General features: G+C 69.1%; 51 protein-coding genes and 1 pseudogene. 34 read left to right on the forward strand and 18 right to left on the reverse strand.

Annotation, left to right across the window (positions count from 1 at the left end; genetic code table 11):
• Nucleotides 1–179 precede the first annotated feature (179 nt).
• Complete coding sequence (locus IEZ15_RS02090; RefSeq protein ID WP_229845684.1) at nt 180–1,277, forward strand: threonine synthase; 1,098 nt, start codon at nt 180–182, stop codon at nt 1,275–1,277.
• 76 nt (nt 1,278–1,353) lie between these two features.
• Nucleotides 1,354–3,981, forward strand: a complete 2,628-nt coding sequence (locus IEZ15_RS02095; protein WP_189273650.1) for a discoidin domain-containing protein — start codon at nt 1,354–1,356, stop codon at nt 3,979–3,981.
• A gap of 230 nt (nt 3,982–4,211) precedes the next feature.
• Here IEZ15_RS02095 and IEZ15_RS02100 read toward each other — a convergent pair whose 3' ends face one another.
• From IEZ15_RS02100 to IEZ15_RS02110, 3 genes are all read right to left on the reverse strand, one after another.
• Entirely contained in the window at nt 4,212–4,712 is a 501-nt protein-coding gene (locus IEZ15_RS02100) for a levansucrase (protein ID WP_189273652.1), read from the reverse strand.
• A gap of 141 nt (nt 4,713–4,853) precedes the next feature.
• The gene (locus IEZ15_RS02105) at nt 4,854–6,161 is read right to left on the reverse strand and encodes an IPT/TIG domain-containing protein (RefSeq protein WP_229845685.1); all 1,308 of its coding nucleotides are present in this window, start codon (nt 6,159–6,161) and stop codon (nt 4,854–4,856) included.
• A gap of 261 nt (nt 6,162–6,422) precedes the next feature.
• Nucleotides 6,423–7,169, reverse strand: coding sequence for an IPT/TIG domain-containing protein (locus IEZ15_RS02110; protein ID WP_189273654.1), 747 nt, complete (start codon nt 7,167–7,169; stop codon nt 6,423–6,425).
• Between the two features lie 1,070 nt (nt 7,170–8,239).
• Between IEZ15_RS02110 and IEZ15_RS02115 the strand changes: the two genes are divergently transcribed.
• The 6 genes from IEZ15_RS02115 (at nt 8,240) to IEZ15_RS02140 (ending at nt 12,386) form a co-directional block, all read left to right on the forward strand.
• On the forward strand, nt 8,240–8,809 hold the full coding sequence (locus IEZ15_RS02115) for a carbonic anhydrase (RefSeq protein ID WP_229845686.1): 570 nt from the start codon (nt 8,240–8,242) through the stop codon (nt 8,807–8,809).
• A 290-nt stretch (nt 8,810–9,099) separates the two neighbouring features.
• On the forward strand, nt 9,100–9,369 hold the full coding sequence (locus IEZ15_RS02120) for a type II toxin-antitoxin system Phd/YefM family antitoxin (RefSeq protein WP_189273658.1): 270 nt from the start codon (nt 9,100–9,102) through the stop codon (nt 9,367–9,369).
• Nucleotides 9,362–9,625, forward strand: coding sequence for a type II toxin-antitoxin system RelE family toxin (locus IEZ15_RS02125; protein ID WP_189273660.1), 264 nt, complete (start codon nt 9,362–9,364; stop codon nt 9,623–9,625). Before IEZ15_RS02120 ends, IEZ15_RS02125 begins: the two co-directional genes overlap by 8 nt.
• A gap of 104 nt (nt 9,626–9,729) precedes the next feature.
• Nucleotides 9,730–10,917, forward strand: a complete 1,188-nt coding sequence (locus tag IEZ15_RS02130) for a hypothetical protein (protein ID WP_189273662.1) — start codon at nt 9,730–9,732, stop codon at nt 10,915–10,917.
• A 282-nt stretch (nt 10,918–11,199) separates the two neighbouring features.
• Nucleotides 11,200–11,661 (forward strand): CPCC family cysteine-rich protein, encoded by a 462-nt coding sequence (locus tag IEZ15_RS02135; RefSeq protein WP_189273664.1) that lies wholly within the window; start codon nt 11,200–11,202, stop codon nt 11,659–11,661.
• A complete protein-coding gene (locus IEZ15_RS02140) occupies nt 11,580–12,386 on the forward strand; it encodes a HEAT repeat domain-containing protein (protein WP_229845687.1) in 807 nt (268 codons plus the stop codon). The genes IEZ15_RS02135 and IEZ15_RS02140 overlap by 82 nt, the downstream gene beginning before the upstream one ends.
• Here the strand turns inward: IEZ15_RS02140 and IEZ15_RS02145 are convergent.
• The 3 genes from IEZ15_RS02145 to IEZ15_RS02155 all read right to left on the reverse strand — a co-directional run bounded on the left by IEZ15_RS02145 (nt 12,291) and on the right by IEZ15_RS02155 (nt 16,022).
• On the reverse strand, nt 12,291–13,877 hold the full coding sequence (locus tag IEZ15_RS02145; protein ID WP_189273667.1) for a GmrSD restriction endonuclease domain-containing protein: 1,587 nt from the start codon (nt 13,875–13,877) through the stop codon (nt 12,291–12,293). The two genes, IEZ15_RS02140 and IEZ15_RS02145, sit on opposite strands and share 96 nt — an antisense overlap.
• A 257-nt stretch (nt 13,878–14,134) precedes the next feature.
• Complete coding sequence (locus IEZ15_RS02150; protein WP_189273669.1) at nt 14,135–14,665, reverse strand: NUDIX domain-containing protein; 531 nt, start codon at nt 14,663–14,665, stop codon at nt 14,135–14,137.
• Between the two features lies 1 nt (nt 14,666).
• On the reverse strand, nt 14,667–16,022 hold the full coding sequence (locus tag IEZ15_RS02155) for an NsdA family TPR-like regulatory protein (protein WP_189273671.1): 1,356 nt from the start codon (nt 16,020–16,022) through the stop codon (nt 14,667–14,669).
• A 194-nt stretch (nt 16,023–16,216) separates the two neighbouring features.
• Between IEZ15_RS02155 and IEZ15_RS02160 the strand changes: the two genes are divergently transcribed.
• From IEZ15_RS02160 to IEZ15_RS02180, 5 genes are all read left to right on the forward strand, one after another.
• Nucleotides 16,217–16,966 carry a hypothetical protein gene (locus IEZ15_RS02160; protein WP_189273673.1) on the forward strand — a complete coding sequence of 250 codons (750 nt, stop codon included), beginning with the start codon at nt 16,217–16,219 and terminating at the stop codon, nt 16,964–16,966.
• A gap of 79 nt (nt 16,967–17,045) precedes the next feature.
• Nucleotides 17,046–17,957, forward strand: a complete 912-nt coding sequence (locus IEZ15_RS02165; RefSeq protein ID WP_189273675.1) for a phosphotransferase family protein — start codon at nt 17,046–17,048, stop codon at nt 17,955–17,957.
• Entirely contained in the window at nt 17,958–18,650 is a 693-nt protein-coding gene (locus tag IEZ15_RS02170; RefSeq protein ID WP_189273677.1) for a class I SAM-dependent methyltransferase, read from the forward strand.
• 15 nt (nt 18,651–18,665) lie between these two features.
• Nucleotides 18,666–19,223 carry an HAD domain-containing protein gene (locus IEZ15_RS02175; protein WP_189273679.1) on the forward strand — a complete coding sequence of 186 codons (558 nt, stop codon included), beginning with the start codon at nt 18,666–18,668 and terminating at the stop codon, nt 19,221–19,223.
• Nucleotides 19,224–19,344: 121 nt separating this feature from the next.
• Nucleotides 19,345–19,527: a hypothetical protein gene (locus IEZ15_RS02180; protein ID WP_229845688.1), complete on the forward strand. Its 183-nt coding sequence runs from the start codon at nt 19,345–19,347 to the stop codon at nt 19,525–19,527.
• A gap of 108 nt (nt 19,528–19,635) precedes the next feature.
• On the opposite strand, the gene ychF is transcribed toward IEZ15_RS02180, so the two are convergent.
• Nucleotides 19,636–20,724 (reverse strand): redox-regulated ATPase YchF, encoded by a 1,089-nt coding sequence (gene ychF / locus IEZ15_RS02185; RefSeq protein ID WP_093896813.1) that lies wholly within the window; start codon nt 20,722–20,724, stop codon nt 19,636–19,638.
• 241 nt (nt 20,725–20,965) lie between these two features.
• Between ychF and IEZ15_RS02190 the strand changes: the two genes are divergently transcribed.
• Entirely contained in the window at nt 20,966–21,571 is a 606-nt protein-coding gene (locus IEZ15_RS02190; protein ID WP_189273680.1) for a DUF6542 domain-containing protein, read from the forward strand.
• A gap of 84 nt (nt 21,572–21,655) precedes the next feature.
• On the opposite strand, the gene ppgK is transcribed toward IEZ15_RS02190, so the two are convergent.
• Together ppgK and IEZ15_RS02200 are read right to left on the reverse strand one after the other, a co-directional pair.
• On the reverse strand, nt 21,656–22,396 hold the full coding sequence (gene ppgK / locus IEZ15_RS02195; RefSeq protein ID WP_189273682.1) for a polyphosphate--glucose phosphotransferase: 741 nt from the start codon (nt 22,394–22,396) through the stop codon (nt 21,656–21,658).
• 67 nt (nt 22,397–22,463) lie between these two features.
• Complete coding sequence (locus IEZ15_RS02200; RefSeq protein ID WP_189273684.1) at nt 22,464–23,453, reverse strand: 4-hydroxy-3-methylbut-2-enyl diphosphate reductase; 990 nt, start codon at nt 23,451–23,453, stop codon at nt 22,464–22,466.
• A gap of 74 nt (nt 23,454–23,527) precedes the next feature.
• On the opposite strand from IEZ15_RS02200, the gene IEZ15_RS02205 reads away from it, so the two are divergent.
• The 4 genes from IEZ15_RS02205 to IEZ15_RS02220 all read left to right on the forward strand — a co-directional run bounded on the left by IEZ15_RS02205 (nt 23,528) and on the right by IEZ15_RS02220 (nt 27,451).
• Entirely contained in the window at nt 23,528–24,916 is a 1,389-nt protein-coding gene (locus IEZ15_RS02205; protein WP_229845689.1) for an APC family permease, read from the forward strand.
• A 40-nt stretch (nt 24,917–24,956) separates the two neighbouring features.
• Nucleotides 24,957–26,168 (forward strand): exodeoxyribonuclease VII large subunit, encoded by a 1,212-nt coding sequence (xseA, locus tag IEZ15_RS02210; RefSeq protein WP_093896809.1) that lies wholly within the window; start codon nt 24,957–24,959, stop codon nt 26,166–26,168.
• A gap of 113 nt (nt 26,169–26,281) precedes the next feature.
• Nucleotides 26,282–26,548: an exodeoxyribonuclease VII small subunit gene (locus IEZ15_RS02215; RefSeq protein WP_114246423.1), complete on the forward strand. Its 267-nt coding sequence runs from the start codon at nt 26,282–26,284 to the stop codon at nt 26,546–26,548.
• Nucleotides 26,549–26,860: 312 nt separating this feature from the next.
• Entirely contained in the window at nt 26,861–27,451 is a 591-nt protein-coding gene (locus tag IEZ15_RS02220) for a malonic semialdehyde reductase (RefSeq protein WP_093896807.1), read from the forward strand.
• Between the two features lie 94 nt (nt 27,452–27,545).
• Here IEZ15_RS02220 and IEZ15_RS02225 read toward each other — a convergent pair whose 3' ends face one another.
• Complete coding sequence (locus tag IEZ15_RS02225; protein ID WP_189273686.1) at nt 27,546–28,064, reverse strand: DUF4245 domain-containing protein; 519 nt, start codon at nt 28,062–28,064, stop codon at nt 27,546–27,548.
• Between the two features lie 142 nt (nt 28,065–28,206).
• Here IEZ15_RS02225 and glpX point away from each other — a divergent pair, with 142 nt between their 5' ends.
• Nucleotides 28,207–29,238: a class II fructose-bisphosphatase gene (glpX, locus tag IEZ15_RS02230; protein ID WP_114246420.1), complete on the forward strand. Its 1,032-nt coding sequence runs from the start codon at nt 28,207–28,209 to the stop codon at nt 29,236–29,238.
• 124 nt (nt 29,239–29,362) lie between these two features.
• On the opposite strand, the gene IEZ15_RS02235 is transcribed toward glpX, so the two are convergent.
• Together IEZ15_RS02235 and IEZ15_RS02240 are read right to left on the reverse strand one after the other, a co-directional pair.
• Nucleotides 29,363–29,746 carry a WhiB family transcriptional regulator gene (locus IEZ15_RS02235; protein WP_189273688.1) on the reverse strand — a complete coding sequence of 128 codons (384 nt, stop codon included), beginning with the start codon at nt 29,744–29,746 and terminating at the stop codon, nt 29,363–29,365.
• A 220-nt stretch (nt 29,747–29,966) separates the two neighbouring features.
• On the reverse strand, nt 29,967–30,629 hold the full coding sequence (locus IEZ15_RS02240) for a DUF1707 SHOCT-like domain-containing protein (protein ID WP_189273690.1): 663 nt from the start codon (nt 30,627–30,629) through the stop codon (nt 29,967–29,969).
• A gap of 195 nt (nt 30,630–30,824) precedes the next feature.
• Here IEZ15_RS02240 and IEZ15_RS02245 point away from each other — a divergent pair, with 195 nt between their 5' ends.
• The 4 genes and pseudogenes from IEZ15_RS02245 to IEZ15_RS02260 all read left to right on the forward strand — a co-directional run bounded on the left by IEZ15_RS02245 (nt 30,825) and on the right by IEZ15_RS02260 (nt 36,039).
• The gene (locus tag IEZ15_RS02245) at nt 30,825–32,495 is read left to right on the forward strand and encodes a fumarate hydratase (RefSeq protein WP_189273692.1); all 1,671 of its coding nucleotides are present in this window, start codon (nt 30,825–30,827) and stop codon (nt 32,493–32,495) included.
• Nucleotides 32,496–32,635: 140 nt separating this feature from the next.
• A pseudogene (locus IEZ15_RS02250) lies at nt 32,636–32,929 on the forward strand (zinc ribbon domain-containing protein); the annotation flags it as partial.
• 74 nt (nt 32,930–33,003) lie between these two features.
• On the forward strand, nt 33,004–34,314 hold the full coding sequence (locus tag IEZ15_RS02255) for an MFS transporter (protein WP_229845710.1): 1,311 nt from the start codon (nt 33,004–33,006) through the stop codon (nt 34,312–34,314).
• 423 nt (nt 34,315–34,737) lie between these two features.
• Complete coding sequence (locus IEZ15_RS02260) at nt 34,738–36,039, forward strand: M18 family aminopeptidase (protein WP_189273694.1); 1,302 nt, start codon at nt 34,738–34,740, stop codon at nt 36,037–36,039.
• Between the two features lie 57 nt (nt 36,040–36,096).
• Here the strand turns inward: IEZ15_RS02260 and IEZ15_RS02265 are convergent, their stop codons facing one another.
• Nucleotides 36,097–37,626, reverse strand: a complete 1,530-nt coding sequence (locus IEZ15_RS02265; protein ID WP_189273696.1) for a ricin-type beta-trefoil lectin domain protein — start codon at nt 37,624–37,626, stop codon at nt 36,097–36,099.
• A gap of 106 nt (nt 37,627–37,732) precedes the next feature.
• On the opposite strand from IEZ15_RS02265, the gene IEZ15_RS02270 reads away from it, so the two are divergent.
• The 4 genes from IEZ15_RS02270 (at nt 37,733) to IEZ15_RS02285 (ending at nt 43,788) form a co-directional block, all read left to right on the forward strand.
• Nucleotides 37,733–39,145, forward strand: a complete 1,413-nt coding sequence (locus IEZ15_RS02270; protein ID WP_189273697.1) for a class II fumarate hydratase — start codon at nt 37,733–37,735, stop codon at nt 39,143–39,145.
• A gap of 38 nt (nt 39,146–39,183) precedes the next feature.
• The gene (fomD, locus tag IEZ15_RS02275; RefSeq protein WP_189273699.1) at nt 39,184–39,882 is read left to right on the forward strand and encodes a cytidylyl-2-hydroxypropylphosphonate hydrolase; all 699 of its coding nucleotides are present in this window, start codon (nt 39,184–39,186) and stop codon (nt 39,880–39,882) included.
• Nucleotides 39,883–40,253: 371 nt separating this feature from the next.
• A complete protein-coding gene (locus IEZ15_RS02280) occupies nt 40,254–42,185 on the forward strand; it encodes a SpoIIE family protein phosphatase (protein WP_189273701.1) in 1,932 nt (643 codons plus the stop codon).
• A gap of 133 nt (nt 42,186–42,318) precedes the next feature.
• Nucleotides 42,319–43,788 carry a catalase gene (locus IEZ15_RS02285; RefSeq protein WP_189273703.1) on the forward strand — a complete coding sequence of 490 codons (1,470 nt, stop codon included), beginning with the start codon at nt 42,319–42,321 and terminating at the stop codon, nt 43,786–43,788.
• Between the two features lie 74 nt (nt 43,789–43,862).
• Here IEZ15_RS02285 and IEZ15_RS02290 read toward each other — a convergent pair whose 3' ends face one another.
• Nucleotides 43,863–46,100, reverse strand: a complete 2,238-nt coding sequence (locus IEZ15_RS02290) for a transglycosylase domain-containing protein (RefSeq protein WP_189273705.1) — start codon at nt 46,098–46,100, stop codon at nt 43,863–43,865.
• A 221-nt stretch (nt 46,101–46,321) separates the two neighbouring features.
• On the opposite strand from IEZ15_RS02290, the gene IEZ15_RS02295 reads away from it, so the two are divergent.
• The 5 genes from IEZ15_RS02295 (at nt 46,322) to IEZ15_RS02315 (ending at nt 51,220) form a co-directional block, all read left to right on the forward strand.
• Nucleotides 46,322–47,293, forward strand: a complete 972-nt coding sequence (locus IEZ15_RS02295; RefSeq protein WP_114246409.1) for an SPFH domain-containing protein — start codon at nt 46,322–46,324, stop codon at nt 47,291–47,293.
• A complete protein-coding gene (locus IEZ15_RS02300) occupies nt 47,290–47,535 on the forward strand; it encodes a type II toxin-antitoxin system antitoxin (protein WP_114246408.1) in 246 nt (81 codons plus the stop codon). Before IEZ15_RS02295 ends, IEZ15_RS02300 begins: the two co-directional genes overlap by 4 nt.
• 81 nt (nt 47,536–47,616) lie before the next feature.
• Nucleotides 47,617–48,141, forward strand: coding sequence for a PadR family transcriptional regulator (locus IEZ15_RS02305; protein WP_189273707.1), 525 nt, complete (start codon nt 47,617–47,619; stop codon nt 48,139–48,141).
• A complete protein-coding gene (locus tag IEZ15_RS02310; protein ID WP_114246406.1) occupies nt 48,138–48,824 on the forward strand; it encodes an ABC transporter ATP-binding protein in 687 nt (228 codons plus the stop codon). The genes IEZ15_RS02305 and IEZ15_RS02310 overlap by 4 nt, the downstream gene beginning before the upstream one ends.
• Nucleotides 48,821–51,220, forward strand: coding sequence for an ABC transporter permease (locus IEZ15_RS02315; protein ID WP_189273709.1), 2,400 nt, complete (start codon nt 48,821–48,823; stop codon nt 51,218–51,220). The genes IEZ15_RS02310 and IEZ15_RS02315 overlap by 4 nt, the downstream gene beginning before the upstream one ends.
• Nucleotides 51,221–51,267: 47 nt before the next feature.
• Here IEZ15_RS02315 and IEZ15_RS02320 read toward each other — a convergent pair whose 3' ends face one another.
• Complete coding sequence (locus IEZ15_RS02320) at nt 51,268–52,236, reverse strand: hydrogen peroxide-inducible genes activator (protein ID WP_114246404.1); 969 nt, start codon at nt 52,234–52,236, stop codon at nt 51,268–51,270.
• A gap of 131 nt (nt 52,237–52,367) precedes the next feature.
• Between IEZ15_RS02320 and IEZ15_RS02325 the strand changes: the two genes are divergently transcribed.
• On the forward strand, nt 52,368–52,922 hold the full coding sequence (locus IEZ15_RS02325; protein ID WP_031083404.1) for a peroxiredoxin: 555 nt from the start codon (nt 52,368–52,370) through the stop codon (nt 52,920–52,922).
• Between the two features lie 12 nt (nt 52,923–52,934).
• Nucleotides 52,935–53,468, forward strand: a complete 534-nt coding sequence (locus IEZ15_RS02330) for an alkyl hydroperoxide reductase (RefSeq protein WP_072483998.1) — start codon at nt 52,935–52,937, stop codon at nt 53,466–53,468.
• 69 nt (nt 53,469–53,537) lie between these two features.
• On the opposite strand, the gene IEZ15_RS02335 is transcribed toward IEZ15_RS02330, so the two are convergent.
• From IEZ15_RS02335 to phoH2, 3 genes are all read right to left on the reverse strand, one after another.
• On the reverse strand, nt 53,538–54,956 hold the full coding sequence (locus tag IEZ15_RS02335; protein ID WP_189273711.1) for an AI-2E family transporter: 1,419 nt from the start codon (nt 54,954–54,956) through the stop codon (nt 53,538–53,540).
• 136 nt (nt 54,957–55,092) lie between these two features.
• Nucleotides 55,093–55,806: an aggregation-promoting factor C-terminal-like domain-containing protein gene (locus IEZ15_RS02340; RefSeq protein WP_114246402.1), complete on the reverse strand. Its 714-nt coding sequence runs from the start codon at nt 55,804–55,806 to the stop codon at nt 55,093–55,095.
• Nucleotides 55,807–56,196: 390 nt separating this feature from the next.
• The gene (phoH2, locus tag IEZ15_RS02345) at nt 56,197–57,519 is read right to left on the reverse strand and encodes an RNA 5'-3' helicase PhoH2 (protein WP_093896785.1); all 1,323 of its coding nucleotides are present in this window, start codon (nt 57,517–57,519) and stop codon (nt 56,197–56,199) included.
• Nucleotides 57,520–57,671 lie beyond the last annotated feature (152 nt).

Raw genomic sequence — 57,671 nt, forward strand, 5'->3', positions numbered from 1 at the left:
GGGCCGAACCGTAGCCCTCGAATAGCATGGGCATGACAATCACGCGCTTCGGATTCCGCGCTGCCCACGGCCCGGCCGACAGCGAAAGATTGACCGATCCATGGGAATCACACAAGGGTGCGTTGACGTGCGCCATACCTTCGCCACTCAGCCGCCACACGCCTGACATGCTGACGGGCATGACCATGTATCTCTGTCCGCGGGACGGCACCCGTGCCGAAACCACCGTCCTCACCTGGTGCTGCCCGGTCTGCCGCGGCCCCTGGGACCTCGACTTCGAGGTCGCCGGGCCACTCTCGCTCAACTCGCTGAGCGGACGGGTCAATTCACTGTGGCGTTACGAAGAGGCGCTGCCCCTCGCCGCACCCACGACCACCCTCGGCGAGGGCCGCACCCCGCTCGTCCCGCTCACCGGCACGGTCACGGCCAAGCTCGACTTCCTGATGCCGACGCTCTCCTTCAAGGACCGCGGCGCCGTGATGCTCGCCGAACTGGCCCGCCGCCTCTCGCCCGAGCGCGTCATCGCGGACAGCAGCGGCAACGCGGGCACGGCCGTCGCCGCGTACTGCGCCCGCGCCTCGCTCCCCTGCACGGTGTACGTCCCCGAGGGCACGTCCCCGAAGAAGACCGAGCAGATCCGGGCCCATGGCGCCCGCCTGGAGATCGTCCCCGGCGGCCGTGAGGCCACTGCGCTGGCCGCCCGTACCGCGGCCGACACCCCGGGCACGTTCTACGCCTCGCATGTCTTCAACCCGTACTTCCTGCACGGCACGAAGACCTACGTGTACGAGATGTGGGAGGACCTCGGCGGCCGCCTCCCGGACGCCATCGCCGTACCGGTCGGCAACGGCACGCTCCTCCTCGGCGCGGCCCTGGCCACCGCCGAACTCCACGCCCAGGGGCTGATCGACGAGCGCCCGGCGCTGATCGCCGTACAGGCCGAGGCCGTGTCACCGCTGGCCGCCGCCTTCCGCGCGGAAGCGGACGAGCTGCTCGACGCCCCGGCCGGAGCGGCCGCCCCCACCCTCGCCGAGGGCATCGCCATCCCCCGCCCGCCGCGCGCCCGGGCCATCCTGGCCGCGGTACGGGAATCGGGCGGCACCTTCCTCACGGTGACCGAGGATCAGATCCGTACAGCACAGCTGGATCTGGCCGCCCGCGGGTTCTACGTGGAGACGACGGGCGTCGCCTGCTGGGCCGCGGTCGGCGGCTGGACGGACCGGAGCGTCGTCGTGCCCCTGTGCGGCGCAGGCCTCAAAACGGGCCTCGCCGACTGACAGGGCCGGCGGCCGTTCACCCGCGCGCCGCGCGCCGTGCACCGCCGCTCGGCGCGCGCGTCCATACCTTCATACGGTGAGCCTCTCGCGCCTCTGCCTCCTCACGTCCCTGACGTCTCTGGTCGCGGGCGCCCTGGTCGCACCGCTGCCGCCCCTCTCGTACGCCGCCGCTCCCCTCCCGCCCTCGTCCACGGCCTGCGGCCGGGACACCGACCCCACCTGGGCGCCGACCTCCACCCGGTTCGGTGAGGCCGCCGGTTACGCCCCCTATGTCGGCAACGGATACCTGGCCCATCGAGTGCCCGCCACGGGCGCCGGCTATGCCTCCCCGGGCGGGAAGACCGGCTGGCCGCTGTTCACTCCGCGCTACGACGGCGCCTTCGTCTCCGGCCTGTTCGGGCGCGACAGGAACCTCGCGGACGGCCGCGAGGTGATCGCCGCACTGCCGAGCTGGACGACGCTGGACGTGGGCGTCGGCGACGAGACCTACGGTTCCGCCACGCCTCCGGGCCGGATCTCGCACTACCGCCAGACGGTGTTTCTGCGCTGCGGCCTGGTGCGTACGTCGCTGCGCTGGACCACGGCCGACAGGCGCACGACGGACCTGACGTACGAGGTGCTCACCGACCGGTCCGATGTGCACACCGGCGCCGTACGGCTGCGCATGACACCGCACTGGAACGGTACGACGACCGTCACCGGCCGCCTCGACCCGCGGGGCGCACGCCGGATCACGCTCAACGGCGACGGAACGTTCCGCACGCAGGGCACCGGGACAGCGGGCGCGATCGTCCAGACGATGCGCACCGGCGGATCGACGTCGACGCAGGCACGCGACACCGACCTGGTGAGCAACACGGTCCGGGTGCGCAACGGGCGCACGTACACCTTCGAGAAGTACGTCGGAGTGGACACCGCGCTCACCTCGCCCGCCCCGCGCACAGCCGCCGGCGAGACGTCCCGGCGCGCGGCCCGGCGCGGCTGGTCCGGTGTCCTCACCGCGAACGCCGCCGCCTGGCGACGGGCCTGGGCGGCCGACATCTCCGTACCGGACAGTCCCGAGCTGCAGAAGTGGCTGCGGTCGGCGCAGTACGGTCTGCTCGCCTCCACCCGGACCGGGTCCCGCGACAGCATCGCTCCGGTCGGTCTGACCAGCGACAACTACGCGGGCCTGGTGTTCTGGGACGCCGAGACCTGGATGTACCCGGCGCTGCTCGCCACCCGCCCCGAACTGGCCCGCTCCGTCGTCGAGTACCGCTACCGCACGCGCGGGGCTGCCCGTGCCAACGCCCAGAAGCTGGGATTCCGGGGGCTGTTCTACCCGTGGACGAGCGCGAGCAACGGCAACCTCTGGACCGAGTGCCAGAGCTGGGACCCCCCGCACTGCCTCACCCAGAACCACCTCCAGGGCGATATCTCGCTCGCGGTCTGGCAGTACTACCTGGCGACCGGGGACCGTGACTGGCTGGCCGGGCACGGCTGGCCGCTGCTTCAGGGGATCGCCGACTTCTGGGCCTCGCGGGCCACCGCGAACGGCGACGGCAGCTACTCGGTGAAAGACGTCGCGGGCCCCGACGAGTACAGCAACGGCGTCACCGACGGGGTCTTCACCAACGCGGTCGCGGCCACGGCCCTGCGCAACGCCACCCGCGCGGCGCAACTGCTCGGGCACCCGGCACCGGCCGAGTGGACGCGGGTCGCGGACGGTCTGCGCATCCCGTACGACCCGAAGCGAAAACTCCTCCTCCAGTACGCGGGCTACAACGGCTCGACGATCAAACAGGCCGACACGGTGCTGCTGATCTACCCGCTCGAGTGGCCGATGGAGCCGGGCGCCCGGGCGTCCACACTCGACTACTACGCCGCGCGCACCGATCCGGACGGCCCGGCGATGACGGACTCGGTCCATGCGATCGACGCCGCCACGATCGGGGAGGCCGGCTGCGCAACGTACACCTATCTCCAGCGCGCCGTGCGCCCGTTCATGCGCGGCCCGTACGCCCTGTTCAGCGAGGCCCGGGGCGCGAAGACGGGCGCACAGGACCCGCTGTCGGGCTCCCCCGCCCAGGATTTCCTCACCGGGAAGGGTGGATTCCTCCAGGTCTTCACACACGGCCTGACGGGTCTCCGGCTGCGGGAGGACGGGGTGCGCCTCGATCCGTTGCTGCCGCCGCAGCTGGGAAGGGGCGTCACTCTGACGGGGCTGCGCTACCGGGGCCGTACGTACGACATCGCGATCGGTCCCCTGACGACGACGGTCCGGTTGATCTCCGGCGCCCCCTTCACCATCCACACCCCCACCGGCCCCCGCCTCCTCACCGGCGCGCTCGCCCTCGCCACCCGCCGCCCCGACCTCGCCCGGACGACGGACGCGGCCCGCTGCCGCCCGGCGACGGCGACCTCCGAGACCCCCGGCCTGTACGCGGTCGCCGCGGTGGACGGCAGCCCGGCCACGTCCTGGTCCCCGGACGGCGCGACGGGCGCGCTGACGGTGGACTTGGGGCGCGCGGCCCCGGTGACCTCGATCGAGCCGGAGTGGACGGACGCACGCTTCTCCTCCTACCGCCTGGAGACATCGGTGAACGGCACGGACTGGCACCCGTACCGGTCGGGGGAGACGGCCCGTCAGGTGCGGCTGACGGTCACTTCGGATGACGCGGAGAAGCCGGTGGGCGTACGGGAGTTGAGGGTCGTGCAGCCCTAGGGGCGCCGCCCGGCCGGATGCCTCGCCGGCCGCCGCAGCGCGTCGCACCTCCTGGATGCCCTGCCACCGGAGGAAGCAGGCGCAACCGGAGGTGCTCCTGACCGGATGGCTGGGCCGCGTGGAGCCGCCGCACGGCGCATGAGACCGCACATGATCCCCGCCACACGTCGCACCGGCTCGCGAACACCCCACGGCACAGCGCCGGCTGAAACGCGCCTGAACTCGGCGGTTCAGCCCTGCGGTTGGAAGTAGCGGGCACCCTTCTCGATCAGATGCGAGGCGTAGGCCCGCCCCAGGGCCGGCTTCCCCCGGTACATGCCCACGTAACCCTGCGTGCTGTCGACGACGACCGGCCGCGCGAAGCAGGCGAACCGATTGCGCTGCTTCTCCTCCGCCCACGCCATGGCGGCCGGATCGATCCGGTCGCTGACCAGGACGGGGAAGGACGCGACGCCGGTCTGCATCCCGACGGGCAGGCCGCCCTTGTTCTTCTTGGCATACGCGAGCACCTGCGTGGTGAACGTGTCGATGACCGGCACGGTGACCTCGGGCACGGCGGCGGCCACGGCGAACAGATGCAGATTGGTGGCCGCCCAGCGCATCCGGAAGTCGGCCCGCCGCCCGACGAGCACAGGGACCCCGGCCCAGTCCTCCCAGCGCGGGGCACAGCCGTCGGCCGCCAGTCGGCTCTCGACCGCGGCCAGGTAGTTCCGTATCGACTCTTCACTCATGGCCGCGATTGTCCACGGGCCGAGCTCCCCCGGAAACCCGCCGAACCGTTCGCCGGGCCGCCGCCGACCGGCCTGCCCGTCGAGCCGCTTCCCCGCCCACACACCGGCTGCCGTCTCTCCTCAAGTCGTGTGCCGGAACACTCAGATGCCGGGTGGGCCGAGTCGGGTGTAAGGAACGCCGACACTGGTGCCACCGGGGGTGACGACCCTGATGGTGACTGCGCCCGCCACGCCGGGCGGTGCCGTGGTTGTCAGCTGGGTGTCGGAGACCACGGTGAAGCCGACGGGCACGGCACCGAACAGTACTGCGGTGGCATACGTCAGTCCGACGCCGGTGAGAGTCAACGTGCTTCCGCCTGCCAACGGCCCCTGATTGGGCGCCAGGCCGGAGACGACCGGGGCACCCAGATATAGGTAGGCCACACCGTTGCTCGTGCCACCGGGCGTGGTGACGGTGACCGGGACGGAGCCGGCGACACCGGGCGGCGACACCGTTCTGATCTCCGTGGCCGAGAAAATGGTGTAAGGGGTCGCCGCCGTGGCACCGAAGCGAACCGCCGTGGCCTGGAGGAATTTCGCACCGGTCAGTGTCACGGGCATGCCACCGCCCACCGGCCCGGACCCGGCGGTGACGCCGCTGATCACCGGTGCGGCGAGGTAGTAGTAGGGGACGGCCTGGGTGCTGGTACCACCGGGCGTGGTGACCGTGACGGCAACCGGACCCGGGCCGCCGACGGGGACAACGGCAGTCAGTTGGGTCGCCGAGACGAAGGTGAACGAACTCGCCGCGTTCGCCCCGAAGTGAACGGAGGTCGTTCCGGTGAAGCCGGTCCCGGACAAGGTGATGCTGTTCCCACCCACGAGTGGCCCCTGGGCCGGAGTCACACTGCTCAGAACCGGAACGGCGACATACGTATAGGGGACCCCGGCGCTGGTGCCGCCCGGAGTGGTGATCGTGACGCCGACGGTGCCGAGGGACCCGGCGGGGGCGACCGCGGTGGCCTGCGTCGCGGAGACGGCAAGGAACGCGGCGGCCACGGTACCGAAACGAACCGAGGTGGCGCCGGCGAAGCCGGTTCCGGTCAATGTGACCGTGTTCCCGCCTTCGACCGACCCCTGGTTGGGGACGACGGAACTGATCGCGGGCGTCGCGATCGTGTAAGTGAAGCCAACGCCGTTGCTGGTTCCGTCGGGCGTGGTCACCGTGATCTGTACGGTGCCCGCACCGGCCGGGGCGACCGTGGTGATCCCGGTCGCGGACACCACGGTGAACGAAGCGGAGGGAGTACCGCCGAAGGTGACCGCGGTCGCGCCGGTGAATCCGGTGCCGGTCAGCGTGACGACCGTTCCGGCGACCCCCGAGAAGGGGCTGTTCGTGGTGATTACGGGGGCCGCCGCGGCCGTCGACGGTTGCGTAGCGCGGGGCATCGCGCTGTCGGAGCTCTCCAAAGCCGTTCTCCTGTCGGGTGATGTGATCCGCGGGATGTGATCGGGGCGTTGTGGACGGGACCCGGAGATCGGAATGTGGTGATCGGGCGGGGCGCCGCCCGGACCTCCTGGCCGGGCGGCGATGAGCGAGTGGTGCCGAGTGGGTTGCCCGCCCGGCCGGGCGGGCAACATCCCGGACCGGGGCGGACGTCCTGCATCCGGAGGCGGTACCGGTGCCGGGTGCCCTTCCGCGTCGGCAGTCGGTGCCGCAGCCGTGACGGATCAGATGCCGGGGCCTGTCACGTACGTGAAGGCGCCGACGTCCGTGGCTGTGCCCGCAGGGTTGGAGAGAGTGACGTCGACCGCACCGACGGTCCCGGGCGGGGTGACTGCGGACACCGTCGTCGCGTTGATGACCGAGAACGGTGCCGGCACCGAGTCGAACGTGACCTGGGTCGTCGAGGTCAGGTTGGTGCCCGTGATGGTCACCGCGGTTCCGCCGGACGCCGGTCCGGAAGCCGGAGTGATCCCGGTGATGGTCGGGGCGTCGATGTACGTGTACGACAGACCGTTGTTGGTGCCTCCGGCGGTCGTCACACTGACGCCCACCGGCCCGGCTGCCGCACCCGCGGGCACGACGACACTGATCTGGCTGTCCGACAGCACCGTCGGCGTGACGGTGTTGGCGCCGAATGTCACCCCCGTGGCGGTGGACAGGCCGGTGCCGCTGATGACGACGTTGTTGCCGCCCGCGGTGGCACCCGAGCTCACGCTCAGACCGGACTTGAACGGGGCGCCGACATAGAAGAACGGGACCGGGTTGCTGGTTCCGCCCGGGGTGGTCACCGTCACGCCGACCGTGCCGGAGCCGGACGGCGAGACAGCGGTGACCTGGGTGGGCGAAACGTTGGTGACGCCGGTCGCCGGCTTGGTACCGAAGAGCACAGCGGTGGTGCCCGTGAGGTTGGTTCCCGTGACGGTGACGGTGGTACCGCCACCGGTGGAGCCCTGGTTCGGACTGATTGGCATGGTCGTCCTCCGTGTGTGTGAACTGAACTCCGAAATAAGGGAGTTGACTCCGAGCCAGGTCCGGATCAAGACCCATGGCCATGGCTTGGAACACCGGGCCGCTGTCGGGCCCGGCCGTCCTCGCGCAGGGTGCTCGGAGCCGTGATGAGCCGTGTCGCGGGCCGCCGGCCCCGGACGCCGCGGCCGGCGGCCACGCTCGTGGCCCAGATGACGAGGTACTCGGTGTGCGCGGATGACTCGCGCACCGCTCCCTTGCAGAGGCCGGGGGCCGTCGCACCAACCCCTGCCGCTACCTGGCAGGGGCGACTGGTCGGATCCAAGTCCTCTACGGGGGCGCCCATCGCGGCCATCCGGAGCAAACGATGCCGAGGTCCGTCACACATCGACGGTCGGCGAACAGAACGGTTCCGCGCTCCCCCGGAGAGGGATGGGCGGCCCACCGGTTCGATGACCCAAGTGACCCATACGAATGAAATATGACACAAGCATCTTGACGAATAGCCACCTGAACGGACGAGCGCACAGGGGCGGATCGATCGGCACGCCGGGGAGAGTCGAATCCGCCGCCTCTCCCACCACGCGCCCCCCAGAAACCACCACGCAACTGACCCGTTCCCGGCAACGGACGCACCCGGCGCGGAACCAGGGAAGGGGCCGTCTCCTGGCGGAGCGCTCGGGATCCTGCCGTTCCCACCCTTGCCGGATTTGCCGGGGCCGGTGTGGACCCACGCTTTGCAAGCCCGCCTCGCCGGCGCTCATGCCGCCGCCCGAGCCGGTTATGTGGGCCGTCGGTGGCAAAGCAGCCCGCGCCCGCTTGCGCCTGCCGTCGGGCTCCCACACCGCGCTGAACAATCACCCTGGTCAGGACGTACGGACGCGTCTCAGCAGACTGAGGGGAACGACCGATGGACAGAGCGGGACATCCGGATCGCAGAACTCTGCTCGCCGGCGGACTCGTGGTCGCCTCGGTCGCGCTTGCGGGATGCTCATCGACGAGCGCCACCCCATTGACGACCAGCACTTCGCCAAAAGCGCGGCCGACCACGCCCGCCGCGGCATTCACGAGACTGATGGACGGCAACAAGCGCTGGGTGAGCGGAGACCTCCAACACCCCGACCGGGATCCGAACCGGCGCCAGTTCGTTGCCCAGCAGCAGGAACCCTTCGGGGCGATCCTTTCGTGCATCGACTCCCGGGTGCCGCCTGAACTCCTCTTCGACACCGGGCTGGGTGACCTGTACGTGATGCGCACGGGCGGGGAGGCGGTCGGCCCGGTGGTCACGGGTTCCGTTGAGTACGGGCCCATGACGAGTGGCACTCCGCTCGTCGTGGTCCTCGGGCACCAGCGTTGCGGTGCCGTCGAAGCGGCGTACAACTCCATCCGTGACGGCAAACCGCTGCCCGGCAACCTGGAGGCGATCTCCAAGGCTCTGCGGCCGGCGTACGAGCAGGCCGTCCGGGAGGGCGGTGCCGACCCGGTCGAGACCATGGCCCGCGCCCAGGTCGAGCTGACCGCGGCCGACCTGCGCTCCAACCAGGACCTGGCCCCACTCGTGGGGCAGGGCGCCCTTGCCGTGGTCGGCGCCTACTATTCGCTCGACACCGGCAAGGTGGAAGTCCTGGCCGGCGCGCCTTCCTGACCGGCCGGACGAGGCGGACGTGCGTGGTCAGGCCGGTGAGGACGCGCACGGCCGCACACCCCAGGGCCGGTACACGCCCATGTGTCCGCGGGGGCAGGCACTCGGCATGCTGCACGGAGTGGCAAACCGTGCCCCGGAGCATCGATCCGACCCGCGAAAACGGGTTTCCGTGCGGCCGCATCCAGCACCGATCCAGCACGATCGGAGTCCATCCAGCACATCCAGCACCGACCGCGACAACAAAGCCTCTCACGTTGTGTACACATGGGACACTCGGTACACTTGAAGACATGACGCACCCACTGCCCATAGAGTCCATCCGCGACGTGCGCGCACACCTGGCCGAGGTCGTGGAGCGTGCTGATCGCGACGACGTGCCCACGGTGATCACACGCCGAGGCAAGGAAGTCGCCGCGGTGGTGTCCATCGAGACCCTGCGCAAGTACCAGGAATGGGAAGAGCGCGAGATCAATCAGATCATCGACGAGCGAATGGCGAACCCCGCGGTCGGCATTCCCCTCGAGGACATCATGAGGGAGACCCTGGCGCGCAGTGAGTGAGTACCGCACCGTCTTCCGACCCGAGGCCCAAGCGGAGCTGCGAAAGATTCCCCGCGACGTGGCACTCCGCATTCTGGCAAAGCTGACCGAGCTGGAAAGGGATCCACTCGGCTTCAGCACCACCGCACTCGTCTCTCAGCCCGATCGCCGTCGCCTACGCGTGGGTGACTACCGCATCGTCTACACGATCGACAACGGAGAGCTGGTGGTGTGGGTTGTGCACGTCGGGCATCGCTCCACCATCTATGACACCTGATCCCGCGCCAGGAATACCTGGCCGGTCAGAATCCGCTGGAGGCAGCGCACCACTGGCCGGGCCGGCCGCGCCGGGTTGTCAGTAGCGCCTGCTTTCATGGCGCCATGAGCACTGTGCACGAGACCGCCGTCCTCCTCCCCAACCCCACCGAACTCCGCTCCCACCTCAGCGCGTTGGCCATTCTGGACGCCACGATCGGCGGCGATCCGCAGTTCTGCTGCTACACCTTCGACACGACTTGGGGCCCCGGCGAAGAGGCAGCCCTGGTGGAGAACGGCTCGGGGGACGACTTCTCCGTCCTCTTCACCCCGGCCGGCGTGCTCATACGCGGCTTCGACCACGAGTCGGAGATGAGCCCGTACGCGACGGACGGCGAGCAGGTCTGGCCGGGCGTCATCGACGAAGTCCCCGCCACTCTGCGTCAACTCCTGGATGAACCCGCCTTCCATGACGAGGGCATCGACGCCCCTCGGGTCACCACCTGCCTGTGGCGGGAGACCGGCGACACGGCCTGGCGCGCCGGCTCCGCCATCGCCTTCCCGCCCGGCAGCGAGGACCCCGACGGCTCCGGTTTCCTCTTCCACCTGCTCACCGACCGCTCCCCCGAGGCGGTCCAGGCCCACTTCGAGGACTACTACGAGCGCCCCATCCCCCTCGACGCCGTCCGCCACGTCCTCTCCGGCCGTCCCCTCACTCCTGCGATCACCGCAGCCCTCAACCCGGCCGCACTTTCGGACAACGCCCTGCTCCGCAGGATCGCCACGCATCCCGAGGCCGCTTCCTACCTGGCCTGCGACGGCGAGTTCGACCTGGCCCGCACCGACCCGGTCGAGCCGATCTCCCTGCCCAACGGCCTCCCGGTGGAGCCCATCGCCAGCTGCAACGCGGGCGGCACCCACTACCTCTGCGGCCCGGCCGCCCTCGGCGGCTCCCGCCCAGTCCTCTACACAGACTCCGAAGGCCGGGCCTCTCTGATCGCCGAGTCCCTCGCCGAGGCCTTGGCCCTCGTCGTCGTCCTCCCGTCCTGGCACGACGCCCTGGCCGGCTTCCGACCCCCGGCCCTCAACTCCGACCACCTCGACGACCACCCGGACCACCCCGCGGTCCGTGACCGTCTCCTCGCCGCCCTGGGACTCCCCCCGGCCACTGAACGGGAAGTCCTGGACCGCCTCCTCACCACCGCCGCCCGTACCGTGCCTGACGGCTTCCTCCCGCGCTGCCCCGATGAGGAGGACTCCTCCTTCCAGCCAATGCTCACCCAGAGCCCGGCGACGACCTCAACCCGCAGGTGACGGCACGTCAGAAGATCCAGCACCCATCCAGCACGGGAACTGGCAAGGGGTCGGCTCCCGAAAGAGTCGACCCCTTGCCACCTGCAAACTTGACGAGTTACCTAGCTCACAGCAACGATCCGCTCACACGTTGAAGCGGAATGTCTGCGAGCCGATCCCGACCTGCGGCGGAGCCGCCCTCAAGCCTCTGACCAGGCACGTCGCCGTCTGGTTGCGTTGGCATCCGACGGGTGTCTACGAGCCTTCTGGGGACTGGCGGACCCTCCGCTGGCCTGGAAATGCATGGCACCGGAACCGGAAGGCCGACGAGACTGCACAGGTGAGCCGCCGCTGCCCCTGTCCTGCTGCGGGCATCTCGTACTGGACGAGATACCCGGCTCGTACACGATCTGCCCCGTCTGCTTCTGGGAGGACGACGGGGTCCAGTTCCGCTGGCCGACCATGACCGGCGGGGCGAACAAGATCTCCCTGATCGAGGCCCAACGCAACTACCAGAACTTCGGCGCCTGCGACGAGCACGACCGCCGCTTCGTCTGGCCTCCGGCAGCAGACGAGCCGCTCGATCCGGCATGGCGCCCAATCGACCTCGCGCGAGACTCCTTCGAGGTATGGGGAACGGAGGACTGGGCCCCGTGGCCGGCGGACCTCTCCGTCCTCTGCTGGTGGCTTCCCACCGGATCGGTTCCGACGCCATCACCGCCATCGTCGACGGGCTCCCATCCCTGGGCGGCTTCGGGCAGCTGACCGCCATCGAGGTCTTCGAGGAGGTGGGAGATCCCCGCTGCGGTCCTGCCCTCATCGGACTGCTGGACAGCGACAACCCGACCGTCCGTGAATGGGCAGCCATGGCGCTGGCGAACCTGGAGATCGACGGCGCCATCGAGCCCCTGCGCCGCGCCCACCGCGCCTGCCTGCGACGCACGACCCCACCCGACTGGACCGAGCCCAGCGGCATTCGCTGGGCTCTGACCGAACTCGGCGACTGCAGCCCTGTCGTCCCGCCGCTCACCGCGCGCCTGCGCGCCACCGCAGCGGACGACGCCCCCGGCTGGCCCTCGGCCCACTTCACCGAGATCATCAACGACCTCGCCGACCACGCCCAGGTGATCCTCTACTCCCAGTTCTGGCAGGTGGACGCCGGTCGCACGTACGGCATCTCGGACACCGGCCTGGACTGGCAACTCGACTGGACTGCGCCTGTCCTGGGCGCACCTGGCCGAAGAGGCTCGCACGTGGTCCCTGCTGGAAGCCTCCGAGGCCCCCGTTGGCGACATCATCTTCGTCGCCCCCACCTGGATCGACCGTACCGACCTACGCCCAGAGAGGTGACCGCTGCCGCTCCAGTCTCACAATCTACAGCTGGATTACCAGGCTCAGGTTCCGCACAACGTTTTGGCGGCCTGCACCAAAAGAACAGTTCGCTCTTCGAGAAAAGTAGAGAAATCATCCCTGAACAGAGAATCGGGTAGAAGTGCACCGCTTTTAATTGCCTCAATATTGGCAGGCATATCAACACGATAGACAGACGGGGCACGGTCGCTAATCTTTCGATTCTCCGCCCGCGAAATGATCGCAAAGTTTGCGAGACAATTCGTAACCTTCTCAGTCGGAGGATTAGGAAGTTTCCTGAGATGCGACCGCGGAAAACAATGGTGATATTCGTGTCGATTGGGCTCCGCAAGCACCTTATCCAATTCGACACCTTGGCCAGACAAAAATGACTTGGGTTTGAGACTCGCCAACAGGAGGATCATGGTCTTGGTCGCCACCGTCCGACTATTGAACTGATTTTCAGTGAAGAACCTTTCATTGACATCGACAGCAACATCTTCAAGGGTCGTGCTGGTGCCGTTCCGCAGCTCAAGGGCCGCCTCGACGTCACGCTTGATGTTTCGCCCCGGGTTCCCGCTATAACGGTGACCAAACGAACTACGCCAGAACCAGCGGAGGAGCACGGTTCGCTCGCCATTCGTGATCGGTTGCGACTGGCGAACCGAGAAGAACGCCGCAAGCGGAATCAGCTGAGCCGAGTAGGGCATGAATTTTAGATGCCGGATCCCCAGATTCGTTCGCACGAAATCGATAGCTAGCCCTAGCGCCTTTTCAACGACCTCGAACGACGCCCGCACATTGGTTCCGTTGATATTCACAAGCGATTCAGGTGCGGGATCGCCCTGCAGAATCGCCGAGCAGCAGCGGAGCATTAGATCGTTATCAGTTCCGATACTACCGAATCCGAAGTTCTCGAACGTCTCCGCCAAAGCAAGAAATTTCTCTTGCAGGTCAAAATCCTCACTCCAGGTCCAAGCGGTAAGGAGTTCAAACATCGTCAGTTCGACGCCCATCCGGTTTACGCGCTCGAAGACGATGGCAACACTTGTCCTATCTTCTGATTCGAACGTTTCGACTGGAATCAGAGCTTCTTTGAACCTTTCCTGGACCTTCACAATTTCGACATTGCGATCAACACTTAGAGGTTTAGTAGCCGAAGAAAAAGCCACGGGGTCAAAGAAACAGTTGAGCGGGAAGTAGCGGTCAGGGGCGTTTGCGATTTCTGATTCCTGCAGGGCCACAAAACGCGTTCCCTGAGCATCCCCCTCAGCCTCAAAGTCATAGTAGACGGGAAGCCAAACTTCGGGGTTCTCCTCTATCGGGGTCAACTCAGTCTGAAAAGTAGAGAAAATGGAAGTTAGTCGTTGCTGCCCATCGAGCACGTAATCAACCGGATAGTCCTTCTCCGGGGGGCGCAGTTCGAATCCACCCAGCTCCTTCTCTGTTTTCAGAGCGGTTCTCGTGCGCCAGAGAAGTACCGATCCGAATGGGAATCCTTTGTAGATACTATCCATGAGGAGGGCAGCACTGGTCGGCTCCCAAATGAACCTTCGTTGGAATCCAGGCACGCGCATAGTTCCACTATGGATTCGCTCAATGGCCTTACGCAACGGCAGTGGCTCACTCACAGAATGCCTCCCGGATGATTACAGATAGTGACCGATCTGATCGTACTAGACGACGGATTCCTTTTTGGCTCTTTGCAGAAATGCGGACTGAAAACCCGGCCTGATGAGCGCTTCACCGCCGTCTGCGTGAGCAACCACGGCCCGCACACCACCGGGATACTGCCGCACTGAACCCGGTGCTGGCATGCGACGGCGTCGCAGAGGGGCGGCTTCGTCCTCGAAGGCGAGCCAAGGCGCCACACATCACCGGGAAAGAATCATTTCCATCCGTCGAGTGACACCCCTTGGCTCCCTTGCAGGTGCCGAGTTAGAGCATTGGCAGTGGTGTCGACGAAGGCGTCAGGGATGGCATCAGCATCAACCCAGCAGACTCTCGAGTGCTTGCGAGGTTCACGGTTTTCGGGTTCGCCGGTCCATTCGTGGGTGGCGAAGACGACCGTGAGGAAGCCGTTGGGTGCTTCGACGCCCCAGGCGCCGTGGATGATGTGGGCGACCTTGAGGGACTCGGGCTTCACCGTGAGGCCCGTCTCCTCGTACAGCTCGCGGACCGCCGTTTCGGTGATGGGTTCGCCCGGTTCGCTCTTGCCGACGGGGAGGTCCCACAGGCCCTGGGCGAACTTGGCGTTCTCGCTGCGCTGGAGGAGCACGACACGGTTGGTGGCCTCGTCGTGGACGATGACGGCCGCGACCAGCAGGGTCATCGATTCAAGCGCCGGCTTGAGGGCTTGGGAGCGGTCGTCGGTCTGCTGAGCCACGGGGTTCCCTTCGTCGGGCGGGTTGTTGGGCATGTTAGGCGAGGGCCTCGCGGGCTCGGCGGGCGAGATCCGCAGCTCCTGGGACGCGGCGGCGCTGGTAGATCGCGATCGTGGAGCGGATCGAGGTGATCGCCTTGCGGGTGCGGTCGGACGTCATGCCTTCCATGAGGACCAGGGCCTGGGTCCAGGCGGCGACGGCTTCGTCGGCTCGGGCCTGGGCGGCGAGGCTGTCGCCGAGGTCGGCGTGGGTGAGGGCATGGACGCGTTTGTACTTCTCCGGGTCCCAGCGGGTGAGCGCGTCACGGTGCTGCTGTTCCGTACCGATGTGGTCGGCGAGGTCGGTCAGCGTGCGTGCGGTGTGGCTGGCCACGGTACCGGCGGCAGGGCCGCTGACACGGGAGAAGCTGGGCTGGGGACCGTCCTCGCGTAGGAGGGCGTCTTCGGCGGCGAGAAGAGCGCGGGCGGCCAATGGGTTCTCGCCGACGGCTGCGTAGGCGCGGGCGTGCGTGATGTGGAGGAGGGCTTCGGTCTGGCCGTCGACGTGGCCGAGGCCACGGGTGAGCGCGCCTTCGACGAGGTCCACGCAGTGGTGGGGTTGCTTGAGGCTGAGGGACTGGTGGGCGAGGGCGCGCATCATCCATGCGGCGTGGCCGTGGGGGTCGGCTTCGCAGGCGAGTTGGTAGCCGACCTGGTAGTAGCGCTGAGCTGCCCCTTCGTGGCCCAGGTCGTGGTGCTTCCACCCTGCGAGGTAGGCGAGTTCGGCGACGGCGCCGAAGGCGGCCTGGCGCAAGGGTTCAGTGGGGAAGCGGCCTCGCAGCATGGGGGCGGCCGTGTCGGCGAGGTAGGCGGTGACCGTGGTCAGGCCGTGCCCGCCACCAAGCCGTTCGTCGGCGGCGCTGAAGGCTGCCGTGATCTGTCGTACGACGTCGATGTCGTCGCTGCCGACGAGGGAGCGGGCGGTGCGGGCACGGAGTATCCGCGAGGTGGCTTCGTGATCGTGCAGGAGCGGCATGGCCACGCCGGCCGTGGTGAAGGCGGCGATGGCGAGGAAGCGGCGGCGTTCGACGTCCGCGCGGCCGAGGTCGGTGACCGCAGTGACGGGGTCGCTGTCCGGTGGCGGCTCCGCGTCGGGTGAGTGGAGACCGAGCCCGGTTCGGGTGACGACGCGTCCCAGCCGCCGGGAGAGGGCTTCAGCAAGGTACTGCCCTGCTCGGCCGGACGGCGCGCGTGCACCACCCACCCAGTGGGAGATGGTCGACTTGTTGGTCTGGAGCAGTTCGCCGTTCTCGGCGGCGATGCGGCGTACGTCCTTGGCGAGCGCGTCGTACGTGCACCCGGCGGCGTTGATCGTGTCGCGCAGGCGGGAGTTGGCGCTGGTCTGTGCTGGCACGATCGCCTCCGCTCCGGATCTGTAAACCGTGTATACCGCTTGACCTCAGTCACACCGTACCCACTCTGTGTAGCGGGCGGTTCACTTATCGACAGCCGCCCCACTCTCGGGCCGGGCGGCCCCCAAGTTCCGTACGCCCCACCGGGCTCGGGCATTCCTATGCCTCGGCCCGGACGATCAGAGACGGAGAAACGGTGACCACCATCGACACCGCGACCATCACGGTCGAGCTGCCCGACGCCTTCGACCCGCGCTGGAACCGCCTGCCCGGCATCCAGGTGGACGGCCGGCACATCACCATCGACCCGGCCGAGTACTTCTTCCGCTTCGAGTCCAGCACCTGGCTCGTCGCCGACTGGGAGTTGGTGAAGGCCCAGCTCCTCGACGTGGACGAGACGACCGAGAGCGCGGTCGAGCAACTCGCACTCGACTTCATCAAGAACCACGGCGAGTCCACCTCCGACGCGGCCCGCGTGCTGGCGACGGCGTACGGGGTGTACTCGTACCTCTTCCGCGAGGAACACCTGGCCGGCCTCGGCCTCCCGCAGATCACCGCCGACCACCTGCGCATGCTGCGCGAGGCGGCCACGCTGATGGCGGTCAACAAGGTCGAGCTGGACGGCCACATCTCCAACGTCGGCCCATGCTGGTTCTTCCCCGCCGCCACATCCGTCGTCTTCGACCTGGACGAGGAGACGGGCGGAATGCTCGACGAGGTCTACCACGGCGGCTGGTTCAACGAGCACCGTCGGATCGAGTCCATCAAGGCCCACGCCGCCCTCGGCGGCCGGCTCGTGCACGGCTGCCAGTCCGTGCCGGACCAGTCCGGCGGCGTCGTCGCGCCCTACGGTGCCTCGATGGCCAACTTCCGTGACGACCTGGCCGAGTTCAAGGCGGGCTGGATCGAGCAGGTCTACGCCCACCGTGTGACCGCAGCCAAGTAACCCCGCCCCCCAGTCCGGCTCCGGGGCGGGCCAGCTCGCGCGCGCCCGCCCCGGAGCCCACCAGCTCCTGGAGACCCCCATGGACCAGAGCCTGCCCGCCGCCTTGCTGAACGACCTGTGCACCCTCGTCGGCAAGCCCCTCCCCGAACGTGCCGAGATTCGTGTCTGGGGCATGTCCGGCGTCGAACGCGTCACCTTCCCAGACGGCACCACGACCGTTTTCAAGTACGCCAAGGACCCCTTCGATCGCGAGGCCCAGGCCCTGCGAGTGGCATACCAGCGCGGGCTCCCGGTCCCCGCCCTCCATGCCACCACGATGCAAGACAAGTGGCTCGGGATGCTCATGGACGACCTCGGCACCCCCGTACGGGACGCAGACGACCTCGACGGTGTCGCCGCCGCCGTGATGCTCCACGCCGCCCGCCCGGCAGGCGGTCTGCCCCTCCTCGACGGGGCGGGCCTCGCAGCCCTGCCGGGCCGAGCCCTCGATCACCTCCAACGGCTGCGGAAAACTGACCGCTGGACGGACTGCGACGACATCAAGACCGCGCTGGGGGAGATCTCCGCCGCGGCCGAGGCCCGTGTCCAGGGGGCGACGCTCGACCCGTTCGGCTGGGTGCACTCCGAGTTCCACCCGACGAGCGTCCACATCGGGGAGAACGGCTGGCATCTCCTCGACTTCGCACGCGCCTTCACCGGCCCCGGCCTGATCGACCTCGCCTCGTACCACGGCACCACCGACGTGCCGAGCCCCTTCCGAATGCGGGTGTTCCTGGAGCAGTACGTCACCGCAGGTGGTCATGAGGACGCCCTCGCCGCCCGGGGCGGCCTGGCCGCCGAGGCATGGGCCCTGGGCTGGCACCGCATGTGGGCCGTGGAGTGGTTCCTGGAGCAGGCCATCCGCTGGATCGACGACCCGGCCAAGGACCCCGCGTACATCCCCGTCGTCCGCCGCCACCTGAACGACGTGGTCCAACTCCTGGAGGTCTAGGTGCTCGCCCAGGTCTCCCCCTGGTACGCCCACGCAGCCCAGCGCACAGCCGCTGCTCCCGCGCACGCACTCACCGCGCCGGCCCGGATGGAATGGAGCACCCACGCGAGCGTCGGTCCCGGAGCTGAGATTCTGGGACGGGATCTGTGCGGCAAGCGCGTCCTGGAGCTGGGCTGCGGCCCCGGCCACAACGTGGCCCACCTCGCGAAGCACCACCAGGCCCGCGTCACCGGCGTGGACCTGGTCGGCCTCCAGGTACGCCGGGCCCGCTCCCACTACGGCCACATCGACGGCGCCACGTTCGCCGCCGGCCACGCACTGCACCACCTGCAGGCCACCGGCCAGACCTTCGACGCGATCTACTCCGTCTTCGGCGCCGTCGGCCTCGTCGCCCCCGAGCTCCTCCTCGCCGCCATTTCCCGACGCCTGAAACCGGGCGGTGCCCTGGCCTTCTCCGTCCCTCACCCGGCACGGGCCGGAAGACATCCATCCACGGACGACCGTCCGCGTGAGGACTACGTCACCATGCCCGACCGCACCCGACTGCCCCTCGCCCGATGGGAGTTCGACGCCCGCCGCTGGGACGCCCACCTCTCCCGGACCGGCCTGCGCATCACCTCGACGGTGGAGCTGCGGCACCCGCGCCGCGACCCGTGGCCCACCACCCTCCTGATCACCGCCCGCAAACGCTGACCGACGGAGGCAACGATGCCCCTGCCCTACCTGCTCCTGGACATCGACGGCGTCCTCGTACCGTTCCCGGCGGCCGACGGCAGCACCCCGCCCACCCACGTCCGCCACACCGTCCTGCCAACCGGCCGGCACCCCGACGACCCCGTCCCGGTCTGGCTCGATCCGAGCCAGGGCAGCATTCTCACCGACCTCCTGACCAGCGGGCTCATCATCCCCGTGTGGTGCACGAGCTGGCGCAAGGACGCCACCACGATCATCGGCCCCCTCCTCGGGCTGCCCGATTTCCCTTACCTCGATCTGCCTCGCCCGCAGATCACCACCAGCCACCCCGACGGCTACCTCTGGAAACGCGACCACGTCGACACCTGGCTCGGCAGAGCTCCCGTCGTCTGGATCGACGACGACTTCACCGTTCTCGACCACGGGTGGGCACAAGAGCGCACCGCCCGCGGGCTGCCCACTCTCCTCATCCAGCCCGACCCGTACGTCGGGCTCCGTGCAGACCACCTCGTAGAGGTGCGGGAGTGGGCAACTCGGCAGTCGGGCACAAATGAAGCCCTGGACGCCGTATAGAGACACCAACGGCACAGTGGTACGGAGGCGGGCCCGCATCCTGCCCTGCAGACCCGCCTCATCTGTGATGCTCTACCTACGCGGGCGACGCCTGGCAGCGCCCGTAAGCGGTTGAGTTGCCATGGCTGGCATCGCGGCCGTGAAGACGGTCTCCGAGCGCCTCGGCCACACCAACGCGGCCATGACGCTGAACATCTACACCCACCTGTGGCCCGACTCCGAGGAGCGGACCCGGGCCGCCGTCGACAAGGCGTACGCGGACCAGTCCGCCGACGCCCGGCCACAGGTCGACGAAGCGGCATAGCCGCTCCCCCGCGCGCTGACCGAAGTCAGCACGCTGCGGACTCTGTGCGGACCACAAAGGCCGCCCAACCCGCTCCGTCGCAGGTCAGACGGCCTTTCGCCGGACGTATTAGACGTTGAAGCGGAACTCCACCACGTCCCCGTCCTGCATCACATAGTCCTTGCCCTCCATGCGGGCCTTGCCCTTGGCGCGGGCCTCGGCGACCGAGCCCATTTCGACCAGGTCCTCGAAGGAGACGATCTCCGCCTTGATGAAGCCCTTCTGGAAGTCGGTGTGGATCACACCGGCCGCCTCGGGGGCCGTGGCGCCCTTCTTGATCGTCCAGGCTCGGGCTTCCTTCGGGCCTGCCGTGAGGTAGGTCTGCAGGCCCAGGGTGTCGAAGCCGACGCGGCCGAGGGTGGCGAGGCCGGGCTCTTCCTGGCCCATGGACTGGAGGAGTTCGAGGGCCTCGTCGTCGTCGAGCTCGATCAGCTCGGACTCGATCTTGGCGTTGAGGAAGATCGCCTCGGCGGGAGCGACCAGGGCGCGCTGCTCGTTCTTGAAGTCCTCGTCGACCAGCTCGTCCTCGTCGACGTTGAAGACGTAGAGGAAAGGCTTGGTGGTGAGGAGGTGCAGCTCGTGGAGGAGCTTGCCCTTCTCCGTACCTGCGGTGATGCCCGCGGCGAAGAGGGTCTGGCCGGACTCGAGGATCTTCTGGGCCTCCTCGACCGCGGCGAGGACCGCGACCTTCTCCTTCTGGAGGCGGGACTCCTTCGTGAGGCGCGGGACGGCCTTCTCGACGGACTGGAGGTCGGCGAGGATCAGCTCGGTGTTGATCGTCTCGATGTCGTCCTTGGGAGAGATCTTGCCGTCGACGTGGACGACGTTCTCGTCCTTGAAGGCGCGGATGACCTGGCAGATCGCGTCGGACTCGCGGATGTTCGCGAGGAACTTGTTGCCCAGGCCCTCACCCTCCGAAGCGCCTCGGACGATGCCGGCGATGTCGACGAAGTCGACCGTCGCGGGGAGCAGCCGCTGGGAGCCGAAGATCTCCGCCAGCTTGTTCAGGCGCGAGTCGGGGACGCCGACGACGCCCACGTTCGGCTCGATCGTGGCGAACGGGTAGTTGGCCGCCAGCACGTCGTTCTTGGTCAGGGCGTTGAACAGGGTCGACTTGCCGACATTCGGCAGGCCGACGATTCCGATCGTGAGCGACACGTTGGCGACTTCCTGAGGAGTGAGGAGGAGGGATGAGGAGGTGGTGGGACGGGCGGAAAAGCGTCGGGCCCGGGTGGGCCGATTCTCCAGTTTACGGGCGGGGGCAACCGGGCAGCCACGGGTCCGGTCGGGCGTCGATTCGGTTCCCGTTCGGCCGTGTGGCATCGAACTCACCCCCTAGGTCGCCCAAAGCGCGTGTCCCGCACCCGTTTCCTCCCGCCCGTCGACCTACGTTGTCCCGGTGGAGCAGCACAGGACACGTCCCCCGCAGCGCAGGCAGTCTCGGCAGGCCCCGCTGTCCCCGCAGGGCACCATCGACGAAGCCGCCGCCGTCTATCGGGTGATGGACGCGAAGCCGGAGGGCCGGTCCCGGCCGGTGCCGCCTGCCGTTCTCGCCCTGCGCAGGCTGCCGAATCCCCGGCTGACCGGCATCGGTGCGGGGCTCTTCGCCGCCGCCTCCATGTTCCTGCTGGCGTGCCTCGACCAGCTGGTCCTCGACGGTTCATCGACCGTGTTCGGAGTGCTGTTCCTGCCGGTCAGCGCGCTGACCGCGCTGTGGGTAAGGCCCGCGGACCTGGTGACCGCGCCGATCATCGTGCCGATCGCATTCGCCGTCGGCGTCATCCCGATCTCCGGCGGCACGGGCGGCTTCGGCGGCCAGACCATGGCGCTCGTCACCGCGCTCGCCGTACATGCCGGGTGGCTGTACGGCGGGACGCTCATCGCCGGACTCATCGCGACCGTACGGAAGGTACGGCTGATGCGACAGCGGCAACGTCAGCGTCGGATGCTGCTCGCCGCGCAGACAGCGCGGCCCGCCCAGCCGCCCCGTCGCCCCCAGCGCTGACCGGGGCCGGGGGCCGAGGAACGGCGGCCGCGTCGCCCCCGGCGGTGACCGGGGGCCGCAGGGCAGGACGGGGCCGAGTGAGCCCTACACCGTTTTCGCCGCCGCCATCGCCGCTCCCACGATGCCCGCGTTGTTCTGCAGCTCCGCCGGCACCATCTCGGCCCGTACATGTTCGATCAGCGGCAGGAACTTGTCGGCCTTGCGGCTGACTCCGCCGCCGATGATGAAGAGTTCGGGCGAGAACAGCATCTCCACATGGGTCAGGTACCTCTGCACCCGGTGCGCCCAGTGGTGCCAGCTCAGCTGCTCGTCCTCCTTGGCCTTGGTGGAGGCGTGCTTCTCCGCGTCGTGGCCGTTCAGCTCCAGGTGGCCCAGCTCGGTGTTGGGGACGAGCTTGCCGTCGATGAAGAGGGCGCTGCCGATTCCCGTACCGAGCGTCAGTACGATCACCGTCCCCTTGCGGCCGCGCCCCGCGCCGAACGCCATCTCCGCGATGCCGGCCGCGTCGGCGTCGTTCAGGACGGTGACGGGAAGGCCGAGTCTGTCGCCGAGCAGTCCGCGGGCGTCCCTGTCGATCCAGCCCTTGTCGACATTGGCCGCGGTGCGTGTGCAGCCGCTCGTGACGACGCCCGGGAAGGTGATGCCCACCGGGCCCGACCAGTCGAAATGACCGACCACCTCGGCCACGCAATCGGCCACGTCCTTGGGCGTGGCCGGGTGCGGTGTCAGTACTTTGTGGCGCTCCTGCGCCAGGTCTCCGCGGTCCAGGTCCACGGGAGCACCCTTGATCCCGGATCCGCCGATGTCCACGCCGAAGATCTGCATGCAGTCCACGGTACGGGCAGGTGGCCCGGCCCACTTCCCGGAACGGGAAGCCGTCGGCAGGAAGCCGTCACTTCTCCACGAGCGCCGCGGCCTCGGCGCGCAGGTCGCGGCGGAGTTCCTTGGGCAGCGAGAACGTGATGGACTCCTCGGCCGCCTTCACGATCTCCACGTCCTCGAAACCGCGCTCCGAGAGCCACGCCAGGACGCCGTCGACCAGGACCTCGGGAACGGACGCGCCCGAGGTGACGCCGACCGTGGAGACACCCTCCAGCCAGGCCTCGTCGATTTCGTCGGCGAAGTCGACCAGATGGGCGTCGTTCGCACCGGCGCCGAGGGCGACCTCGACCAGGCGGACCGAGTTCGAGGAGTTCTTGGAGCCGACGACGATCACGAGGTCGGCGTCCGCGCCCATCTGCTTCACGGCGATCTGGCGGTTCTGCGTGGCGTAGCAGATGTCGTCGCTGGGCGGCGAGATCAGGAGCGGGAACTTCTCCTTGAGCGCGCCGACCGTCTCCATCGTCTCGTCGACGGAGAGCGTGGTCTGGGAGAGCCAGACGACCTTCGACGGGTCGCGCACCTCGACAGCGGCGACGTCCTCGGGGCCGTCGACCAGCGTGATGTGCTCGGGGGCCTCGCCGGAGGTGCCGATGACCTCCTCGTGGCCCTCGTGGCCGATCAGGAGGATGTCGAAGTCGTCCTGCGCGAAGCGGACGGCTTCCTTGTGGACCTTGGTGACCAGGGGGCAGGTCGCGTCGATCGTGGCGAGCTTCCGCTCGGCCGCCTCCTCGTGCACGGTCGGCGAGACGCCGTGCGCGGAGAACATCACGATCGAGCCCTCGGGGACCTCCGCCGTCTCCTCGACGAAGATCGCGCCCTTCTTCTCCAGGGTTTGCACGACGTACTTGTTGTGGACGATCTCGTGGCGCACGTACACCGGGGAGCCGTACTGTTCCAGGGCTTTCTCCACAGCGATCACGGCACGGTCCACGCCCGCGCAGTAGCCACGGGGAGCGGCGAGCAGGACGCGGCGGGGTGTCGTAGCAGTCATGCGTCCCATCGTAAGGCCGAGCCGAACGCGCGGAAGATCGGCTCGGTCGCGAGACTGATGCGTACGCGATCGACGGAGGGCTCATGTCGGGGACGGGCGGCGGCAGCGGCGGCGGGGTCACGGCGGCGAAGGGGGCGCACCGGGAGGAAGGCAGGCTGCGGCGGACACTCGGCTTCCGGGATCTGGTGGTCTACGGGCTCCTCTTCATCGCTCCGATGGCGCCTGTCGGCGTATTCGGCACACTCGATGCGAAATCGGACGGTGCGGTCGCGCTGGTCTATGTCGCGGCGACCGTCGTGATGGCGTTCACGGCCTTCAGCTACGCCCAGATGGTGCGGGTCGCCCCGTTGGCGGGCTCGGTCTTCGCGTACGCCCGCAAGGGGCTCGGGGAAGGGCCGGGGTTCATCGCCGGGTGGATGGCGATGCTCGACTATCTGCTGATCCCCGCGGTCGCCTATCTCTTCTCCGGGATCGCGCTGAACTCGCTCGTGCCGTCGGTGTCGAGGTGGGTGTGGACGGCGCTCGCGGTCGTCATCACCACGCTGCTCAATCTCTGGGGTGTACGGGCTGCCGCCCGGGTCGGCTTCGCGGTGCTCGCGATGGAGATCGCGGTGCTGCTGGTGTTCCTGGTGTCGGCGGTGGTGGTTCTTGTACGGGACGGGGCGCAGCGCGGCTGGCTGACCCCGCTCACCGGCGATTCCGGCTTCTCCGCTTCGGCGGTGCTGGGGGCGGTGTCGGTGGCCGTGCTGTCGTATCTGGGCTTCGACGCGATCGCCTCGTTCGCGGAGGAGGTGACGGGGGGCTCGTCGGAGGTGGCGCGTGCGGTGCTGTTCTGTCTGGTGCTCGCGGGTGCGCTGTTCGTGGCGCAGGGGTATCTGGCAGCGCTGCTGGAGCCGATGACATCGGCGGAGCTGGCCGCCGATCCGGCCGCGCAGGGGTCGGCGTTCTACGACACGGTGGACTTTGCGGTCGGGACCTGGCTGCACGATCTGGTGGCGGTCAGCAAGGCGATCGGGGCGGCCTTCGCGGCACTGGCCGGGCAGGCGGCCGCGGGGCGGCTGCTGTTCGCGATGGCCAGGGAGCGGCGGCTGCCCCTGCTGCTGTCCAAGGTCGACCCGCGGTCCGGGGTGCCGCGGGTCGCGATCCTGCTCGCCGCGACGGTGACGCTGGTGGCGGCGGTGTGGGCGGCCCGGCGCGCCGACGGTCTCGACCGTCTGGTTTCGGTCGTCGACATCGGTGCGCTGACGGCGTTCGTGCTGCTGCACGCGTCGGTGGTCGGCTGGTTCGCCGTACGCCGGATGGAGGGGCCGCCCAGCTGGTGGCGGCATGTGCTGGTGCCGGTGGTGGGTGCGGGGGTGCTGATCGCGGTGATCGTGGAGGCGGCCGCGAGCGCTCAGGTGGTGGGGGTGTGCTGGCTGGGGGTGGGGCTGGCGGTACTGGCGGCGCAGCGGTGGCGGGGCCCGGCTGTGTAGGGCTGCCTTGTTGTCCGTGCCGGCGGATACGCTCGCTCGCATGGCTCTCAATACGTCCGCGGAAGCCCCGCTGCCCGTCGGTGAAGTGTCACGGCTCATCGGCGGATGGATCGACCGGCTCGGGGCCGTCTGGGTCGAGGGGCAGATCACCCAGCTGTCGCGGCGGCCGGGCGCCGGGGTGGTGTTCCTGACGCTGCGCGACCCGTCGCACGACATCTCGGTGAGCGTGACCTGCTTCCGGCAGGTCTTCGACCGGATCGCGGATGTCGTGACGGAGGGAGCGCGGGTCGTCGTGCTCGCCAAGCCCGAGTGGTACGCGCCGCGCGGCCAGCTGTCCCTGCGGGCCACGGAGATACGGCCGGTCGGCATCGGTGAGCTGCTGGTCCGGCTTGAGCAGCTCAAGAAGTCGCTGGCCTCGGAGGGGCTCTTCGCGCTCGACCGGAAGAAGCCGCTGCCGTTCCTGCCGCAGCTGATCGGACTGGTCTGCGGCCGGGCCTCGGCGGCCGAGCGCGACGTCCTGGAGAACGCGCGGCGGCGGTGGCCCGCGGTCCGGTTCGAGGTGCGCAACACGGCGGTGCAGGGGGTGCACGCGGTGAATCAGGTCGTCCAGGCCGTGAAGGAGCTGGACGACCTCCCGGACGTCGACGTGATCGTGGTGGCGCGGGGTGGCGGCAGTGTGGAGGATCTGCTGCCGTTCTCGGACGAGCAGCTGATCCGTACGGTCGCCGCGTGCCGTACGCCGGTGGTGTCGGCGATCGGTCATGAGCCGGACTCCCCGCTGCTCGACCTGGTCGCGGATCTGCGGGCCTCCACTCCGACGGATGCGGCGAAGAAGGTCGTGCCCGATGTGGGCGAGGAGCTGGACCGGGTGCAGCAGCTGCGGGACCGTGCGCTGCGGACGGTACGGGGGCTGCTGGACCGGGAGGAGCGGGGGCTGGCGCATGCGCTGGGCCGGCCGGCGATGGAGTATCCCCAGCGGATGGTGGACGAACGGGCGTCGGAGATCGATGCGCTGATCGGGCGGGGCCGGCGGGTGCTGGGGCATCTGCTGGACCGGGCGGACTCGGAGCTCGCCCATACCCGGGCGCGGGTGGTCGCGTTGTCGCCCGCGGCGACGCTGGAGCGCGGGTATGCCGTGCTGCAGCGGGCGGACGGCCATGTGGTGCGGGCTCCCGCGGACGCGGGGGCGCCGGGCGATGTGCTTCGGGCGCGGGTTTCGGGGGGCGAGTTCGCGGTGCGGGTGAGCGAGTGAGGGAGCGGGGGTTCGGTGCGGGGCGGGCGAGGCGGACGGGCGCCGAGGCGGCGCGAAAGCGATGACGGGCGAGGCAGGAGGCTCCTGATGGGACGGAACGTAGGGTGGGGCGCATGACGGACGACGGGACTACGACGGCTGGTGCCGCGGGCACGCTCGGATACGAGCAGGCCCGTGACGAGCTGATCGAGGTGGTACGCCGCCTGGAGGCGGGCGGTACGACGCTGGAGGAGTCCCTCGCGCTGTGGGAGCGGGGCGAGGAGCTGGCGAAGGTGTGCCGGCACTGGCTGGAAGGCGCGCGCGCACGGCTGGACGCGGCCCTGGCGGGGCCGGCCGACCTCCAGGAGAGCGGCGGCGGCACGACAGCCGACAACGGCTGAGGCCTCCCCGACTTCCCCGGCTCTCCGGCTTTCCGGCTTTCCGGCTTTCCGGCTTTCCGGACGAGGCCGACCACGGCGACGCGGGCGGGCGGCAGGCGGCAGACGGCAGACGGCAGACGGCAGACGGCAGACGGCAGACGGCAGACGGCAGACGGCAGACGCGATCGGAGCCCTTGCCGGCGAATGGCACAAGAGGCCCGCGCTGTGGAACAGATCACTCCCTTCCACTTTTAGTTGAAAGTTAACCTACCTCTCCCGTAGCGTGGCCGTCGTTGCTTGATCCCCGTGTACGCCCGGAAGGTAAAACGCAAGATGTCCCTCGTTCTTGACCCCGCCGCCCAGGACCTCCTCTTCCGTGAGGCCCGCACCGCCAACACCTTCACCGACGAGCCGGTGACCGAGGAGCAGGTCCAGGCGATCTACGACCTGGTCAAGTACGGCCCCACCGCGTTCAACCAGTCGCCGCTGCGCGTCGTCCTGGTCCGCTCCGACGACGCCCGTGCGCGCCTCGTCAAGCACATGGCCGAGGGCAACCAGCCGAAGACCTCGACCGCCCCGCTGGTCGCCATCCTGGTCGCCGACAACGAGTTCCACGAGGAGCTCCCGGCCCTGATGCCGCACTTCCCGCAGGCCAAGGACGCGTTCTTCTCCGAGCGCCCGGTCCGCGAGTCGTCCGCCGCCCTCAACGGTGCGCTGCAGGCCGCGTACTTCATCATCGGCGTCCGCGCCGCCGGCCTCGCCGCGGGCCCGATGACCGGCTACGACGCCGCGGGCATCGAGAAGGAGTTCCTGGACGGCGACCACAAGGTGCTGATGGTCGTGAACATCGGCAAGCCGGGCGAGGACGCCTGGTTCCCGCGTCTGCCGCGCCTCGCCTACGACGAGGTCATCACGACCGTCTGACCGTCGCCACGCGTACGGAGGAGGCCCTGGAGCGCTCGATGCTCCAGGGCCTCCTCCGTACGCCGCGTACGAGGCAGATGCCCCGTACAGGACATCAGGACGACTTGAGTGCGGCGGCCATCTCCGCCAGCCGCTCCGTCGAGGCGGAACCCGTGACCACCGTGGTCGCACCCTTGTCCTGGCGCACGAGGGCGTCGTACTTCTCGCCCTTCCAGTGCTGCCAGGTCTCGCCCGCGACCTGCCGCGTACGCCCGGTGTCCTTGGCGTCCCGGCTGACCTCGGTCACATACTTCTTCGCCGGGGACGTGGACTGCTCCACCGCGACGTACTTGCCCTCCGGGTCCAGGAAGCCCAGGTGCCAGCCGTTGCCCGCCTTGCGGTCGTAACTGACCGAGGTCGGCTTCCACTCCTTGGCGAGTCCGTCCGGGGCGGCCACCGGGTACGGTGCCGCGCGCCGCGCCGTCAGGAGCTCCACCCGGTAGTCGACCGCCTTGACCGGGTTGGCGTTCTCGTCGTGCGGAATGAAGATGTAAACGAGCCCTGCCGCAGCGGAGACCACCGCCATCGACAGGAACATGTCCCGCACCGTCTGCTTGCCTCGCTTGCTAGCCACGGGTCCATGGTCGCATTAGGCCTGGCGGGCCCGACCCGGGGGCAGCCCGCTCATACGTGACCCGGTCTGCTCATTCTGTCGACCTGACGATAGAGTCAGAGCACCCTCTTCCGGTCGTCGCCGTACAGAAAGGTGCGCTCCGATGTCCGAGCATCATCTGCCGTCTCAGCTAGAGGTCTCCCCGGAGGCCCCCGACCGCAACCTCGCCCTGGAGCTGGTCCGGGTCACCGAGGCCGCCGCCATGGCAGCAGGGCGCTGGGTCGGCCGCGGCGACAAGATCGGCGCCGACGGCGCCGCCGTGAAGGCCATGCGGACCCTCGTCTCCACCGTCTCGATGAACGGCGTCGTCGTCATCGGTGAGGGCGAGAAGGACGAGGCCCCCATGCTGTTCAACGGCGAGCGCGTCGGTGACGGAACCGGTCCCGAGGTCGACATCGCCGTTGACCCGATCGACGGTACGACCCTGAACGCCAAGGGCATGCCGAACGCGATCGCCGTACTGGCCGCCGCCGACCGCGGCGCCATGTTCGACCCGTCCGCGGTCTTCTACATGGACAAGCTGGTCACCGGCCCCGAGGCCGCCGACTTCGTCGACATCAATGCGCCTGTCTCGGTGAACATCCGCCGTGTCGCGAAGGCGAAGAACTCCGCCCCCGAGGACGTCACCGTCGTCATCCTCGACCGCCCCCGCCACGACGGCATCGTCAAGCAGATCCGGGAGACCGGCGCCCGGATCAAGTTCATCTCCGACGGCGATGTCGCGGGCTCGATCATGGCCGCCCGCGAGGGGACCGGCGTCGACCTGCTCATGGGCGTCGGCGGCACCCCCGAGGGCATCATCTCGGCCTGCGCCATAAAGTGCCTCGGCGGTGTCATCCAGGGCAAGCTCTGGCCCAAGGACGAGGCCGAGCGGCAGCGCGCGCTGGACGCCGGGCACGACCTGGACCGGGTCCTGTCCACCGACGACCTGGTCAGCGGCGACAACGTGTTCTTCGTCGCGACCGGCATCACGGACGGTGAGCTGATGCGCGGTGTGCGGTACCGCGCGGAAACGGCGACCACCGAGTCCATCGTCATGCGGTCCAAGTCCGGCACCATCCGGAAGATCGACTCGACCCACCGGCTGTCGAAGCTGCGCGCCTACAGCGCGATCGACTTCGACCGCGCGAAGTAGGTCCCGTCCCCGAGGTTCGGGGAGCGGAACGCGAAGAGGCGCCCCCGTGTGCGGTGGGGGCGCCTCTTCGCGGTACGGGACGCGGGGCATCGGTTCAGGCCGGCCCCGGCACCCCGTCGGCCGGTCAACCCGCCGCGGCTATGCGGCCCGCCGCGGCGGAGGAAGCGGACGACGCCTTGAGTTCCATCTCGCGCCGTCTGCGACGGGCGAGCACCACACGGCGCTCGGCGGCGGTGAGGCCGCCCCACACCCCGTACGGCTCCGGCTGTATGAGTGCGTGTTCCTGGCATTCGACCATCACCGGGCAGCGCGCGCAGACCCGCTTCGCGGACTCCTCGCGCGCGAGTCTGGCAGCGGTCGGCTCCTTCGAAGGGGCGAAGAACAGCCCGGCTTCGTCCCGGCGGCACACCGCCTCCGAGTGCCAGGGGCCGGCCTGGTCCTCCCGCACGGGGGTGCGCTGGGGAGGGAGGGCGGCGACCTGCAGGGGCTGATGCGGCAGTTGCAGCACGGTCTACTCCTGACGACGGCTTCGCGAGCGAGAGACGATGCAGCACTCCCTACCCGCTGTGCGCACGCCTATGCACTGAGTGTCACTCGATCCGGGCTGCGGAATTGGGGCCGGTCAGGAATATGGCTTGTTCTCGAAGGGGTTCGGAAGAGTTCGGAAGAGTTCGGAGCAGTTCGGAAGAGTTCATAGCAGGACGGACCGCGCCGTTCCCAGCCGGGTCCTAGCCGAGGTATTTGCGCAGCCGGTCCTGGAGATCCGCAATGAACTTCCCGCGCTTGGGCTTCGCCTCGACGCTGCCGAACACCGAATAGCCGTTGACGACCACCACCGGCGCTTCGGGGTCCGCGGATTCCAGTGTGGCGACTTCGAAATTGCCGAAGACGCCCGTGCCGCCCCCGCGCAGCGAGATGTTCTCGGGGACCTTGATCTCGACACTTCCGAAGATGGCGGTCGCATTGATCACCGTGAGCCTCTGACCGAAAAGCGCCTCGGTCAGATCGATCTCCACGCTGCCGAAGAGCGCAAAGGCGTTCGTACGGCCGCCGACCCGCCAACGGCCCTTGCGGGTGGAGCTGCTGAAGATCGCCACCAGGTTCTCGGCCGGGCCCGTGGGGCTCTCGTGGCCGAGGGCGCCGGGCTCGGCGGCCGAGCGGGAGGCGCCCCCGGGGGCAGGCAGATCCCGTACCAGCGGCTCCAGTTCGCCGATGGTCTTGGCGCGGTAGACCGCATCGACCCGCTCGGCGTGTTCCTCGGCGGTGAGCCGGCCCTCGGCCATGGCCTCGCGCAGGATGTCCGCGATCCGGTCACGGTCCGCGTCGGAGGCGCGGATACCGGCCGGCTCCGCCGGGGCTACGGGCTGCTGGGGGTGCTTTTCGAGGTCCACCGGCCCAGCGTACCCAAACGCGATAGATCGCGACTAGCCCCCACCGCGCCTCGCCGTGTCGCCCCCTCGTCACTCCCGTGCGGATGCCGAACTGAGCCTTACCTCACAGCTTCGGCATCCGCGCGGCGTTCTACGCTGGTGGGTGCGCTGCCCAAGGGAGGGCAGCCGCTGTCTGCCGAGTGAGGAATGGCCGTAATGCCAGAGTTTGCGTACTCCGATCTGCTCCCTCTGGGAGAGGACACCACGCCGTATCGTCTGGTGACCTCCGAGGGTGTATCCACCTTCGAGGCCGACGGCCGTACGTTCCTCAAGGTCGCCCCGGAGGCGCTGCGCACCCTGGCTGCCGAGGCCATGCACGACATCTCCCACTACCTGCGCCCCGCCCACCTGGCGCAGCTGCGGCGGATCGTGGACGACCCCGAGGCGTCGTCCAACGACAAGTTCGTCGCGCTCGACCTGCTGAAGAACGCGAACATCGCCGCCGCGGGTGTCCTCCCCATGTGCCAGGACACCGGCACGGCGATCGTCATGGGCAAGCGCGGGCAGAACGTACTCACCGAGGGCGGTGACGAAGAGGCCCTGTCGCACGGCATCTTCGACGCGTACACCGAGCTCAACCTCCGCTATTCGCAGATGGCTCCGCTCACCATGTGGGAGGAGAAGAACACCGGCTCGAATCTGCCCGCGCAGATCGAGCTGTACGCGACCGACGGCGGCGCCTACAAATTCCTCTTCATGGCGAAGGGCGGCGGCTCGGCCAACAAGTCGTTCCTCTTCCAGGAGACGAAGGCCGTGCTGAACGAGGCCTCCATGATGAAGTTCCTGGAGGAGAAGATCCGTTCGCTGGGTACGGCCGCCTGCCCGCCGTACCACCTGGCGATCGTCGTCGGCGGTACGTCGGCCGAGTTCGCGCTGAAGACCGCGAAGTACGCCTCCGCGCACTACCTGGACGAGCTGCCCGCCGAGGGCTCCCCGACCGGTCACGGCTTCCGGGACAAGGAGCTGGAGGAGAAGGTCTTCGAGCTGACGCAGAAGATCGGGATCGGTGCGCAGTTCGGCGGCAAGTACTTCTGCCACGACGTACGCGTCGTCCGCCTCCCCCGCCACGGTGCCTCGCTGCCTGTCGCGATCGCCGTGTCGTGCTCGGCGGACCGCCAGGCCACCGCGAAGATCACCGCCGAGGGTGTCTTCCTGGAGCAGTTGGAGAAGGACCCGGCCCGCTTCCTGCCGGACACCACGGACGAGCACCTCGACGAGGCGGGTGACGTCGTCGAGATCGACCTGAACCGACCGATGGACGAGATCCTCGCCGAGCTGACCAAGTACCCGGTCAAGACCCGGCTCTCGCTGACCGGTCCGCTGGTCGTGGCCCGCGACATCGCGCACGCCAAGATCAAGGAGCGGCTGGACGCGGGCGAGGAGATGCCGCAGTACCTGAAGGACCACCCGGTCTACTACGCGGGCCCGGCGAAGACGCCCGAGGGATTCGCCTCCGGCTCCTTCGGCCCGACGACGGCCGGCCGTATGGACAGCTATGTCGCGCAGTTCCAGGCGGCGGGCGGCTCCAAGGTGATGCTGGCCAAGGGCAACCGGTCCAAGCAGGTCACTGACGCGTGCGACGCGCACGGCGGTTTCTACCTCGGCTCGATCGGCGGACCGGCGGCGCGCCTCGCGCAGGACTGCATCAAGAAGGTCGAGGTCGTCGAGTACGAGGAGCTCGGCATGGAAGCGGTCTGGAAGATCGAGGTCGAGGACTTCCCTGCGTTCATCGTCGTCGACGACAAGGGCAACGACTTCTTCACCGAGCCCGCCCCGGCACCGACGTTCACCAGCATTCCGGTGCGGGGTCCGGGTCTCGCCCGATGAGCTGAGGCGTGCCGAGGCACGACAGGTACGGCCCCGCGGGGGCGTTCCGGCCGCATTCCACCGGCCGGGGCGCCCCCGCGGGCCGTTCCCACCCCAGCGGGCGTTGTCAGTGGGGGCGGCTGGATCGGGGGTCATGACGACCCGCGCACACCACCATGGACTGCGCGCAGTGCGGAGCGAGAACCAAGCACGCACTACCTCTCTCGGAACGAACCTACTCGTGCACCGCGTGCGGAGCCGTATCCCCCAGGGACAAGAACTCCGCCCGCGTGATGCTCGTCCGGGCTGGTCTCAACCCGGCTGGTGCTGATCGTGCAAGAGCTGACGGACCGCCGGTCCGCAGCCGACGTGAGCCAGGAGTCCCCTCCTTACAGGGAGGGGAGGATGTCAAAACCATGCAGATCACATTCGTGCAACCCGGAGGCCATGGGTGAGCACGCCTGGTGACTATGGGCCGGTGACACAAGACATCGAACAGGCGGACGACCGGCCGGACCCGGTACCGGACATCGAACAGGCCGGCACGGCGCGCGGCGAGCGCCGTTATCGATTCCTCGTCGCCGGATACTCCCTGTCTTCGTACGGCACCTTCCTGAATATGGTGGCGCTCAATCTGTTCGTCTACGAGACGACGGGCAGAGCACTTGCGATGGGCCTGTTCATGGCCGTGCGGCTGGGGTCCGGATTTCTCGCCGGACTCGCCGCCGGCGGTCTCCTCGCCCGATTCACGGCCAAGAGCCTCATGCTGTATACGAATGTGGCGCAGGCGGCGGTGATGCTGTTGCTGGTCTTCGCGCCGGAGGGGATGCGGACGGCCGCGCTGATGGCCGTTTCCGTGGTGGTGGGCGCCTGCGGAACGCTTTTCATGGTGTCGTTGCGCAGCTCCATTCCCGAGATGGTCGGCGACGAGCGGCGCTCATGGGCCAACTCCCTTTCCATCACAGGACGTTCGCTGGCCATGGTGGCCGGTTTCGCTTCGGCGGGTGTGGTGGTCTCGCTGGTCGGCTACACCGCCGCGTTCGTGGTGGACATGGCCACCTTTGTGGTCTGCGCCGTGACGGTGGCCCTGCTGCCGATCGCGGACGGGGGCGGGGGGAAGGACGCCCGGCCGGAAGCGGAGGGAGATTCCGGCGGACGTACGCAGGCGAGCGAGCGGCGGACGGGACGGTGGCCGATGCCGGGGGCGTTCCTCAGGTCGGCCGCCGCGCCCGGACTCGGTCTGATGGTGGTGCTGCGGGGTGCGGACGCCTTCGGTTCGTCCTCCCACAACGCCGCGCTGCCGGTCTACTCCGCCGGGCTCGATGCCTCGCACCCTGCCGTGTTCGTCAGCGCGTTCTGGTGTCTGTGGGCGCTGGGGAACGCCGTCGCACAGCAGCTGATCCAGCGGTACATCAAGCGCACCGGGCGGGCGGTGGGTGCACCGGGGTTCGGGTACGGCACGTGTCTCATGTCCGGGGCGTTCATTCTGGCGTTCGCCGGTTTCCCGTCGGCAGCGACCGCCGTGATCGCACTGGTCGCGGGGGCGGCCGACGGGCTCACCGAGGTCTCGTACACCTCGCATCTGCAGACGCTCCCCGCCGAACTGCGCGGTCATGCGTTCGGGCTCTCCGCGACGGTGGAGAATCTCGGGTTCGGCGTCGGCATGATCCTGGTCGCCGCGGCACTCGACAGCCACCGGCCGCTGACCGTCGTCGCCTGGTCGCACGGGGTGGCCATCGTGATCGCGGTGGTGTTCCTGATCAGGGTGACGGGGTCGCGGAGACGAGATCGTTTCCCCGCGCCATGCTCCGGTGCCGACCTCGGTGGGCAGGTGCGGTGAGGGTTCGCGTACGACGGGATTCAGCCAATCTTGAGGCGTACCCGTGCGTGGCCGGCGGGCCCGGGCGGTGCCCGGGAACGGGTGCCGCCGGTCCCGGCCCCCCGCAGCGTCTTCCCGGACGCCCCGGCACGGGCCCCGTACACCCCCGGTCGGCTCGGACCCGGCGCCGGGGCGGCCGGTCCGGCACCGCCGATTTCACGCAGCGGGCCGCGCCGCGGACTTGCGCCCTGCCGGGCCGCTGCGGTGGGTTGTCGGAGGTTCCTGCAGTGCTCCGCCGAGCCCGGGCATCAGGAAGCAGTCCTGGGGACCAGGAAACAGCCGCCACCCCCACACCCCGGACACCGCACCGCGCCGCGCCCAGCGGCTCGGCGCGGGTTCGCCCACCCTCACCTCACCGTCGAACACCGGAAAGGCGGACGCCGTATGACGCCGCTTCCCCACCGCAGCCACGCCGACGACCTGCTGTCCTTCATCAGGGCCAGCCCTTCCCCGTATCACGCGGTGGCGAGTGCCGCCCAGCGCCTGGAGAAGGCCGGCTTCCGTGAACTGCGCGGCACGGACGACTGGACGGGCACGACCGGCGGCAGCTTCGTCGCCCGCGGCGGCGCCCTGATCGCCTGGTACGTCCCCGGGGGCGCCCCCGCGCACACCCCCTTCCGGATCATCGGCACACACACGGACTCCCCGAATCTGCGGGTCAAGCCCACCCCCGACACCGGGTCGGCGGGCTGGCGGCAGGTCGCCGTGGAGATCTACGGCGGCGTTCCGCTGAACACCTGGCTCGACCGCGATCTGGGCATCTCGGGGCGGCTCGCGCTGCGCGGTCCCGGCGGCAGGGTCGAGTCCCGGCTCGTCCAGATCGACGAACCGCTGTTGCGGGTACCCCAGTTGGCCATCCATCTGGACCGTACGGTCAATGAGGGACTCGCCCTCGACCGGCAGCGCCATCTCGCCCCCCTGTGGGCGCTCGGGGCGCCCGAGGAGGGCTCGCTGCTGCGCCGGGTCGCGGCGGCCGCGGAGGTGGACCGGGACGACGTCCTCGGCTGGGATCTGATGCTCCATGACATCCAGCCGCCCGGATATCTCGGCGCGGACCGGGAGTTCGTGGTGTCCTCGCGGCTGGACAACCTGGTGTCGGTGCATGCGGGCGTCACGGCCCTGGCGGGTGCGGCGACCGCTGACGACGATCCCTCGTACATCCCCGTCCTGGCGGCCTTCGACCACGAGGAGGTCGGCAGCGGTTCGGAGACGGGCGCGCAGAGTCCCCTGCTGGAACGGGTCCTCGCCCGTTCGGTCACCGCGCGCGGCGGCAGCTCCGAGGACTTCTCCCGTGCCCTGTCCGGCGCCTTCTGCATCTCCGCCGACATGGCGCACGCGGTGCACCCCAACTACGCGGAACGGCACGATCCGGGCCATCATCCGCTGCCCAACGGCGGCCCCGTGGTCAAGGTCAACGTCAATCAGCGTTACGCCACCGACAGCGCCGGCATGGCGGTGTTCGCGGCGGCGTGCGAGCGGGCGGGTGCGCCGTGGCAGCCGTTCGTCTCCAACAACGCGATGCCGTGCGGCACGTCGATCGGCCCGCTCACCGCGGCCCGGCTGGGCGTCCCGACGGTCGACATGGGAGTGCCGGGGCTGTCCATGCACTCGGCGCGCGAGCTGTGCGGGGCCGACGACCCCGGTCATCTGGCGGCCGTCCTGGCCGCGTTCGTGACGTCCGGCTGACACGCCGGCCGGGGCGGGGTGGCCGAGGCCGCCCCGCCCCTCCACGGCGGGAAGGGGTTACGCGAACCGCTGCTTCGCGCTGCCGTCGCAGCTCTGCAGCTTCAGCGGGTCCTTGGCCGCCGCGAGCGTCAGGCACAGCCCGGTCGAGGCCGCCGGGCGCAAGGTGCCCGACTGCTTGACGAACTGCTGGTTGGCCGCGCCCGAGCAGTTCCACACGATGAGCGTGGCGCCCGCCTTGTAGTCGGCGCCCGGCACGTCGAGGCACCGGTCGTGGCTCAGCTCCGTCACGATGCTCTTCGTGCCGGAGTCGTACCACCAGCCCTGGTTGCGGCCGCCGTGGCAGTCCCAGCCGCTGATCTCGGTGCCGTTGCGGGTCACCGAGGCGGGGACGTCCACGCAGGTGCCCGTGGCCTCGTTCTTCAGGGGCTTGAAGACGTCGTCCCACGCCGCGGCCTGCAGGACGGGCGATCCGGTGCTCGCCGGGTCTGCGCAGCTCGCCTCGCGCAGGGACGAGTTGTAGATCTGGGTCAGGCAGGAGGCGAAGGCGGCGTGGCCGCGCGCGTTCGGGTGGAAGGACTGCCGGACGGAGTTGGAGTCCGGCGGGAAGTGCGACAGGTCGATGTAGAGGCCGCGGGCCCAGGTGTCCTCGCTGCAGACCTCGTGGCCGTGGAAGAGCCGGGAGTTGTCGAGGTAGACGGCTCCGGTGTCGGCGGCGGCCTTGCGCATGCCGCGCTCGAAGGCGGGGACCGCGACATTGCGGCCCCAGGCGGCGTCGGAGTCGTATCCGGCGCAGCCACCGGGAAGCTTGCCGGGGAAGTTCGGGTTGTCATAGAAGTCCGGGCCGATGGGGCTCGGGTAGCCCATGACCACGAGCTTGTAGTCACTGTTGCCGTATCCGGCGTCGGACATGACGGTCTTCAGATCGCGCACCGTCTTCTCGACCTTGGGGACGAGTCCGTCGACCCGCGCCTGCCAGCCGCCCTCGTACTTCGGCTGGCACACGCCCTGGGAGAGCACCCAGCGCTGGACGCAGTCCGTCATGACCGGGCCGAACTGGAGGTCGTCATTGGCGCCGGCGACCAGCACGATCATCTTGATGCGGGTGTTGCGGGCCTTGATGGCGAGGTTGTCGCTCTGCACGAGTTCGTCGGCGTACTGCTTCGATCCGCCGATCACGATGTTGCCGGTGTACGCGCCGGAGCAGGAGACGTTGTACGTGATGTCGGCCGGGATCCCGGTGCGGTGGATGGCCGAGTCGGGCGAGCGGTGGCACCAGTTGTCGGGGCCGTTCGTGCCCGCCTCGTACGTGCCGACGCCCTCGCCGGAGATCTCGCTGTCGCCGAGCGAGATCAGCCCGGTCTTGCGGTCGGCGAGCGGGCGCTCGGCCGGGTCGCCGTACAGCCGGGTGGCTTCGGCGGCGCGGATGGCCTCCAGCTCGGGCGACAGGGGGGTGGATGCTGTAGTGGTGACAGTGGACCGGTCTGCCGCGCCCGCCGGTCCTGCGGCGGCGGCCATGCCGCCCAATGCCGCCGCCATGGCCGCGGCGGCCGCGACCGTACAGCGAAGTCTGTTCCTGGTGCGCCTCATTGCGCCTCCCCGGGTTGTGGTTACCCCCGGTATTTACTGGTCGGTAGGCGACTTGGGAATACGCAGGACAAGACAAGTGCTCAACTTTTTCAGGAGGTTGAACCCCATGGACAACGCACAGGCCCCCGCGGGCGGCACGGATTTCCGCATCGAGCACGACTCGATGGGCGAGGTGAGGGTGCCGAAGGACGCCAGGTGGCGGGCCCAGACGCAGCGCGCGGTGGAGAACTTCCCGATCTCCGGCCAGCGCCTGGAGCGGGCCCACATCGAGGCCCTGGCGCGGATCAAGGCGGCCGCGGCCAAGGTGAACGCCGAGCTGAAGGTGCTCGACCCGGACATCGCCCTGGCGATCCAGGAGGCCGCCGCGGAGGTCGCCGAGGGGCGCTGGGACGCGCACTTCCCGATCGATGTCTTCCAGACCGGGTCCGGGACCTCGTCCAACATGAACACCAATGAGGTCGTGGCCACCCTCGCCACCGAGCGCCTGGGCCGCGAGGTCCACCCCAACGACCACGTCAACGCCTCGCAGTCGTCCAACGACGTCTTCCCGTCCTCCATCCACATCGCCGCGACCGCGGCCGTCACCGGCGAGCTGATCCCGGCGCTGGACCATCTGGCCGCCGCCCTGGAACGCAAGTCCGCCGAGTTCGCGACGGTCGTGAAGTCGGGGCGTACGCATCTGATGGACGCCACGCCCGTCACTCTGGGCCAGGAGTTCGGCGGCTACGCGGCACAGGTCCGGTACGGCGTCGAGCGGCTGCGTGCCTCCCTCCCCCGCCTCGCCGAGCTGCCGCTGGGCGGCACGGCCGTCGGCACCGGCATCAACACCCCGCCCGGCTTCTCCGCCGCCGTCATCACCGAGGTCGCCCGCGCCACCGGGCTGCCGCTCACCGAGGCCAGGGACCACTTCGAGGCGCAGGGCGCGCGGGACGGGCTCGTGGAGACGTCCGGCCAGCTCCGTACCCTCGCCGTCTCGCTCACCAAGATCTCCAACGATCTGCGCTGGATGGCGTCCGGGCCGCGCACCGGTCTGGCCGAGATCAGCCTCCCCGACCTCCAGCCGGGCTCGTCGATCATGCCGGGGAAGGTGAATCCGGTCATTCCCGAGGCCGTCCTGATGGTCGCGGCCCAGGTGATGGGGAACGACCAGACGGTCGCCGTCGCGGGCGCGGCGGGCAATTTCGAACTGAATGTAATGCTTCCGGTCATCGCGAAGAATCTGCTGGAGTCGGTGCGTCTGCTGGCCAATGTCTCCCGGCTGCTCGCGGACCGTACGGTCGACGGGATCACCGCGAACGTGGAACGGGCCAGGGAGTACGCGGAGTCCTCGCCGTCCGTCGTCACCCCGCTGAACAAGTACATCGGTTACGAGGAGGCGGCGAAGGTCGCCAAGAAGTCCCTGGCCGAGCGCAGGACGATCCGCGAGGTGGTACTGGACTCGGGATATGTCGAGCGTGGCGATCTCACGGTGGAGCAGCTCGACGAGGCGCTGGACGTGTTGCGCATGACCCGCCCGTGACATGCGTCGTGGCAAGGGGGCCCCTCTAAGATCTGCCCATGGCAGGTAGTGGATACATCGAGCACTGGGCGCCGGGCGATCAGATCCTGTGGCGCTACCGCGGCAACAGCCCGCTGCGGCGGGGCGCCGCACCTGATCACGCCCAGGGCCCGGTCCACATCTGCCGCCCCGTCACCGTCGTCCAGGACACCGACGAGCTGCTCGCCGTATGGGTGGCACCCGGCACCGAGTGCGTGAAGCCGGTGCTGGCGAACGGCACCGAGGTGCACGACGAGCCGCTCGCCACCCGCTACACCGCCCCGCGCACCACCGCCCGCTCGACCTGGCTCGGCAACGGCGTGCTGAAGCTCGCCCGTCCCGGTGACCCCTGGTCGGTCTGGCTGTTCTGGGAGCCCGGCTGGCAGTTCCGCAGCTGGTACGTGAACCTGGAGGAACCGCGCACCCGCTGGGCGGGCGGCATCGACTCCGAGGATCACTTTCTCGACATCTCCGTCTACCCGGACCGCAGCTGGGTCTGGCGCGACGAGGACGAGTTCACCCAGGCGCAGCGGGTCGGTCTGATGGCCCCGCAGACCGCGCAGCGGGTACGGGAGGCGGGCCTCGCGGCCGTCGAGGTGATCCGGAACTGGGGCGCGCCGTTCCGGGACGGCTGGGAGGACTGGCGGCCCGATCCGCGCTGGCGGGTTCCCGCGCTCCCGGATGACTGGGACCGTACCCCCTCGCATATGCCGTCGTGAGACCCTTGATGCACCCCAGGGGGGCAAACGTAGGATCGTCCTCCGGAGGGCCGCACCGCTCCAACCGGCGGAAGCGGCAACGGACCTGACCGCAAGTCATCGCACGAGCACCACGCACTGCATGAGCTGTACGAGCAGCATCAGTCGTATGAATCGCATGAGCCACTACGAGGGGGTGGAGAGGTGCTCGCTTTCGCCCGCCCTGTCGCCGGAAACGTTGTCACCGAACCACGCCGCGGGCATCCGGTTTCGGCCCCTCGTTCGGGGGCATCCGGTGACAGCCGTTGTTATCGCCGCTCTTGCCGGGGCACAGTAGCGCCCCACGAGGTGATTGCCTCATACAACCGGCCCGGACGGACGGAACCCCACGCGTGACGGAGCATCCCACCTCCCACGAAGGCCGGCAGCCTCTCGGCGCCCGGTCGCAGGAACGCACCCGGCCGCGGCAGCAGGATGCCGCGCCGGCCGCTTCCCCTGCCACCGCCGCGATCCCCGGCCCGGCCCCGGCGCCGGGCGCGGGAGCCCATCCGGCGGCTTCCGCGGCCAACCCCGGCCCCGCAGGACTCGACCCACAGGCCGCGGCCCGTCGCGAGGGCGACCGGCTGCGTTTCGTGGGGGCCGCGACCAGGCGGATCGCCCGCGGCATAGACCTGGACGAGATCGTGCTGGGCCTGTGCCGGGCCAGCGTGCCGACCTTCTCCGACGCCATACTGGTCTACCTGCGAGACCCGCTCCCGGTCGGCGACGAGCGGCCGGTCTCCCCCTTCGTGCTGCGGCTGCGCCGGTCGGACCGGCTGCGTTTAAACGAGGAGGAGACCGAGACCTCCCTGGAGATCGAACGGCTGCGGCTGCCCGCCATCGATCCGCACGGCGATCTGCCCCCGGCCGCCGAGCTGTGCGAGGTCCGCTCGGGCGGCGCGCTCGCCGAGGTGCTGCGCGGTGTACGGCCGGTCTTCGGGGACTCCGCAGCCGCCCGCGCCGCGCTGCCCGAACTGCTGGGCACCGGACGGACCGCACCCACCGGACACCGTGCGATCCTCGCCCCGCTGCGCGGACGGCGACGGGTGATCGGCGCCGCCGTCTTCCTGCGCGGGACCGAACGGCCGCCCTTCGAAGCCAATGACCTGCTGGTCGCCGCCCAGCTGGCGACGCACACCGCGCTCGGCATCGACAAGGCCGTGCTGTACGGACGCGAGGCGTACATCGCCGACGAGCTGCAGCGCACCATGCTGCCCGACTCGCTGCCGCAGCCGACCGGCGTCCGGCTCGCCTCCCGCTATCTCCCGGCCGCCGAGACGGCCCGGGTCGGCGGCGACTGGTACGACGCGATCCCGCTGCCCGGCAGCCGGGTCGCCCTGGTCGTCGGCGACGTCATGGGTCACTCCATGACGTCCGCGGCGATCATGGGCCAGCTGCGCACCACCGCGCAGACCCTCGCCGGGCTCGACCTGCCGCCGCAGGAGGTGCTGCACCACCTCGACGAGCAGGCGCAGCGGCTCGGCAGCGACCGCATGGCGACCTGCCTGTACGCGGTGTACGACCCCGTCGCGCACCGCATCACCATCGCCAACGCCGGACATCCGCCGCCCGTCCTGCTCCATCTGGGCGGCCGCGCGGAGGTGCTGCGGGTGCCGCCCGGCGCTCCGATCGGCGTCGGCGGTGTGGATTTCGAGGCCGTCGAGCTGGACGCTCCCGCGGGCGCCACGCTGCTCCTGTACACCGACGGTCTGGTGGAGTCCCGGCTGCGGGACGTCTGGACCGGGATCGAGATGCTGCGCGAACGTCTCGCCGCCACCGCACAGCTCACCGGCCAGGATCATTCGCCGCCGCTGGAGGCCCTCTGCGACGACGTGCTCGACATGCTCGGCCCGGGCGACCGGGACGACGACATCGCGCTGCTGGCCGCCCGGTTCGACGGGATCGCGCCGAGTGATGTCGCGTACTGGCACCTGGAACCGGAGGAGACAGCTCCGGGACGGGCCCGCAGGCTGGCCCGCCGGGCGCTGAACCGTTGGGGGCTCGACGATCTCTCCGACTCGGTGGAGCTGCTGGTCAGCGAGGTGGTCACCAACGCGGTGCGCTATGCGGAACGGCCGGTGACGCTGCGGCTGCTGCGCACCGACATCCTGCGCTGCGAGGTCGGCGACGACGCACCGCAGCTGCCCCGGCAGCGCCGGGCCCGGGACATGGACGAGGGCGGCCGCGGCCTGTTCCTCGTGAACCGGCTGGCCAGACGGTGGGGGGCGACGCGTCTTTCGACCGGCAAGGTGGTCTGGTTCGAGATGCCGGCCAGGGGCCAGTAAAGGGGCCCGAGCCGGGGCGGACAAGAGCCCTGCACGGACGGTAGCCAAATGTTGCCGACCTCCTGTCGGCGGAGTTGACTTCAGTCGTGAACGAGACGACCTGACCGAAACCCCCACCGACGGGAGGACGCTCGTGCCTGAGGAATCGAAGACCAAGAACACCCCCTACACCACGAACAACGCCGGAATCCCGGTGGAGAGCGATGAACACTCGCTCACTGTCGGATCCGATGGTCCGATCCTGCTCCAGGACCACTACCTCATCGAGAAGATGGCCCAGTTCAACCGGGAACGGGTCCCCGAGCGAGTGGTCCACGCCAAGGGCTCCGGTGCCTACGGCATTTTCAAGGTGACCAACGACGTCAGCCAGTTCACCAAGGCCGATCTCTTCCAGCCGGGCAAGCAGACCGCCATGCTCGCCCGCTTCTCCACGGTCGCCGGTGAACAGGGCTCTCCCGACACCTGGCGCGACCCTCGTGGGTTCGCCCTGAAGTTCTACACGGAGCACGGCAACTACGACATGGTCGGCAACAACACGCCGATCTTCTTCGTGCGCGACCCGATGAAGTTCCAGGACTTCATCCGCTCGCAGAAGCGCCGCCCGGAGAGTGCCCTGCGTGACCACGACATGCAGTGGGACTTCTGGACCCTCTCCCCCGAGTCCGCGCACATGGTCACCTGGCTGATGGGCGACCGCGGCATCCCGAAGACGTACCGCAACATGAACGGCTACAGCTCGCACACCTATATGTGGGTGAACGCGGGCGGCGAGAGGTTCTGGGTCAAGTACCGCTTCAAGACCGACCAGGGCATCGACTTCTACCCCCAGGCCGAGGCCGACGAGATCGCGGGCAGCGACGGCGACATCCACCGCCGCGACCTGTTCGAGTCGATCAAGCGGGGTGATCACCCGAGCTGGACGCTGTACGTCCAGATCATGCCGTTCGACGATGCGCCGGACTACCGGTTCAACCCGTTCGACCTCACGAAGGTGTGGCCGCACGGCGACTACCCGGAGATCGAAGTCGGCAGGATGACACTCAACGAGAACCCCGAGGACTTCTTCGTCCACATCGAGCAGGCGTCCTTCGAGCCGTCGAACCTGGTGCCCGGCATCGGTCCGTCGCCCGACAAGATGCTGCTCGGCCGGCTCTTCTCGTACCCGGACACCCACCGGTACCGGATCGGCCCGAACTACGCGCAGCTGCCGCCGAACCGTCCGCGGTTCGGCCGGAACTCGTACGCGAAGGACGGTCCGATGCGGTACGAGCCGACACGCACGGGAGCGGTCTACGCACCGAACTCGTACGGCGGACCGGCCGCGGACACCGAACGCTTCGGCGACCCGGCGGGCTGGGCCACGGCGGGCGAGATGGTGCACGAGGCGTACAAGCTGCACCGCGAGGACGACGACTGGGGCCAGGCGGGCACGATGGTGCGCAAGGTCCTGGACGACGCGGCGCGTGATCGGCTGGTGTCGAACATTTCCGGCCATCTGCTGGACGGGGTGAGCGCCCCGGTGCTGGAGCGGTCGCTGCAGTACTGGCGCAACGTGGACAAGGACCTCGGCGACCGGATCGCGAAGAAGGTCAACGGCGGCTGACACCGTCGTACGCGGACGCATGAGTGAGGGGCGGTGCCGGCCGGCACCGCCCCTCACTCATGTCCTCACGGCCTTCACTGTCCGGGCGGGTTGTTCGCGACGTTGTTGCCGTTGCCCGGCCGTCCGGGGTCCCCTCCCTCGCCCGGCAGACCCGGGGACTCGCTCGGCGGCGGCTCCGGCGACTGGCTCGGCGGCGGCTCCGGCGACTGGCTGGTCGGCTGGCTGGGCGTCTCGCTCGGGCTCTGCGAGGGCACGTCCGGCGACTTGGACGTCGACGGGTCGGGGCTCGTCGACTGCGAGGGAGTCGTCGACGGGCTGGCCGGCAGGGTGACCTCACCGCGCTCGACATCCTGCAGATCGAACCGGGCACTGGAGCCGCCGCCCAGCGCGCCAAGGGTGTAGTCCGCCCAGATCTGCGCCGGGAAGCCGCCACCGTTGGCCCGGCCGGAGTTGGCGGTACCGGTCAGGCTGACCTGGCCGCCGCCGTCCTTGGGGGATTCACCGAAGAGCGCCACGACCGTGGTGAGCTCCGGGGTGTAGCCCGCGAACAGGGCGGCCTTGTTGTTCTCCGAGGTGCCCGTCTTGCCCGCCGCCTCGTAGGCCGAGGTGTTGGCCGCCCGGCCGGAGCCGCTGTCCACGACGCCCTTCAGGACGGAGGTCACGGTGTCGGCGGACTTGCGGCTGATCACCTGGTCGCCGATTCCCTTGACCGGTTCGTATGTCCGGTCGCGGTTCTTGGCGGACTTCACGATGAACGGGGTGACCTTCTTGCCGTGGTTGTCGAGCGTGGCGTACGCGCCGGCCATGTCCCAGGTCGAGGCATTCATCGTGCCCAGCGAGACGGCGGGACGCTCGGGGAAGTTCTGGTCCGGTACGCCGAGCGCCAGCGCGGTCTTCTTCACCTCGGGCGGGCCGACGTCGACCACCATCTGCGCGAAGACCGAGTTGATCGACTTGTTCATCGCGGTCTGCACGGTGACGTCGCCGTAGCTCTGGTTGTCCTCGTTCTCCGGGGCGAACGGCGTGTTGCTGCCCACGACCGGCCGCTTGCTGGTGCCGTCGTAGCGGGTGTTGACGCCGATCAGATCGCCGTCCTGGGTCTTCGACTCGTTCTCCAGCGCGGAGGCGAGCACCAGCGGCTTGAAGGTGGAGGCGGGCTGGTAGTCCCGGCGAGTGGCGTTGGAGTAGTAGTGCTTGACGTAGTCCACGCCGCCGTAGAGCGCCACGACGGCTCCGGTCTTCGGATCGACGGAGGTGGCACCCGCCTGGACGGTCGCGTCGACCTTGTTGCCCTTGCGGTCGAGCTTGGACTCCAGCTGCCGGTCGACCGCCTGCTCCAGCTGCTTCTGCCGCTTCTTGTCGATGTTGAGCGTGAAGGTCCAGCCGCCGGCCCGCCGCACGTCCTCCGTGATGCCCTGCTTGTCCAGCTCCTTGTTGGCGGCCTCGACGAGGTATCCGGTCTGGCCCTCCATGCCCTTGGCGGGCTTGGGCTTGTCCGGGTACGGGAAGGTGAGCTTGTCGCGCTCGGCCTTGTCGAGCCAGTGCATCTCGACCATGTTGTCGAGCGTGTAGCCCCAGCGTTCCTTGACGAGCTTCTTACCGGTGTCCGTCGCGCTCGCCCAGTCGTACTGGCTGGGGGCCTGGAGCAGCGCGGCCAGATAGGCACCCTGGGAGACGTTCAGGTCCTTGGCGTCGACCCCGTAGTAGGCCTGCGCCGCGGCCTGGATCCCGCTCGCGCCGCGTCCGTAGTACGCGGTGTTGATGTACCCGGCGAGGATGTAGTCCTTGCCCCTCTTCTGGTCGACCTTGAGCGAGATCACCAGCTCTTTGAGCTTGCGGCTGACCGTCGGGTCCTGCGTCAGGTAGTAGTTCTTCACGTACTGCTGGGTGATGGTCGAGCCACCCTGCTTGCCCTTGCCGGAGAGCGTGTTGAGGAGACCGCGCGCGGTGCCCTTCAGGTCGACGCCCTGGTCCTTGTAGAACGTCTTGTTCTCGGCGGCGACGAAGGTGTGCTGCACCTCCTTGGGAACCTCGGCGAGATCCACGATCTGGCGGTTGACCCCGTCACCGGTACGGGTCAGCACGGTGCCGTCGCTGTACTGGTAGACGTTGCTCTGCCGCTCGGCCAGGGCGTTGGCCTTCGGGATGTCCACGTACATGTAGAGCGCGACGAAGGCGCCCATGATCAGCAGGCAGAACCCGAAGAACGTGCCCAGCATCTTCCGCCAGGTGAAGAGTCTGCGTATGCCGCCGCTCTTCGCAGCCCGCCGCGCTCCGCGCCCCTGGGCTCGTCGCGCATCCGCTCGACCCATCGCTGTGTTGCTCCTGTTTCTCTGCTCGACCAGATCAGCTCAGCCCAGCCAGCTAACACTGTCGGCAGGGACGAAAAGCAAGCGATACGGCCTTTTGCGGACGTGACAATCAGCACCGTTCTCTAGGGAACCGACTCGCGAGAGGCGCCCATGGTTGCGAATCCAGGTAATGTGTAATCACATTGCTAGCACCGCGCAGGTCTTTCGAAACGGGGGATCCCATGTCCGACCCACACGATCCGCACGCCGTGGCCACCCTGGCCGCCGATCTCACACCCGATGCCCCTCAGATGCCCGAACCGCAGGTGAGGGAGGTGACGGCGCACAGCATTCCCGGCGGCCTCGGCCTGCTGCTGACCGTGATCGGGGTGATCGCCGGCATCGGTCTCGCCATCGTCGGCGGCGTCGTCGGCTCGAACGGGAACAACGGCGTGGGCGCCCCGGTCCTGATCCTCGGGGTCCTGCTCGTCATCGCCTCGTTCTTCTGCATGACGGGTGTGAAGATGGTCGCACCGGGCGAGGCGCGGGTGATCCAGCTCTTCGGCCGGTACGTCGGCACGATCCGTACCGACGGGCTGCGCTGGATCAACCCGCTCACCAGCAGCCGGAAGATCTCCACCCGGGTCCGCAACCACGAGACCGCGGTCCTGAAGGTCAACGACGCCTACGGCAACCCGATCGAGCTCGCCGCGATCGTCGTCTGGAAGGTCGAGGACACCGCGCAGGCGCTCTTCGAGGTCGACGACTTCCTGGAATTCGTCGCCACCCAGACCGAGGCGGCCGTCCGTCACATCGCGATCGAGTACCCGTACGACGCCCACGAGGAGGGCGGCCTCTCCCTGCGCGGCAACGCGGAGGAGATCACCGAGAAGCTGGCCGTGGAGCTGACCGCCCGGGTGCAGGCCGCCGGCGTGCGGATCATCGAATCGCGCTTCAGCCATCTCGCGTACGCTCCCGAGATCGCCTCCGCGATGCTTCAGCGCCAGCAGGCCGGCGCGGTGGTCGCGGCCCGGCAGCAGATCGTCGAGGGTGCGGTCGGCATGGTCGAGATGGCGCTGACCCGGATCGCCGAGCAGGACATCGTCGAACTGGACTCGGAGCGGAAGGCGGCCATGGTCAGCAATCTGATGGTGGTGCTGTGCGGTGACCGTGCGGCGCAGCCGGTCCTCAATACGGGCACTCTTTACCAGTGACGGAAGAGACCCCCGGACGCAGGCAGCCGCAGCAGCGCAAGCAGATGCTGCTGCGGCTGGATCCCGCGGTGCACGATGCGCTGGCCCGCTGGGCCTCCGACGAGCTGCGCAGCGCGAATGCCCAGATCGAGTTCCTGCTGCGCAGGGCGCTGGCGGAGGCGGGCCGCCTACCGGGCACGGCCCGCCCGATCCCCCGCCGGGGGCGTCCTCCGAAGGACAAGTCAGGCCCGTCCGGCGATTGAGGCCCGGGGGGCCCGGGGGTCCCGGGGGAGGAGCCCCCCAGGTATACACCCGAGGTATACACGCCATGTACAGTGCTGTGCATGTCTATCGGCCACACCCTGCTCGGACTCCTGGAGTCCGGCCCCCGCCACGGCTACGACCTCAAGCGCACGTTCGACGAGAAGTTCGGCCACGACCGCCCCCTGCATTACGGGCAGGTCTACTCGACCATGTCCCGGCTCCTGAAGAACGGCCTCGTCGAGGTCGACGGCATCGAGAGCGGCGGTGGCCCCGAGCGCAAGCGGTACGCCATCACCGAGGCGGGCATCACCGATGTCGGCACCTGGCTCGCGCAGCCGGAGAAGCCCGAGCCGTACCTCCAGTCGACGCTCTACACCAAGGTCGTCCTGGCCCTGCTCACCGGCCGCAGCGCCGAGGCCCTGCTGGACGCCCAGCGCGCCGAACACCTGCGCCTGATGCGCATCCTCACCGACCGAAAGCGCAAGGGCGACCTCGCCGATCAGCTGATCTGCGACCATGCGCTCTTCCACCTCGAAGCCGATCTGCGCTGGCTGGAACTGACCGCCGCCCGGCTGGACCGGCTCGCTGCGGAGGTGTGCGCATGACCCCCGCCGGCTCACTGCTCAGCGCCGACAGCCTGTACAAGTCGTACGGGTCCACGCCCGCGCTCGACGGTGCCTCGTTCTCCATCCACCCGGGCGAGGTCGTCGCCGTGATGGGCCCGTCCGGCTCCGGCAAGTCGACCCTGCTGCACTGCCTCGCCGGAATCGTCACCCCCGACAAGGGCACGATCACCTACGCGGGCCGCGAGCTCTCCGCGATGTCGGACGCCGAACGCAGCGCTCTGCGCCGCACCGAGTTCGGCTTCGTCTTCCAGTTCGGCCAGCTCGTCCCGGAGCTGACCTGCGTGGAGAACGTCGCCCTGCCGCTCCGTCTCGGTGGCGCCAGGCGCAAGGACGCCGAACGCACCGCCCGTCACTGGCTGGAGCGCCTGGAGGTCGACACCGTCGGCGCAAAGCGCCCCGGCGAGGTCTCCGGCGGCCAGGGCCAGCGCGTCGCCGTGGCCCGTGCGCTGGCCGCATCACCGAAGGTGATCTTCGCCGACGAGCCGACCGGCGCACTGGACTCCCTCAACGGCGAGCGGGTCATGGAGTTGCTCACCGAGGCGGCCCGGTCCACCAACGTCGCCGTGGTCCTGGTGACCCATGAGGCGCGGGTCGCCGCGTACTCCGACCGCGACGTCACCGTGCGCGACGGTCGGACCCGCGACCTGGAGCACGCCGTATGACCCTGCTCGACCACAAGAACGCACCGGCCGCGGCCCCGCCGGGGCCCACCCCGCCCACCGGCATCGCCGCCTGGCTCCGCGACCTCGGTCTCGGCATCCGGTTCGCCGCGGGCGGCGGGCGCGAGGGCTGGGTCCGCACCGTACTGACCGCCGTCGGCGTCGGTCTCGGTGTGGCGCTGCTCCTGACCGCCGCCTCCGCGCCGCATCTGCTCCAGGAGCGTTCCGTGCGCAGCCAGGACCGCGCCGAGAGCGTCGTCCCCGGCGGGCCCGACGCGCAGGCCGAGAAGTCCGACACCTCGGTGCTCCGGGTCAACGCGGAGACCGAGTACCGCGGCCGCACCGTCGACGGCTGGCTGATGCGCGCGGAGGGCACGCGTCCGGTCGTCCCGCCGGGCGTCGCGCGCTTCCCCGGCGCGGACGAGATGGTGGTCTCCCCCGCGCTGAAGGAGCTGCTGGACTCCTCGGAGGGCAGCCTCCTCAGGGAACGGCTGCCGTACCGGATCACCGGCACGATCGCCGACTCCGGCCTGGTCTCGCCGGGGGACCTGGTCTACTACGCGGGCAGCGACACTCTGACCCCCGCCAACGGCGGCCACCGGATCGCCGGCTACGGCGATCCGGGCGAGGGCGAGGAGATGCCGCCCGTCCTCATCGTGCTGATCATCATCATCTGCGTGGTGCTGCTGGTGCCGGTCGCGATCTTCATCGTGACGGCGGTGCGGTTCGGCGGCGACCGCCGCGACCGCCGGCTCGCCGCACTGCGCCTGGTCGGCACGGACATCCGGATGACCCGCCGGATCGCGGCCGGCGAGGCCGTCTTCGGGGCGCTCCTCGGGCTGCTGACCGGTGTGGTGCTCTTCCTGGTGGGGCGTCGGTTCGTCGGTCACATCGAGATGTGGAATGTCAGCGTCTTCCCGTCCGACCTGGTGCCCGACCTCCGGCTGACGGCGCTGGTCCTCGTCGCCGTTCCGTTGACGGCGATGCTGGTCACGCTGGCCGCCATGCGCTCCGTGGTGATCGAGCCGCTCGGTGTCATGCGCAACGGCCGCAGCCGCAGGCGCCGGTTCTGGTGGCGGCTGCTGATGCCGGTCGCGGGCCTGGCGGTGCTCGGCATGACGGGCAAGGTCGACGAATTCTCCCCGGTCAATCCGTACCCGATCGCGGGCGGTGCCGTGCTGGTGCTGGTCGGGCTCGCACTGCTGCTGCCCTGGCTGGTCGAGGCGTGCGTGAACCGGCTGCACGGCGGTCCGGTGCCCTGGCAGCTGGCCACCCGCAGGCTCCAGCTGAGCAGCGGCGCGGCCTCCCGTGCCGTCAGCGGCATCACGGTCGCGGTCGCGGGCGCGGTGGCACTGCAGATGCTGTTCGCCGCGGTGGGCGACGAGTTCAACACGATGACCGGGCAGGACCCGTCACGGGCCCAGTTCTACACGTACTCCGAGAAGGTCACTGCCGAGGCGGCCACCCGGACCATCGAGGAGTTCAAGGCCACCAAGGGGGTCGAAGCCGTCATCGGCAAGGTCCAGGTGTATGTCACCCGGCCCGGCAAGTACGCGGAGGGCGACGTCCAGCCCACCACCAGTCTGATCGTCGGCGACTGCGGAACCCTGCGCGAACTGGCCCGGATCGACTCCTGCGAGGACGGCGACACCTTCGTGGTCCACCCCAGGAACGACAAGGAGATGTCCGACTGGGTCGACCGGACGGCCCGCAAGGGCAAGGAGGTCGAGATCCGCAACGCTCCCGGCGGGAAGGCGATGCGGTGGACCCTGCCCGCCGAATCCCCGACGGTCGTCGCCCGCCACGATCCGCTGGGCGAGGACTCCTGGGGCATCATGGCCACCACCGGCGCGCTCGACCCGAGCACGCTGCCGGGCGCGACGACCCAGTCGCAGATCCGGGTCGACGAGAGCGTCAAGGACGTCGCGGAGCACGTACGGAACACCGCGGCCAGGCTCGACCCCGCGATGCGCGTCGGGTCCCTCAAGTCGGTGGCCCGTGACGAGAAGTACGCCAGTGTGCAGCGCGGCCTCCAGGTCGGTGCGACCGCGACGCTGCTGCTGATCGCCGCCGCGATGCTGGTCGCACAGCTGGAGCAGCTGCGCGAACGCAAGCGCCTGCTCTCGGTGCTGGTCGCCTTCGGCACCCGGCGCTCCACCCTCGGCTGGTCGGTGCTCTGGCAGACCGCCGTACCGGTGGTCATCGGGCTGACGGTGGCCGTGGCGGGCGGGCTCGGCCTGGGCGCGACGCTGATCGCCATGCTCGACAAGAAGGTCACCGACTGGTGGCTGTTCCTGCCGATGACCGGCGCGGGCGCGGCGCTGATCCTGCTGGTCACGCTCGTGTCGCTGCCGCCGCTGTGGCGCATGATGCGCCCGGACGGGCTGCGCACGGAGTGACGGAGCAAGGGGTGCGGTCCCGCCGGGACCGCACCCCTTCGCCCCTATCAGTCGCTGTGCGTACCGGTCGTCACCCGTACCGGCAGCGCCTTCATCGCCACCCGCAGCGCCGCCGCGAACTCCTCGAACTCCTCGTGCCGCGCCGCCCCCGTACGCATCGCCAGCGCCACCCGCCGCGACGGTGCGGGTTCCGTGAAATACCCGGTGGTCAGCGCATCGTTGCGACCGGTCTCGACCGTCACCGCGGTACGCGGCAGCAGCGTCACCCCGAGCCCGCCGGCGACCAGCTGCACCAGCGTGGAGAGCCCGGCCGCGGTCGTGGTGACCGGCGCACCCTCCGTACGCCCCGCCTCCCTGCATATGTCGAGCGCCTGGTCGCGCAGGCAGTGTCCCTCGTCGAGCAGCAGCAGCGGCAGCTCGCGCAGGGCCTCGCGCGGAATGTCGGTGCGCCCTCCCAGCCAGTGTTCCCGCTCCATCACCAGCACGAAGTCCTCGTCGAAGAGCGGAAGTTCGACCACTCCCGGCACCCCGAGCGGCACGGCGAGCAGCAGCAGGTCCAGCCGTCCGGCGGCCAGCCCCTCCAACAGCGAGGAGGTCTGCTCCTCGTGCACCTGGAGGTCCAGCTCCGGGTAGCGGTCGTGAACCAGTCGCAGCACGGCCGGCAGCAGATACGGGGCGACGGTCGGGATGACGCCGAGTCTGAGCACTCCGGTGAACGGCGCCCGGACCGCCTCGGCCTCCTCCATCAGCTCGCCCACGGCCTCCAGCACGACCCGGGCCCGGACCGCGAGCCGCTCCCCGGCAGGCGAGAGCAGCACCTTGCGCGTCGTACGCTCGATGAGCTGGACACCCAGTGCCTCCTCCAGCGCCGACACGGCTCCGGACAGCGCCGGCTGACTCATCCCGATTGCTGCCGCCGCGTCCCTGAAGTGCAGATATTCGGCGACGGCCACGAAGGCGCGCAGCTGCGACAGGCTGGGCTGTTTGATCCGATTACCCTGATTACTCTGCGCCACTGATAGGCACCTCCGATCATCACAACCGAGTGTAGCTATTTCCGTGATCAATGCACCCTGTGCCAAGGTGGAGATCGTCCAACCCTCAGGAACTCCCGCAAAAGGGAATTCCTACGCTGCAAGGAGTGCGCGTGCTCACTGTCGGTGACAAGTTCCCCGAGTTCGACCTGACTGCTTGTGTCTCGCTGGAGAGCGGCAAGGAGTTCGAGCAGATCAACCACAAGACCTACGAGGGCAAGTGGAAGATCGTCTTTGCGTGGCCGAAGGACTTCACCTTCGTGTGCCCCACCGAGATCGCCGCCTTCGGCAAGCTGAACGACGAGTTCGCCGACCGTGACGCCCAGATCCTCGGCTTCTCCGGTGACTCCGAGTTCGTGCACCACGCCTGGCGCAAGGACCACCCGGACCTGACCGACCTGCCCTTCCCGATGATGGCCGACTCGAAGCACGAGCTCATGCGTGACCTCGGCATCGAGGGTGAGGACGGCTTCGCCCAGCGCGCCGTCTTCATCGTCGACCAGAACAACGAGATCCAGTTCACGATGGTGACCGCCGGTTCCGTGGGCCGTAACCCCAAGGAGGTCCTGCGGGTCCTGGACGCCCTGCAGACCGACGAGCTGTGCCCGTGCAACTGGACCAAGGGCGAGAACACCCTCGACCCGGTCGCGCTCCTCTCGGGCGAGTGAGCTGACAGCGACATGGCACTCGACGAACTGAAGGCCGCCGTTCCGGACTTCGCCAAGGACCTGAAGCTGAACCTCGGTTCGGTCATCGGGAACAGCGAACTCCCCCAGCAGCAGCTGTGGGGCACCGTCCTCGCCTGCGCGATCGCCTCGCGCTCGCCGAAGGTGCTGCGCGAGCTGGAGCCGGAGGCGAAGGCCAACCTCTCCGCGGAGGCGTACACCGCCGCGAAGTCGGCCGCCGCCATCATGGCGATGAACAACGTCTTCTACCGGACCCGGCACCTGCTGTCGGACCCCGAGTACGGGACGCTCCGTGCGGGCCTGCGGATGAACGTCATCGGCAAGCCCGGCGTGGAGAAGATCGACTTCGAACTGTGGTCGCTCGCCGTCTCCGCGATCAACGGCTGCGGCCAGTGTCTGGACTCCCACGAGCAGGTGCTGCGCAAGGCCGGCGTGGATCGTGAGACCATTCAGGAAGCCGTCAAGATTGCCTCGGTGATCCAGGCGGTCGGCGTGACCCTCGATGCCGAGGCCGTGCTCGCCGAGTAGGACCAGCAGTACCCTTTGTACGAGAAGGGCCCCGAGGACGACCGACCGTCCCCGGGGCCCTTCTTCTGTTCACCTGGTTTCCTTGCCGCCGCTGTCCTCGGGCTGCGATCCCGGTGCGGGCGTCGGGGCGACGTCGATCGCGGTCGCCCCACGCGGGGTCGGCGCGTGCCGCAGGGCTTCCTCCTGCCCGTACGACCGCAGATAGCCGACCACCGTATTGGTGACCGCGACCAGCGGCACCGCGACGACCGCTCCGCCGATGCCGGCGACCATGCCGCCCGCGGCGACCGAGAGGACGACGGCGAGCGGATGCACCCGTACCGCGCGTCCCAGGATGAACGGCTGCAGCACATGGCCCTCGATCTGCTGCACGGCGAGCACCACGAGCAGCACCATGAGCGCGGTGAACACGCCCTCGGTGACCAGCGCGACGACCACCGCGAGCGCTCCGGAGATCACCGCACCGACCAGCGGGATGAAGGCGAAGAGAAAGATGAAGACGGCGAGCGGCACCGCCATCGGCACCTTGAGGAACCAGATCCCGAGCCCGATGAAGATCGCGTCGATCAGCGCCACCAGGACCGTGCCCCGCACATAGGCGGTCAGGGTCCGCCAGGCGCGCGGCCCGGCGCCCGCGACACCCGGCCGGGCCTGTGCGGGCACCAGCTTCAGGACCCAGTGCCAGATGCGCTTCCCGTCGTACAGGAGGAAGAGCGTCGAGAACATGGCCAGCAGCATCCCGGTGAGGACCTCCACCATCACGGTGACGCCCTGCAGCCCGGCGGTGGTGATCTGTTCGGTGTTGGTGCCGATGGTGTCGCTGAGGTTCTTCGCGACGTCGTTGATCTGCTGTTCGGTGACATGGAAGGGGCTGTCGAGCAGCCAGTGCTTCAACTCGTCGATACCCGCCCGCACCTTGTCGGAGAGGGTGTCGAGGTTGTCCATGACCTGCCAGACCACGAACCAGCCGACCAGACCCATGATGACGAAGCCCAGGATCGCCGTGACCGCGGTGGCCAGTCCGCGCGGCAGACCGTACCGCCTCAGCCGGGCGACGGTCGGTTGCAGCATCGCGGTGACGAGCAGCGCGGCGACGAAAGCCAGAACCACCAGCTGTACGGCGCTGATGACCTTCATCAGCACATAGAGCGTGCCCGCCAGGACGAGCAGCCGCCAGGACGCCTCGGCCGCGACGCGCATGCCCCAGGGGATCGCCGCGACCGGATCGGGCCGGGCCGCCACGGAGGGGGCGTACGCGGGAGGCAGCGGCACACGGTCGGCCACGGCACCACGCCGGCCCGCCTCGGCCGGTACGGCTCCGACAGGCACGGCAGAGGGTGCGGCAGCGGTCTCCGGCGGCTCGATCGGCGTGGCCTCGCCCCCCTCGCCCTCGACCCCCTCGGCCTCGGCCCTGCGCTGTTCCAGCCGCTCGCCCAGTTCGGTCAGTTCGGCGCCCAGACGGCCGAGCCACCCCGGAAGCATCGACATGATCGTTCCCCTTCCCCCGTGCTCTCTCCCCACCGCTCCCCCGCCGAACCGGCCGGAACGACCGTACACGCGCGAAGCCCCTCACCGTAGGACGGCGAGGGGCTTCGAAAGGTTGGGACCGGAACCTCGGAAGGTTCTAGTACCAGTGGTTGGCCTGCCAGAACGACCAGGCGCCGCACGGGCTGCCGTACTTGGCGCCGTTCATGTAGCTGAGGCCCCACTTGATCTGGGTGGCCGGGTTGGTCTGCCAGTCGGCTCCGGCGCTCGCCATCTTCGAACCCGGCAGCGCCTGCACGAGGCCGTAGGCACCGGACGACGGGTTGCTCGCCCGGTAGTTCCAGCTCGACTCGACGTTCACGATGTTGCTGAAGCACTGGAACTGGTCGGCGGGAACGATCTGCCGCGCGATCGCCTTGATCTCGGCCACGGTGTACGAGCCCTGCTGGGCGAAGGAGGAGGCGCTGCGGACCGAGGAGCGGCTGGCGCGCTCCTCCGCTTCCTTTGCCTCCTTCGCCTTGCGCTCCTGCTCCAGCTTGTCGTCGGCCGCCGCCTTCTTCGACTTGGCGTCCTTGGCGGCCTGGATGCGGGCCGCTTCCTCCACGGACTTCTTCGCCGCCGCGTCGGCCGCAGACGCCTGCGCGTCGGCCTGCTGCGTCAGCGAGGCGGTCTGCACCTGGGCCTGCTGGCCCGCGGGGATGTCTGCGAGCAGCGTGGTGTCGGCTGCGGTCGCCTCGAAGTTGTTGTCGTCGACAGCGGGAGTGCTGCCCGAGGCAACGCCAACGACGGCGCCAACGGTGGTTACGGCAGTGGCGGATGCCACGGCGAACCCCCGGACCGAGATCCGGCTCACACGGTGTCCTTCCAGCATCGCCCGCTTAGGTGACCTCGCGGACGCAATCGTGCCCCTGACACTGGCCTCCCTACTGCTTGGGTCACGGGAGGCACGGGCCCGGTGGGCAACTCCCCTGGGGGAGTGCCGCGTGGTGCTCGCGGGCGGCATACGGACGGCGATTGTTGAGTTGTCTGGTGCGTGGCACCTCTGGAGGTGCGGGTGTGCCGTATGCGGGGCCTGACGGAAGCAAGACTTTGCCGGAACGGCACGCCGGTAGGCAATTCTCCGTTGCGTGTGAAAGCTCACACCTCGTTCGGAGCAAGTGTTTTTCGGAAATGCCGCCGCAACACGATGCCGCCCGGCTAAGCTGCTTTGCTCGCCGGGCGGCACCAACTGTCGTATCCCGTATCAGATCTGGCCTTCCTCCAGCATTTCGGTCACCAGCGCGGCGATCTGCGAACGCTCGGAGCGGCTGAGCGTGACATGCGCGAAGAGCGGATGGCCCTTCAGTTTCTCGACCACGGCCACGACTCCGTCGTACCGGCCGACCCTGAGGTTGTCCCGCTGGGCCACGTCATGCGTGAGCACCACCCGGGAATTCGCCCCGATCCGGGACAACACGGTCAGCAGTACGTTCCGTTCGAGGGACTGCGCCTCGTCGACGATCACGAAGGCGTCGTGGAGCGAGCGGCCCCGGATGTGGGTGAGCGGCAGGATCTCCAGCATGCCGCGCCCCAGCACCTCCTCGATCACCTCGCGTCCGGCGACCGCCGAGAGCGTGTCGAAGACGGCCTGCGCCCAGGGGCTCATCTTCTCGGCCTCGGTGCCGGGGAGATAGCCCAGTTCCTGCCCGCCGACCGCGTACAGCGGGCGGAAGACCATCACCTTCTGGTGCTGCCTGCGCTCCAGGACGGCTTCGAGACCGGCACAGAGCGCCAGCGCCGACTTGCCGGTACCGGCCCTGCCGCCCAGCGACACGATGCCGACGTCCTGGTCGAGGAGCAGGTCGAGCGCGATGCGCTGCTCGGCGCTGCGGCCGTGGATGCCGAAGACCTCCCGGTCGCCGCGCACCAGGCGCACATTTCCCTCGGCGGTGACCCGGCCGAGCGCCTTGCCGCGCTCGGACTGGAGGACCAGTCCGGTGTGCACGGGCAGTTCGGCGGCTTCGGGTACGTACAGCGTCTCCTCCCCGTAGAGCAGATCCACCTGCTCGGCGGCGAGGGGCAGTTCCGACATTCCCGTCCAGCCGGAATCGGTGATGGCGAGTTCGGCGCGGTACTCCTCGGCGAGGAGGCCGACCGAGGACGCCTTGATCCGCAACGGCAGGTCCTTGGAGACGACCGTGACGTCGTACCCCTCGGCCTGGAGGTTGCGCGCGACCGCGAGGATCCGTGAGTCGTTGTCCCCCAACCGGTAGCCGGCGGGCAGTACGCCGGGGTCGGAATGGTTGAGTTCGACGCGCAGCGTCCCGCCCAGATCCCCGAGCGGGATCGGGGCATCCAGCCGGCCGTACCGGGTCCGGAAGTCGTCCAGCAGGCGCAGGGCCTGCCGGGCGAAGTACCCCAGCTCCGGGTGGTGCCGTTTGGCCTCCAGTTCCGTGACCACGACGATCGGGAGCACGACTTCGTGCTCGTCGAACCGGGCCATGGCGTTCGGGTCGGCCAGCAGGACGCTGGTGTCGAGAACATAGGTGCGCCTGTCGGACATGCGGCGCTTTGTGCTGGTCACCACGGAAGGACGTACCCCCTCGGACGAGGTTGGGGTGCGACGGCGTCGCGGAGCATCCCAATGGGAGAGGACGGACCGGGCTGCGGCCCCGATGCACGGGCCGAGCGCCGGCCCTCCGCGTCGGCCGCACTGTATGTACGGTCCTTCGTGTGCAA

Source organism: Streptomyces atratus (assembly GCF_014648655.1).
GTDB classification, from domain to species: Bacteria; Actinomycetota; Actinomycetes; order Streptomycetales; family Streptomycetaceae; genus Streptomyces; species Streptomyces atratus.

Coding starts and splice junctions, on each gene's coding strand:
- IEZ15_RS02090 (WP_229845684.1), top strand. CDS start 180: ATGACCATGTATCTCTGTCCGCGGGACGGCACCCGTGCCGAAACCACC.
- IEZ15_RS02100 (WP_189273652.1), bottom strand. CDS start 4,712: ATGAGTGAAGAGTCGATACGGAACTACCTGGCCGCGGTCGAGAGCCGA.
- IEZ15_RS02110 (WP_189273654.1), bottom strand. CDS start 7,169: ATGCCAATCAGTCCGAACCAGGGCTCCACCGGTGGCGGTACCACCGTC.
- IEZ15_RS02115 (WP_229845686.1), top strand. CDS start 8,240: ATGGACGGCAACAAGCGCTGGGTGAGCGGAGACCTCCAACACCCCGAC.
- IEZ15_RS02120 (WP_189273658.1), top strand. CDS start 9,100: ATGACGCACCCACTGCCCATAGAGTCCATCCGCGACGTGCGCGCACAC.
- IEZ15_RS02130 (WP_189273662.1), top strand. CDS start 9,730: ATGAGCACTGTGCACGAGACCGCCGTCCTCCTCCCCAACCCCACCGAA.
- IEZ15_RS02135 (WP_189273664.1), top strand. CDS start 11,200: ATGGCACCGGAACCGGAAGGCCGACGAGACTGCACAGGTGAGCCGCCG.
- IEZ15_RS02150 (WP_189273669.1), bottom strand. CDS start 14,665: ATGCCCAACAACCCGCCCGACGAAGGGAACCCCGTGGCTCAGCAGACC.
- IEZ15_RS02165 (WP_189273675.1), top strand. CDS start 17,046: ATGGACCAGAGCCTGCCCGCCGCCTTGCTGAACGACCTGTGCACCCTC.
- IEZ15_RS02175 (WP_189273679.1), top strand. CDS start 18,666: ATGCCCCTGCCCTACCTGCTCCTGGACATCGACGGCGTCCTCGTACCG.
- IEZ15_RS02180 (WP_229845688.1), top strand. CDS start 19,345: ATGGCTGGCATCGCGGCCGTGAAGACGGTCTCCGAGCGCCTCGGCCAC.
- ppgK (WP_189273682.1), bottom strand. CDS start 22,396: ATGCAGATCTTCGGCGTGGACATCGGCGGATCCGGGATCAAGGGTGCT.
- IEZ15_RS02200 (WP_189273684.1), bottom strand. CDS start 23,453: ATGGGACGCATGACTGCTACGACACCCCGCCGCGTCCTGCTCGCCGCT.
- IEZ15_RS02205 (WP_229845689.1), top strand. CDS start 23,528: ATGTCGGGGACGGGCGGCGGCAGCGGCGGCGGGGTCACGGCGGCGAAG.
- xseA (WP_093896809.1), top strand. CDS start 24,957: ATGGCTCTCAATACGTCCGCGGAAGCCCCGCTGCCCGTCGGTGAAGTG.
- IEZ15_RS02215 (WP_114246423.1), top strand. CDS start 26,282: ATGACGGACGACGGGACTACGACGGCTGGTGCCGCGGGCACGCTCGGA.
- IEZ15_RS02220 (WP_093896807.1), top strand. CDS start 26,861: ATGTCCCTCGTTCTTGACCCCGCCGCCCAGGACCTCCTCTTCCGTGAG.
- glpX (WP_114246420.1), top strand. CDS start 28,207: ATGTCCGAGCATCATCTGCCGTCTCAGCTAGAGGTCTCCCCGGAGGCC.
- IEZ15_RS02245 (WP_189273692.1), top strand. CDS start 30,825: ATGCCAGAGTTTGCGTACTCCGATCTGCTCCCTCTGGGAGAGGACACC.
- IEZ15_RS02260 (WP_189273694.1), top strand. CDS start 34,738: ATGACGCCGCTTCCCCACCGCAGCCACGCCGACGACCTGCTGTCCTTC.
- IEZ15_RS02265 (WP_189273696.1), bottom strand. CDS start 37,626: ATGAGGCGCACCAGGAACAGACTTCGCTGTACGGTCGCGGCCGCCGCG.
- IEZ15_RS02270 (WP_189273697.1), top strand. CDS start 37,733: ATGGACAACGCACAGGCCCCCGCGGGCGGCACGGATTTCCGCATCGAG.
- fomD (WP_189273699.1), top strand. CDS start 39,184: ATGGCAGGTAGTGGATACATCGAGCACTGGGCGCCGGGCGATCAGATC.
- IEZ15_RS02290 (WP_189273705.1), bottom strand. CDS start 46,100: ATGGGTCGAGCGGATGCGCGACGAGCCCAGGGGCGCGGAGCGCGGCGG.
- IEZ15_RS02295 (WP_114246409.1), top strand. CDS start 46,322: ATGTCCGACCCACACGATCCGCACGCCGTGGCCACCCTGGCCGCCGAT.
- IEZ15_RS02305 (WP_189273707.1), top strand. CDS start 47,617: ATGTCTATCGGCCACACCCTGCTCGGACTCCTGGAGTCCGGCCCCCGC.
- IEZ15_RS02310 (WP_114246406.1), top strand. CDS start 48,138: ATGACCCCCGCCGGCTCACTGCTCAGCGCCGACAGCCTGTACAAGTCG.
- IEZ15_RS02315 (WP_189273709.1), top strand. CDS start 48,821: ATGACCCTGCTCGACCACAAGAACGCACCGGCCGCGGCCCCGCCGGGG.
- IEZ15_RS02330 (WP_072483998.1), top strand. CDS start 52,935: ATGGCACTCGACGAACTGAAGGCCGCCGTTCCGGACTTCGCCAAGGAC.
- IEZ15_RS02335 (WP_189273711.1), bottom strand. CDS start 54,956: ATGTCGATGCTTCCGGGGTGGCTCGGCCGTCTGGGCGCCGAACTGACC.